The organism is Undibacterium sp. TC4M20W, from assembly GCF_049340245.1.
Classification (GTDB): domain Bacteria; phylum Pseudomonadota; class Gammaproteobacteria; order Burkholderiales; family Burkholderiaceae_D; genus Undibacterium.
The window spans coordinates 1-57,671 of sequence record NZ_JBMPPI010000013.1 but is presented as its reverse complement, the minus strand read 5'-3'; the positions used below and the strand labels follow the sequence as shown (position 1 = coordinate 57,671).

At 50.5% G+C, this 57,671-nt stretch carries 47 protein-coding genes (1 of these 47 running past the window's edge); 26 read left to right on the top strand and 21 right to left on the bottom strand.

The window, feature by feature from the left end; translation table 11 throughout:
- The 9 genes from ACO0LL_RS16540 to ACO0LL_RS16500 form a co-directional block, all read right to left on the bottom strand.
- A protein-coding gene (locus tag ACO0LL_RS16540; RefSeq protein WP_422951949.1) for a molybdopterin cofactor-binding domain-containing protein crosses the window boundary here: on the bottom strand, positions 1–183 show its start. It extends 2,064 nt beyond the left edge of the window; 183 of the gene's 2,247 nt are visible here — the first part of the coding sequence; its start codon is at positions 181–183; the stop codon falls past the left edge of the window.
- A gap of 11 nt (positions 184–194) precedes the next feature.
- Complete coding sequence (locus tag ACO0LL_RS16535; protein ID WP_162061216.1) at positions 195–653, bottom strand: (2Fe-2S)-binding protein; 459 nt, start codon at positions 651–653, stop codon at positions 195–197.
- Positions 654–868: 215 nt separating this feature from the next.
- The gene (locus ACO0LL_RS16530) at positions 869–2,116 is read right to left on the bottom strand and encodes a phenylacetate--CoA ligase family protein (protein ID WP_422951948.1); all 1,248 of its coding nucleotides are present in this window, start codon (positions 2,114–2,116) and stop codon (positions 869–871) included.
- Positions 2,117–2,180: 64 nt separating this feature from the next.
- Positions 2,181–3,032, bottom strand: coding sequence for an ABC transporter ATP-binding protein (locus ACO0LL_RS16525; protein WP_422951947.1), 852 nt, complete (start codon positions 3,030–3,032; stop codon positions 2,181–2,183).
- Between the two features lie 80 nt (positions 3,033–3,112).
- Entirely contained in the window at positions 3,113–4,414 is a 1,302-nt protein-coding gene (locus tag ACO0LL_RS16520; RefSeq protein WP_422951946.1) for an ABC transporter substrate-binding protein, read from the bottom strand.
- A gap of 115 nt (positions 4,415–4,529) precedes the next feature.
- Positions 4,530–5,588 (bottom strand): branched-chain amino acid ABC transporter permease, encoded by a 1,059-nt coding sequence (locus ACO0LL_RS16515; RefSeq protein ID WP_422951945.1) that lies wholly within the window; start codon positions 5,586–5,588, stop codon positions 4,530–4,532.
- Between the two features lie 51 nt (positions 5,589–5,639).
- Positions 5,640–6,536 (bottom strand): branched-chain amino acid ABC transporter permease, encoded by an 897-nt coding sequence (locus ACO0LL_RS16510; protein WP_211324411.1) that lies wholly within the window; start codon positions 6,534–6,536, stop codon positions 5,640–5,642.
- A 191-nt stretch (positions 6,537–6,727) separates the two neighbouring features.
- Entirely contained in the window at positions 6,728–7,516 is a 789-nt protein-coding gene (locus tag ACO0LL_RS16505) for an ABC transporter ATP-binding protein (protein ID WP_422951944.1), read from the bottom strand.
- Between the two features lie 11 nt (positions 7,517–7,527).
- Complete coding sequence (locus ACO0LL_RS16500; RefSeq protein ID WP_422951943.1) at positions 7,528–9,480, bottom strand: AMP-dependent synthetase/ligase; 1,953 nt, start codon at positions 9,478–9,480, stop codon at positions 7,528–7,530.
- 303 nt (positions 9,481–9,783) lie between these two features.
- Between ACO0LL_RS16500 and ACO0LL_RS16495 the strand changes: the two genes are divergently transcribed.
- Together ACO0LL_RS16495 and ACO0LL_RS16490 are read left to right on the top strand one after the other, a co-directional pair.
- A complete protein-coding gene (locus ACO0LL_RS16495) occupies positions 9,784–10,485 on the top strand; it encodes a Crp/Fnr family transcriptional regulator (protein ID WP_162043824.1) in 702 nt (233 codons plus the stop codon).
- 3 nt (positions 10,486–10,488) lie between these two features.
- Positions 10,489–11,325, top strand: coding sequence for a Rossmann-like and DUF2520 domain-containing protein (locus tag ACO0LL_RS16490; protein ID WP_422951942.1), 837 nt, complete (start codon positions 10,489–10,491; stop codon positions 11,323–11,325).
- Here ACO0LL_RS16490 and ACO0LL_RS16485 read toward each other — a convergent pair.
- Positions 11,310–12,770 carry a sensor domain-containing diguanylate cyclase gene (locus tag ACO0LL_RS16485; RefSeq protein WP_422951941.1) on the bottom strand — a complete coding sequence of 487 codons (1,461 nt, stop codon included), beginning with the start codon at positions 12,768–12,770 and terminating at the stop codon, positions 11,310–11,312. The two genes, ACO0LL_RS16490 and ACO0LL_RS16485, sit on opposite strands and share 16 nt — an antisense overlap.
- Positions 12,771–13,043: 273 nt before the next feature.
- On the bottom strand, positions 13,044–13,598 hold the full coding sequence (locus ACO0LL_RS16480; RefSeq protein ID WP_232063604.1) for a glycine zipper 2TM domain-containing protein: 555 nt from the start codon (positions 13,596–13,598) through the stop codon (positions 13,044–13,046).
- Positions 13,599–13,879: 281 nt separating this feature from the next.
- Here ACO0LL_RS16480 and ACO0LL_RS16475 point away from each other — a divergent pair, with 281 nt between their 5' ends.
- The 10 genes from ACO0LL_RS16475 to metW all read left to right on the top strand — a co-directional run bounded on the left by ACO0LL_RS16475 (position 13,880) and on the right by metW (position 23,020).
- Complete coding sequence (locus ACO0LL_RS16475; RefSeq protein WP_422951940.1) at positions 13,880–14,287, top strand: MAPEG family protein; 408 nt, start codon at positions 13,880–13,882, stop codon at positions 14,285–14,287.
- On the top strand, positions 14,284–15,345 hold the full coding sequence (locus ACO0LL_RS16470) for an AI-2E family transporter (protein WP_422951939.1): 1,062 nt from the start codon (positions 14,284–14,286) through the stop codon (positions 15,343–15,345). Before ACO0LL_RS16475 ends, ACO0LL_RS16470 begins: the two co-directional genes overlap by 4 nt.
- A gap of 49 nt (positions 15,346–15,394) precedes the next feature.
- Positions 15,395–15,697 carry an antibiotic biosynthesis monooxygenase family protein gene (locus ACO0LL_RS16465; protein WP_422951938.1) on the top strand — a complete coding sequence of 101 codons (303 nt, stop codon included), beginning with the start codon at positions 15,395–15,397 and terminating at the stop codon, positions 15,695–15,697.
- A gap of 133 nt (positions 15,698–15,830) precedes the next feature.
- Positions 15,831–17,129 carry a glutamate--cysteine ligase gene (gene gshA / locus ACO0LL_RS16460; protein ID WP_422951937.1) on the top strand — a complete coding sequence of 433 codons (1,299 nt, stop codon included), beginning with the start codon at positions 15,831–15,833 and terminating at the stop codon, positions 17,127–17,129.
- 88 nt (positions 17,130–17,217) lie between these two features.
- The gene (gene gshB, locus ACO0LL_RS16455) at positions 17,218–18,162 is read left to right on the top strand and encodes a glutathione synthase (RefSeq protein ID WP_422951936.1); all 945 of its coding nucleotides are present in this window, start codon (positions 17,218–17,220) and stop codon (positions 18,160–18,162) included.
- A 66-nt stretch (positions 18,163–18,228) separates the two neighbouring features.
- Positions 18,229–18,636 (top strand): PTS sugar transporter subunit IIA, encoded by a 408-nt coding sequence (locus tag ACO0LL_RS16450; protein ID WP_110257605.1) that lies wholly within the window; start codon positions 18,229–18,231, stop codon positions 18,634–18,636.
- A gap of 19 nt (positions 18,637–18,655) precedes the next feature.
- Positions 18,656–18,925 carry an HPr family phosphocarrier protein gene (locus tag ACO0LL_RS16445; RefSeq protein ID WP_110257606.1) on the top strand — a complete coding sequence of 90 codons (270 nt, stop codon included), beginning with the start codon at positions 18,656–18,658 and terminating at the stop codon, positions 18,923–18,925.
- Positions 18,926–19,224: 299 nt separating this feature from the next.
- Positions 19,225–20,991 (top strand): phosphoenolpyruvate--protein phosphotransferase, encoded by a 1,767-nt coding sequence (gene ptsP, locus ACO0LL_RS16440; RefSeq protein WP_422951935.1) that lies wholly within the window; start codon positions 19,225–19,227, stop codon positions 20,989–20,991.
- 242 nt (positions 20,992–21,233) lie between these two features.
- Positions 21,234–22,421, top strand: coding sequence for a homoserine O-succinyltransferase MetX (gene metX / locus ACO0LL_RS16435; RefSeq protein WP_422951934.1), 1,188 nt, complete (start codon positions 21,234–21,236; stop codon positions 22,419–22,421).
- A complete protein-coding gene (metW, locus tag ACO0LL_RS16430) occupies positions 22,418–23,020 on the top strand; it encodes a methionine biosynthesis protein MetW (RefSeq protein ID WP_422951933.1) in 603 nt (200 codons plus the stop codon). The genes metX and metW overlap by 4 nt, the downstream gene beginning before the upstream one ends.
- Positions 23,021–23,053: 33 nt before the next feature.
- On the opposite strand, the gene ACO0LL_RS16425 is transcribed toward metW, so the two are convergent.
- Positions 23,054–24,196 (bottom strand): acyltransferase family protein, encoded by a 1,143-nt coding sequence (locus tag ACO0LL_RS16425; RefSeq protein ID WP_422951932.1) that lies wholly within the window; start codon positions 24,194–24,196, stop codon positions 23,054–23,056.
- Between the two features lie 283 nt (positions 24,197–24,479).
- Here ACO0LL_RS16425 and ACO0LL_RS16420 point away from each other — a divergent pair, with 283 nt between their 5' ends.
- The 3 genes from ACO0LL_RS16420 (at position 24,480) to ACO0LL_RS16410 (ending at position 30,111) form a co-directional block, all read left to right on the top strand.
- Complete coding sequence (locus ACO0LL_RS16420) at positions 24,480–25,382, top strand: M48 family metallopeptidase (protein WP_422951931.1); 903 nt, start codon at positions 24,480–24,482, stop codon at positions 25,380–25,382.
- Between the two features lie 527 nt (positions 25,383–25,909).
- Positions 25,910–28,294, top strand: a complete 2,385-nt coding sequence (locus tag ACO0LL_RS16415) for a TonB-dependent receptor (RefSeq protein ID WP_422951930.1) — start codon at positions 25,910–25,912, stop codon at positions 28,292–28,294.
- A 110-nt stretch (positions 28,295–28,404) separates the two neighbouring features.
- On the top strand, positions 28,405–30,111 hold the full coding sequence (locus tag ACO0LL_RS16410) for a bifunctional metallophosphatase/5'-nucleotidase (protein WP_422951929.1): 1,707 nt from the start codon (positions 28,405–28,407) through the stop codon (positions 30,109–30,111).
- Between the two features lie 84 nt (positions 30,112–30,195).
- Here the strand turns inward: ACO0LL_RS16410 and ACO0LL_RS16405 are convergent, their stop codons facing one another.
- Entirely contained in the window at positions 30,196–30,969 is a 774-nt protein-coding gene (locus ACO0LL_RS16405; protein WP_422951928.1) for an exodeoxyribonuclease III, read from the bottom strand.
- A gap of 137 nt (positions 30,970–31,106) precedes the next feature.
- Here ACO0LL_RS16405 and ACO0LL_RS16400 point away from each other — a divergent pair, with 137 nt between their 5' ends.
- From ACO0LL_RS16400 to ACO0LL_RS16370, 7 genes are all read left to right on the top strand, one after another.
- The gene (locus ACO0LL_RS16400; RefSeq protein ID WP_422951927.1) at positions 31,107–31,391 is read left to right on the top strand and encodes a hypothetical protein; all 285 of its coding nucleotides are present in this window, start codon (positions 31,107–31,109) and stop codon (positions 31,389–31,391) included.
- A gap of 15 nt (positions 31,392–31,406) precedes the next feature.
- Positions 31,407–34,412, top strand: a complete 3,006-nt coding sequence (locus tag ACO0LL_RS16395; protein WP_422951926.1) for a glycosyltransferase — start codon at positions 31,407–31,409, stop codon at positions 34,410–34,412.
- A gap of 82 nt (positions 34,413–34,494) precedes the next feature.
- Complete coding sequence (gene pyrE / locus ACO0LL_RS16390; RefSeq protein ID WP_422951925.1) at positions 34,495–35,166, top strand: orotate phosphoribosyltransferase; 672 nt, start codon at positions 34,495–34,497, stop codon at positions 35,164–35,166.
- A 236-nt stretch (positions 35,167–35,402) separates the two neighbouring features.
- Complete coding sequence (gene gmd, locus ACO0LL_RS16385; protein ID WP_422951924.1) at positions 35,403–36,440, top strand: GDP-mannose 4,6-dehydratase; 1,038 nt, start codon at positions 35,403–35,405, stop codon at positions 36,438–36,440.
- An 8-nt stretch (positions 36,441–36,448) separates the two neighbouring features.
- Positions 36,449–37,345 carry a GDP-mannose 4,6-dehydratase gene (locus ACO0LL_RS16380; protein ID WP_422952048.1) on the top strand — a complete coding sequence of 299 codons (897 nt, stop codon included), beginning with the start codon at positions 36,449–36,451 and terminating at the stop codon, positions 37,343–37,345.
- Entirely contained in the window at positions 37,342–38,538 is a 1,197-nt protein-coding gene (locus ACO0LL_RS16375; RefSeq protein WP_422951923.1) for a glycosyltransferase family 4 protein, read from the top strand. Before ACO0LL_RS16380 ends, ACO0LL_RS16375 begins: the two co-directional genes overlap by 4 nt.
- 10 nt (positions 38,539–38,548) lie before the next feature.
- A complete protein-coding gene (locus ACO0LL_RS16370; protein WP_422951922.1) occupies positions 38,549–39,673 on the top strand; it encodes a glycosyltransferase family 4 protein in 1,125 nt (374 codons plus the stop codon).
- 17 nt (positions 39,674–39,690) lie between these two features.
- On the opposite strand, the gene ACO0LL_RS16365 is transcribed toward ACO0LL_RS16370, so the two are convergent.
- From ACO0LL_RS16365 to ACO0LL_RS16355, 3 genes are read right to left on the bottom strand one after another with little or no spacing between them, the layout of a single operon-like run.
- Positions 39,691–40,935 carry an ABC transporter ATP-binding protein gene (locus ACO0LL_RS16365; RefSeq protein ID WP_422951921.1) on the bottom strand — a complete coding sequence of 415 codons (1,245 nt, stop codon included), beginning with the start codon at positions 40,933–40,935 and terminating at the stop codon, positions 39,691–39,693.
- Entirely contained in the window at positions 40,932–41,726 is a 795-nt protein-coding gene (locus ACO0LL_RS16360; protein ID WP_422951920.1) for an ABC transporter permease, read from the bottom strand. The genes ACO0LL_RS16365 and ACO0LL_RS16360 overlap by 4 nt, the downstream gene beginning before the upstream one ends.
- A gap of 23 nt (positions 41,727–41,749) precedes the next feature.
- Complete coding sequence (locus ACO0LL_RS16355) at positions 41,750–43,204, bottom strand: mannose-1-phosphate guanylyltransferase/mannose-6-phosphate isomerase (protein ID WP_422951919.1); 1,455 nt, start codon at positions 43,202–43,204, stop codon at positions 41,750–41,752.
- Between the two features lie 346 nt (positions 43,205–43,550).
- Between ACO0LL_RS16355 and ACO0LL_RS16350 the strand changes: the two genes are divergently transcribed.
- Together ACO0LL_RS16350 and ACO0LL_RS16345 are read left to right on the top strand one after the other, a co-directional pair.
- The gene (locus tag ACO0LL_RS16350; protein WP_422951918.1) at positions 43,551–44,840 is read left to right on the top strand and encodes a class I SAM-dependent methyltransferase; all 1,290 of its coding nucleotides are present in this window, start codon (positions 43,551–43,553) and stop codon (positions 44,838–44,840) included.
- Between the two features lies 1 nt (position 44,841).
- Positions 44,842–48,201 carry a glycosyltransferase family 4 protein gene (locus ACO0LL_RS16345; protein ID WP_422951917.1) on the top strand — a complete coding sequence of 1,120 codons (3,360 nt, stop codon included), beginning with the start codon at positions 44,842–44,844 and terminating at the stop codon, positions 48,199–48,201.
- 34 nt (positions 48,202–48,235) lie between these two features.
- Here ACO0LL_RS16345 and ACO0LL_RS16340 read toward each other — a convergent pair whose 3' ends face one another.
- The 5 genes from ACO0LL_RS16340 to ACO0LL_RS16320 all read right to left on the bottom strand — a co-directional run bounded on the left by ACO0LL_RS16340 (position 48,236) and on the right by ACO0LL_RS16320 (position 54,844).
- Positions 48,236–49,213, bottom strand: a complete 978-nt coding sequence (locus tag ACO0LL_RS16340) for a hypothetical protein (protein WP_422951916.1) — start codon at positions 49,211–49,213, stop codon at positions 48,236–48,238.
- Positions 49,214–49,225: 12 nt separating this feature from the next.
- Positions 49,226–50,749, bottom strand: a complete 1,524-nt coding sequence (locus ACO0LL_RS16335; protein WP_422951915.1) for an MBOAT family O-acyltransferase — start codon at positions 50,747–50,749, stop codon at positions 49,226–49,228.
- Between the two features lie 38 nt (positions 50,750–50,787).
- A complete protein-coding gene (locus tag ACO0LL_RS16330; protein ID WP_422951914.1) occupies positions 50,788–51,597 on the bottom strand; it encodes a Crp/Fnr family transcriptional regulator in 810 nt (269 codons plus the stop codon).
- Positions 51,598–51,713: 116 nt separating this feature from the next.
- Positions 51,714–52,958, bottom strand: a complete 1,245-nt coding sequence (locus ACO0LL_RS16325) for a tetratricopeptide repeat protein (protein ID WP_422951913.1) — start codon at positions 52,956–52,958, stop codon at positions 51,714–51,716.
- A 5-nt stretch (positions 52,959–52,963) separates the two neighbouring features.
- Positions 52,964–54,844, bottom strand: a complete 1,881-nt coding sequence (locus tag ACO0LL_RS16320) for a CHASE2 domain-containing protein (protein WP_422951912.1) — start codon at positions 54,842–54,844, stop codon at positions 52,964–52,966.
- Positions 54,845–55,259: 415 nt separating this feature from the next.
- Here ACO0LL_RS16320 and ACO0LL_RS16315 point away from each other — a divergent pair, with 415 nt between their 5' ends.
- Positions 55,260–56,627: a FecR family protein gene (locus tag ACO0LL_RS16315; protein WP_422951911.1), complete on the top strand. Its 1,368-nt coding sequence runs from the start codon at positions 55,260–55,262 to the stop codon at positions 56,625–56,627.
- A gap of 527 nt (positions 56,628–57,154) precedes the next feature.
- Positions 57,155–57,671: DUF4214 domain-containing protein (locus tag ACO0LL_RS16310; protein ID WP_422951910.1), on the top strand; the 517-nt coding region annotated here is incomplete at its 3' end.

Genomic DNA, 57,671 nt, shown 5'->3' with positions numbered 1-57,671 from the left:
TTTGGTAGCAGCATCCTGCGCTGTCGCCAGCATGGGATAGCACCCCAGGGCAAAGCCGCTGGCTGTTGCCATCTTCAAGAAACTGCGGCGGCTCAGGCCGGTAGATGGTGTTTCTGGTGTGGTGGATTGCAAGAGGTTTTGCAAATGGCGTGGCATCTCATCGAGGCGGGCTTCAAAATGCATGGTTATTCTCCTCAGGCCAGAGTGGATGCAGCATCATGGATGGCAGCGCGAATGCGCACATAGGTACCACATCGACAGATATTGCCTGCCATGGCACCGTCGATATCGGCATCGCTGGGTTTCTTATTGGTTTTCAACAATGCCGTGGCGCTCATGATCTGGCCGCTTTGACAGTAACCGCATTGGGCCACATCATGTTTGATCCAGGCCGCTTGCACGGCTTTGCCGACCTTGTCCTGGCTCATGGCTTCTATGGTGGTGATTTTTTGCCCAGCGACCGAAGAGATGGGCGTGATGCAAGAGCGTATCGCCTGGCCATTCAGGTGCACGGTACAGGCACCGCACAATGCTGCACCGCAGCCAAACTTGGTGCCAGTCAGGCCCAGGGAATCACGTAGCGCCCATAGCACGGGCGTGGATGGGTCAGCATCTACCTGGTGTTCTTTGCTATTGATATTCAGTGCAGTCATGGAATAGTTCTCCATCCGGTGAGGTGGTTGCAGGGGCGGAACAGGGAAAAACGGGGAAAACAGAGCGGGCAAGTCTGGCAAACAGGCTCATCCATATTTGGTTTACTTAACTACTATAGAATATTTTTAGCGTTTGGGTGTGAGAGACGAAAAAACCACGAAAAAGCTGTCTTTTCCGTGGTTTTTTGTTGCTCCAGTGTCAGAAACGCCTGGCTTTATTCGTATTTGCGGGCGTCGTCTATAACCTTGCCATCGTTCGCCAGGCTGCCAACCGCAACAAATTGCACATCGCCACGCAATTTGGTGACATCGCGCAGGCTATCGACAATCGCGGCTTGCAACACAGGGTTGGTCACTAAAGTTTCACAATGCAGACTCATGACATCATTCGCCATTTCACCAGTCACGACCAGCCTGGCCTTGCTGATTTCAGGATGGCGTTTGACCACTTCTGCAACTTGCGAAGGATGGACAAACATACCCTTGACCTTGGTAGTCTGGTCCGCCCGCCCCATCCAGCCCTTGATGCGTTGGTTGGTGCGACCACAGGGCGAGGTGCCCGGCAGTATCGCTGACATGTCTCCAGTACCAAAGCGTATCAGCGGGTAATCGGGGTTGAAGGACGTGATGAGCACTTCGCCAACTTCACCTTCCGCCACCAGGTCGCCCGTACCGGGACGGACGATTTCGAGTATCAAGTCTTCATCCAGTATCATGCCGGGATTTACCTGGCCATCGGTCACGCTTTCATAGGCAATATTGCCTATGTCGGCAGAGGCATAAATTTGCAATACCTGGGCCACACCATGTTCCTGTAGCCATTTTCGTAGCGAAGGTGGCAGGGCTTCGGCACCGACGATGGCGCGCTGTACGCTGGAAATATCAGCACCCATGTCCAGCGCTTTTTCCAGGATGATCTTTAAAAAACTTGGCGTACCTATATAGGCATCAGGCCGCAGTTCCGCCATCGCCTGTACCTGCATTTCCGTCTGCCCTATACCCGCTGGGATGACGGCGCAACCTATGCGGGCAGCGGCGCTCTCCACCATGAAGGCAGCGGGCGTAAAATGGTAAGAAAAACAGTTTTGCAAGAGATGACCAGCCCGCAAGCCTATCGCATGCATGGGGCGGGCAAAGCGCCACCAGTCCTGGCCGCGTCCTTCAGGGTCAAAGATGGGGCCGGGCGACATGAAGATATGTCCCATCTGCCGTACCGGGGTAGTATTCAGGCCACCAAAAGGCGGCAAGGCTTTTTGCAAATCCTTGAGATCGGATTTGCGAGTCACCGGCAATTGCGCCAGCGCGCTGCGGCTCTTGATGTCATGCGCATCCGCGCCCTGCAATATCCTGCCCCAGCCTTCTGCAGTCTGGGCATGTGCAATCAATTGCGGCAGCTTGTTCATCAGCGCTTGTTCGCGGCTTTGTGGATTGCGGGTTTCCAGGGCGTCCAGATAGTCACTCATGAGCATGCTCTATAGTGGTTGATTTGTGTGCGTCTCAAAATGATGGATAGCGATGAGTGATGACTCAAGCCAGCCAACGCTTGCGTCGGCGATAAAATTTCATATCCTTGAAACTCTTGCGGCCTGCGCCTGAGACACCAAGATAAAATTCCTTGACGTCTTCATTGCTGCTGAGGTCTTTCGCTTCACCTTCCATAACGACCCTGCCGTTTTCCAGGATGTAGCCAAAGTCGGCATAACGCAGGGCGACATTGGTATTTTGTTCGGCCAGCAGGAAAGATACTTTTTCCTGAACATTCAGGCTTTTGACGATTTCAAAAATTTCTTCCACCAGTTGTGGTGCTATGCCCATCGATGGTTCATCGAGCAAGATCATCGACGGTTTGGCCATCAGCGCGCGGCCTATCGCGCACATCTGCTGTTCACCACCTGAGGTATAACCGGCCTGCGAATTACGGCGTTCGCGCAGGCGCGGGAAGTAGTGGTATACCTTCTCCAGTTCAGCCTTGAGTTCGCTGCGCGACAGGCTGCGTGTGTATGCACCGGTCAGCAGGTTTTCTTCTACCGTCAGATGCCCAAAGCAATGACGGCCTTCCATGACTTGTGACAGGCCACGCTTGACCAGCTCATTCGGTGTCAGATGATCAACGCGCTGCCCGCGGAAAGTAATATCGCCCTTGGTGATATCGCCGCGCTCGTTACGCAGCAGTGTCGATATCGCCTTCAGCGTGGTTGATTTACCCGCGCCATTGGCACCCAGCAAGGCGACAATTTTCCCTTGCGGCACTTGCAGGGAAATACCTTTCAACACCAGGATCACATGATCGTAGATGACTTCGATATTATTGACGCTGAGATAGGCGATGTCGGTCGCTGCTGCCGTTGCCGCTTCTGCCGTGATGCTATGAACGCTCATGATCTTGATCTGCAATGATTTGTACAAAGGGGGCGGAGGCACAGTCTGGCCTCCGCTGGTTACTGCTTACTGCTTACTGCTTACTTCAAACAGGCAGGCGTGATTTTTTTCTCAGCCGCATATTTGTTGGAAGACTCTTCCAGCATGGCGCGTGTCAAAGCCTTGTCACCGGTCACCCAGTTAGGCGTGATGGCTTTCCATTTATCACCTGTCCATTGCTGTACCTTGACAGCGCCGGAACCTTCATGGTCTTCGCAAGAAGTTTTCACAGGCGGGAACATGCCCATTGCACCCAGCGCTTTTTGACGTGCTTCATCGACGTTCAGGTTTTCAAAGCCCCAGCGGATTTGCTCGGATGTCATGAGCTTGCCCTTGCCGAATTTTTCCTGCGCTTTCAGGATGGCTTCTGTCCACAGGATGGCAGCCGTCACACCACGCATGTGGTAGACAGAACCGACACGGGTCTTGTCACCAAGGTTACCTTTGCCAGCCGCATACACCTTGCTGCGGATTTCATCGAGCACAGGATAATTACCCGGTGTATTGAAAGTCATCGCGGTATAGCCTTTTGCTGCATCGCCAGCTGGAATCGCATCTTCTTCTGAACCTGCCCACCAGACACCCAGCATTTTCTCGCGAGAATAGCCATTGCGTTGCGCAGTCTTGATCGCCACTGCATTCATGACGCCCCAGCCCCACAGGATCACATAGTCAGGATTGGCCTGGCGGATTTGCAGCCATTGCGATTGCTGTTCATTTCCAGGATGGGCAACCGGGATCTTGATAAGCTCGAAGCCATATTGCTTGGCCTGTGCATCCAGTACCGGGATAGGCTCTTTACCAAAGGCAGAATCATGGTAGAGATGGACGATTTTCTTGCCCTTGAGTTTGTCCATGCCACCGGATTTGTCACCCAGATATTTGGTCATCGCCGCAGCCTGGTTCCAGTAACTGGTGATGAGCGGGAATACATATGGGAAGACTTTGCCATTGGCCGCATCAGAACGGCCATAGCCCAGTGTCGTCAAAGGAATTTTATCTTCTGCAACGCGGTCCAGGATACCGTAGGCGATACCGGTAGAAAGTGGCTCTACCAGTGAGGCACCGCCCTGGGTTTTTTTCAGGCGTTCATAACATTCAACACCGCGCGAGGCATTGTATTCAGTCTCGCATTCTTCCCAGGAAATCTTGACGCCATTCAAGCCGCCCTTGGCATTGACCAGATTGAAGTAATCAATGGCACCGCCGTAAAAGCCTGAGCCGCCAGCCGCGTAGGGGCCAACGCGATATGACAGGATGGGAATGAATTGATCATTCGCCTGGGCCGGACTGACAGCACCCAGGATTGCCGAGGCCATCAGCAGGGATTTAAGCAGTTTCATATTGTCTCCTTGTGGTTGGATGGATATTGCATGACGCTTTTCTACCAAATTCTTCAAAAGGCGAAGCGTCTTTATTATGAACTTAATTTTTTGTATCGGTACTGATCTGTGATCATCAATGCGGGAAAGGCCAGAGGCGCAGCTTCTCTTTCGTTATTTGCCACAACCTCGCCAGACCATGTGGTTCTACAATCAGGAAGAAAATAATCAGCGCACCGAACACCATCAATTCAAGATTCGATGCCACATTGGTCGGCAAGGACAAGCCATGGGCAATCAGGTTCAGCACGATGGGCAGCAAGATGATAAAAGCCGAACCTAGGAAAGAACCGAGTATGGAACCAACACCACCGATGATGATCATGAACAGGATACGGAAAGACAGATCAAGGTTATAGGCCTCAGGTTCCACCGTGCCCAGATAAGCATAGGCATACAGGGCACCGGCAATGCCGCAGTAAAACGAGGACACTGCAAAGGCCAGTAACTTGGTGCGCATGAGACGGAAACCGATGACTTCTGCCGCCACGTCCATGTCACGCACCGCCATCCATGAGCGGCCCACGTTCGATCTCACCATATTCTTGGCCAGCATGGCCATGACACAGACGACGGTCAGCGTCAGCAAATATTTTTTAACCGGTGTATTGATGGCCATGCCGAGTATCACCATCTCTTGCGCAGTGATGACGCCGGAAGAACTGTAGTTGGTAAACCACTGTATCTTGGTCAGACACCAGACCACGAAGAATTGCGTTGCCAGTGTTGCTGCTGCCAGATAAAAACCGCGTATGCGCAATGAGGGCAAGCCAAAGGCAATCCCCACCATGGCAGCGGACAAACCACCAAGCACAAAAGCCAGCAAGACCGGGATGCCGGGTATGCGCAAGACAAAGTTATAAGAAGCAAAAGCACCTACGGCCATGAAGGCTGCCGAACCCAGTGACAATTGCCCCGCATAGCCGGTCAGGATATTCAGGCCCAGTGCTGCCAGTGAAAATATCAGGAAGGGGATAAAGATCGCTGAAAATGCATAATCGGTTGCCAGCCCGGGTACGGCAACAAATGCCGCGATAAGGACAATGGCAATACCGATACGGTCTTGCCGTATTGGGAATATCTGGTTATCTGCCTGATAGCTTGTTTTAAACTGACCTGCTTCACGGTAGAACATGTTGTTCCTCTACTCTGCTATTAACGTTTGATTATGCTGAACTGCAGGACATTAAATCCTGCGTATGATTTTTTCACCAAACAAACCTTCGGGCCTGACCAGCAGGAACAGCAGTGCCAGCACATACGGGAACCAGCCCTCTATGCCACCACCGACCAGTGGGCCTATATACACTTCTGCCAGTTTTTCAGATGCACCGATAATCAGACCACCGACAATTGCGCCCGGAACGGAAGTAAACCCACCCAAAATCAATACCGGCAAGGCTTTCAAGGCGACAAAGGTCAGCGCAAACTGCACACCATTACGCGCACCCCACAACAGGCCGGCAACCAGAGCAACAAAGCCGGCAACCGCCCAGACTATGCCCCAGATCTGTTGCAAGGGAATACCAACTGCCAGCGCCGCTTGATGATCATCTGCGACCGCACGCAGGGCACGGCCTATCTTGGTTTTGGAAAACAGCAGCGCCAGACCAGTCACCAGCAGAGCACAGATCAGCGCGGCAATCACATCGAATTGCGATACCAGAATATTGAATTTCTCCATGAAATATTCTATGGGTACATCGTCAATAGGCAATGTCAGTTTGTGCGGTTGTGAACCCCACAGCAACTGCGCCAGACCTTCGATGAAAAAGGTCAGGCCTATGGTTGCCATGAACAGGGTAATCTCAGGCTGGTTGACCAGTGGGCGCAATACTACCCGCTCGATTGCCAGACCCAGTGCCACCATCACCAGCATGGTCAGCGGTATCGCCAGCCATAGTGACATTTCAAACTTCTCGGTCAGGCCTACGCAGGTCAGTGCGGCAAAAAACACCATCGCACCCTGGGCAAAATTGAAGACGCCTGAGGCTTTGTAAATCAACACAAAACCCAGCGCCACCAGTGCATACATCACACCGGACAACAAGCCACCGATAAATACTTCAAAGAAAAAACTGATATTCATTTCAACCTCTTGTTCACATCAACTTGCGCGAATGACTGGGGTGATCAAAGAAGACCTCTCAACACAGAGACACAGAGACACAGAGGAAAAACATGAGAAATGCCTCTCACATTCAGTCTTTGATTTTCTCAGTGCTTTTCTCTGTGTCTCCGTGTCTCTGTGGTTAATGGTCTTAAGGTTTTTCATTAATGCGCCACACCAAGATAGGCATTGATCACTTCCTGATTCGCCAGCACTTCCGCAGGAGTGCCATCACCGATTTTCTTGCCGTAGTCGAGTACGACCACGCGGTCTGAGATATCCATGACTACGCCCATATCATGTTCAATCAAAACGATGGTGGTGCCGAGCTGGTCATTGACATCGAGGATGAAGCGGCTCATGTCCTGTTTTTCTTCCACGTTCATGCCAGCCATAGGTTCATCGAGCAATAAAATCTCAGGCTCGGCTGCCAGCGCGCGTCCCAGCTCTACACGTTTTTGTAAGCCGTAAGAAAGACGGCCTACCGGTATCTTGCGTATGTGCTGGATTTCCAGGAAGTCGATAATTTCTTCTACCTTTTCACGATGGACAATTTCTTCTTTTTGAGCAGGGCCCCAGTACAAGGCCTGCATGAGGAAATTGCTTTTCATTTTCAGGTTGCGGCCTGTCATGATGTTGTCGAGCACGCTCATGCCTTTGAACAGGGCGATGTTCTGGAAAGTTCTGGCGATGCCGCTCTTGGCTGCCGCATAAGTATTCATGTCCTTGCGATGCTGGCCGCGGTAAGTGATGTCACCTTGCTGCGGACGATATACCCCATTGATGACATTCAGCATCGAGCTTTTGCCAGCACCATTCGGGCCTATGATGGCGCGTATTTCATGTTCCCTGACGTTGAAGGAAATATTGGTCAGGGCTTTGACACCCCCAAAAGCGAGCGAGATGTTTTGCAAGTCCAGGATGACTTCACCGATTTTTCTGTTGTCTGCCATTTATGTATTCCTTATGCAGCCAGCTTTTGGGCAGAAAATGTTTTGACATCGCTGATATGCAAATCGGCACTGACCTTGCCCTGGCGGCCATCTTCAAACTTGACCAGGGTTTCTATGAATTGCGAACGCTTGCTGGAATAAAGGGCATCTATCAACACCGCATATTTTTCCGCAATGAATTTGCGCCTGACTTTGCGGGTACGGGTCAGTTCATCATCGTCGGGATCAAGTTCCTTGTGCAGCACCAGGAAGCGATGTATCTGCGTGCCTGCCATCAAGTCTTCACTGGCGAGATCTGCATTCACTTTTTCTATGCACGACAGTATCAATTGATAAGTCTCGGCTTTGGCTGCCAGATCGGTATAGCCAGAATAGGCAATGCCACGTCTTTCTGACCAGTTGCCGACTGCTTCCATATCGATATTGATGAAGGCACAAACAGTGTCACGCTCATGACCAAAGGCGACGGCTTCCTTGATGAAGGGAAAGAACTTGAGTTTGTTTTCTATGTAGTTGGGCGCGAAGATATCGCCCTGTTTCATCTTGCCGACATCGGCTGCGCGATCGATGATTTTCAGATGTCCATCCTGATCAAAAATGCCTGCGTCACCAGTGTGGAAATAACCCTGTTCATCCATGACTTCTGCCGTTGCATCGGGGCGTTTGTAGTAACCCGTCAGCATTGCATCTGACCTGACCAGCACTTCGCCATTTGGCGCGAGCTTGACTTCAACACCGGGGGCAGCTGCACCTACGCTATCAAACTTGATCTTGCCATCTGGTTGCAGGCAGACATAGGCGCAGGTTTCAGTGGAACCATACAATTGCTTGAGGTTGACGCCGATAGAACGATAAAAACGGAACAGGTCAGGGCCGATAGCCGCACCGGCAGTGTAGGCGACGCGCACACGTGAGAGACCGAGTACGTTTTTCAGCGGGCCATAAATCAGCAGATTACCGAGTGCATATTGCAGGCGGTCCATACCACCGACGGTTTTGCCATCAAGTATGTCAGAACCAACACGGCGTGCCAGGTCCATGAAATGGGCAAACAGCTTGCGCTTGATGCTGCCCGCATCTTCCATGCGTATCATGACTGTGGTCAGCATGTTTTCAAACACGCGTGGCGGGGCGAAATAATAAGTGGGGCCGACTTCACGCAAATCCGTCAGTACAGTTTCGCTGGACTCAGGGCAATTCACGGTAAAGCCAGCGGCCATGGCCTGGGCGAAAGAAAACAGATGGTCACCCACCCATGCCATTGGCAAGTAAGACAGGATATCTTCGTCTGCTGTGAGTTCGTCAAATTCCATGCCGCCCATTGCCGCAGTCATGAAAGAACGGTGTGACTGACAGACACCCTTGGGTTTACCTGTGGTGCCTGAGGTATATAGCATGACAGCCGTGTCGTCAGGCTGGCCAAGCTCCACTTCCTTCATGAAAAAATCGGGATGGGCGATATCAAAAGCACGCCCCAGTTCCTGCAAGGCAGCGTAGGATGTCAGTTCAGGCTGGTGATAATGACGCATGCCGCGGTCATCATCAAAGGCGATATGTTGTATGCCTGCATACTGTTGTTTGATTTCAAGCAGCTTATCAACCTGTTCCTGGTCTTCGACTATCGCAAAGGCGATTTCGGCATTTTCCAGTACATAGGCCATATCGGCAGCCGGTGCATCCTGATACAGGGGCACGGGGATGCCACCCAGGCATTGCGCAGCAGCCATGGCCCAGTACAGGCGCGGGCGGTTATCACCGATGATGGCGAGATTCATGCCGCGTTTGAAACCCTGTGCAGCCAGGCCGCAGGCGAGGGCACGCACTTCGGCATTGACCTGTTGCCAGTTCCAGGTTTGCCAGATACCCAGGTCTTTTTCCCGGAAGGCCGGATGTTGTGGCCGTGTTTTCCCATGCTGCAATAACAACCTGGGAAAAGTCGAATTCGCTGCTTCTTTTTGTTTCATGTCTCCACCAGCCTGTTGTTTTAGGGCCTGCTACTTGTGAGTGTCCTGATGCGCCCTTACTGCTTGCTTACTATTTATTGATTGCTTATGTGCAGAGGGGCTTTTACGGTAGGTATTGTAGTGGCAAGATGCAGTGATTTGCCCTGGCGATGCCTGCAGTCTTCGCTGCAATGGTCAAGTCGCTTACAATGTCTCCGTAATTCTTTTTGTTGAAGCGATAGTAGTCCCTTCAAGGGCCGGTGGTTGTCATTCGACTGACAATCTGAAAAATTGAAGCAATTATCTGTGGTGCGTTGCACAAATATGACAAAAAAAATCAGCGACCCTAAAGAGCGGTTTGCCAAGTCCCTGTGGGCCAGTATGCTGTCGCCAGAACATATGCAAAAAGTGGAAGACGAAGTTGTCGAGCGTTTCATTCCCGCAGGCGCTTATGTTTGCCGCAAAGGCGATCCGGTAGAGCACTGGATGGGTGTCATCGACGGCTTCCTGAAAATGAGCAGTATTTCACCTGACGGCAAGACCGTGACGTTCAGTTGCATGCTGGCGGGTGGCTGGTTTGGTGAGGGTTCGCTACTGAAGACTGAACTGCGTCGCTATGATGTGGTGGCCCTGCGTGATACCCGTGTCGCACATATGCCACGTGCTACTTTCACGTATTTGCTGGATAACAGCATTCCGTTTAACCGCTTTCTCCTGCATCAGTTAAACGAGCGTCTGGGGTTTTTTATCTCGCTGGTTGAATATGACCGCATGCTCGATCCCGATACCCGCGTTGCCCGTTGCCTGGCCGCGATGTTTCACCCTTACCTTAACCCAGGTTTGAGGGATGGCAGCAGCATGCAAATCCAGATATCGCAGGAAGAGATAGGTTATATCTCCAGCGTCTCGCGCCAGCGTGCGAACCAGGCACTGCAACTGCTGGAAAAGAAAAACCTGCTGAGCGTGGATTATGGTGGCATCACCATCCTCAATCTTGAAGGCTTGCGCCGCTTCCCGGAAGAATAAGGCATGAAGTCTCTGAATATCATCGGTGCCGGTAAGGTCGGCAAGGTACTGGCCAAAAATTTCCAGCGTCAGCAACAGTTTGCCATACAGCAGGTCTTGAACCGCAGCCTCGCCAGTGCCAGCGATGCCGTGGCCTGGCTGGGTGTCGGGCAGGCCGTCGATGATATCGCGCAACTGCAAGCCGCTGATGTCACCATGCTGACTGTCAGTGATGACCAGATTGCCAGCGTCTGTCAGCAACTGGTTGATGCCGGTTTGTTGAAGGCAGGTAGTGTTATTTTCCATTGCAGTGGTGCCAAGGCATCGACAGAGTTGCAGGCAGCGCAACAGGCAGGTGCGGCTGTTGCCAGTGTCCATCCTGTGCGCAGTTTTGCCAATGTGGATCTGCTGGCAGAGCAATTTGCAGGAACGATATGCAGTCTGGAGGGCGATGTGGCTGCGCTGGCTGTATTGGCGCCTGCCTTGCAGGCCATAGGCGCAGAAACCGTGATTATTCAGGCAGACAATAAATTGCTGTATCACGCAGGTTCTGTATTTGCCAGCAATTATCTGGTGACGCTGATGGAAGTTGCCTTGCGCACGTATCAAGCGGCGGGCATACCCGCTGCGATCGCGCAAAAGATGGCGGCCCCGCTGGCAAGGCAGACGCTGGAAAATGTCTTCAATATGGGCACGGAGGCGGCGCTAACCGGCCCTATTGCCCGTGGTGATATGCAGACAGTCGCTTTACAGCAAAGCAGGCTCAGCGATTGGGATCAGCAAGCTGGGGATTTGTATCGGGCGTTCACGCAGCCGACCATAGACCTGGCGGCTGCACGAAATTCTCACTCAGAGAAATAAACGCTGTTACGGCCATTTTCTTTGGCCTGATACAGCGCCAGATCAGCGCGCTCAAATACGCTGGCTTCGCTTTCCTTGTCCTTACATTCTGCGACACCCATGCTGACGGTAATCGACAGGCGGGTGCGTGTCAGGTCAGTGGTACGCGAGAAATCATTATTGGCGATGGTATTACGCAGGTTCTCGGCAATCGATGTGGCTTTTTCCAGCGTGCAGTTCTTCAACAAGATCAAAAATTCTTCCCCACCCCAGCGGCAAATGATGTCGCTTTCGCGTAGCGAGCGTTTGGATATCTGGGAGATTTCCTTGAGTACATGGTCACCCACCAGATGGCCTTGCTTGTCATTCACTTTCTTGAAGAAATCAATATCCAGCAAGACCACGCACATGGGCTGGCGCGAGCGTTCGCTATCAAGCAGGGCTTGCTGGAAGACAAAATCAAAGGCCTGGCGGTTCAGCAAATTGGTCAGGGTATCGGTAGAAGCAGATTTTTCCAGGCGTTTTTGATAGCGCCTGACTGTCAGCAACAAGATCGCCAGGATAACCAGAGTGATGCCAGCGCTGATGGCGATATTGATGAGGAAGATATTCTGCAGCGGTTTGATTTCCCCGCCCACTTCCTGTTCTACCAGCAAATACCAGCCTAGCTCAGGGATGAAGCGTGCGTTGACGAGTATGGTTTCATTCTCGCTCTTGTATTCAAGGTGTTGGGATTCACTCTTGCGATTCGCCAGGATTTGCGGCGCCAGGTTGCTCAGGCCGGACATATTGCTGAGGTTGCTGCGTATCTTTTTCATGTTATTGCCAGCCAGGGCAATATTGCCCTTCTGATCGACGAAAAAGATATTCCTGCGAAAGCGCGTCTGATAACTGTCTATCAAGGTTTTCATCGTGTCCAGCGTCATGCCTATGCCGGTGACGCCGATGAATTTTCCTGAATAATCGAGGATGCGGTAATTGATGAAGATGGTCATGGTGTCGCGATTGGCCATGTCGATATCGACATTGGTTTCATAATCGCTTTTCAAATCGCGTACCCGGAAGAACCACTGGTCACGTGGTTCGGTATCGCTGATGGTTTTCAGGACACCATCAGCATGGTAATAATTACGGGTATGGTCAGATATCAGAAAACTGGAAATCGCATGGTTTTTTTGCTTGATTTCTTTCAGGTATTTGACGATCTGGTCTTTGTCTTCTTCACCATTGATGATCCAGTCCCGCAAGAAAGTGTCATGCGCCATTTGTGACGAGACAAATACCGGGCGCAAGATATCTTTCTGAATTTCAGAATAAACATTGTCACCAGTGATGGGCAGGGTTTGTTCGGAGATGCCTTGTTGTATGGCATCGCGGGAGACTACAAAAGATGCCACGGTCGTGGAGACAAACCCTGCAATCAGGATCAGGGATAGCCATACCAGCAGACCGTATTTTTTTAACATTTTTTGCATGAATGATAGACGGAGCATGAGCGTGAGGTTTGCCGCAAGATAATACTATAAACCCATGCAAATTCCGCCCAATTTGGCAGCAAATCACAGACTTGAGCTGGTTTAAGCCGCCTGAAGATGCAAATGACCTGTGTAGCCGCTGGGTTTCATACAGAGTGGCAGGATTTTGGCAGAAATGCAGGCTTTTTTTGGGGGCAGGAATAAAAAATGCCGCTGTCAGCGGCATTTTGTGAGTTTTGTGAGGCTAGAGGCTTTTAAGGAGAATCAAGGACGTGGCGTCAAAGATACATGGATACGCAGGCGTGAACCTGGATCATAAGGCATGACAGAAGTATAAGTACGGTTATGGTACTCATAGGTCACGGCATAGCCATTGGTACGAGTTTCCCAGCTATCAATATTGCGGCACTGACGTACAGGACGGCTTTCATAGACAGGCTGGTTATTATAATTGTTGCCGTTATTGCCATTGTTGTCGACACGGTCACCAACGATGGCACCAGTTACAGCACCGACCGCAGCTGCAGCAATACGGCCATTGCCGCCACCCACCTGGCTACCCAGCAAACCACCAGCCAGGCCGCCTATGATGGCACCGCCATTGCTGCGTTCTGCCTGTTGCTGGCGTGGATAATTGCGCTGGCTGGTTTCATATTCGGTACGGCATTCCTGGCGCGGCACATTGACTTGCTCAACTTGTGGGGTAACGCTGACGACGCGGGCATAATCATCAAAGTCGGCAGCCTGTGCAGCAGGAACAAGGGCGCTGGCAGAAAATGCCAGTACGGATGCAGCCATGGAGAATTTTGTAAATGTCATTTTTTTACCTCTTTCGATTTGGATCATGTGATCAACATTGCCTTGGCCTCTGAATTTGTCAAAATGGCAAAAACGGGCAGCTGGGTTCTGGTAATTCTGTATATGTCCTGTGATAGTCTCTTGCTAGTGTGTATATAACGCCCTGACCATAAAAATAGAAGACATGAAAATGTAAGTGTCTGTTTCAATGTACTTTTGGTATTGTATTCTTGTACTTTACACCATTGGCCTCATCTATGCCGCTCGCATTCCCCTCATCTATACCCTTTACTGGAGAATTTATGCACTTGCAATGGACATCCTGGTTAACGCTTGCAGTACTCGGCATGTATGTCTGGAATGTGATGACCGTAGGGCGCTTGCGCATGAAGCTGGGGGTCAAGGCACCCGCCATGGATGGCCCGCCAGAATTTTTGCGGGCGGTAAGGGTGCAGGGCAATACAGTAGAGCAAATGGTTTTCTTCTTCCCGGCACTGTGGTTATGCGCGATATGGGCTAGTGACATACTGGCAGCGTCCCTGGGCCTGGTGTGGCTGGTCGGGCGCATCATGTATGCACTGGCTTATCTGCACGAGGCTGGCAAGCGTTCCACGGGTTTCCTGATTTCTGGCCTGGCTGCAGTTGCACTGTCGCTGGGCACGGTAGCTGGTTTGACTGGTTTGACGGGTTTGATTGGGGTGCTGAAATGAAAGATAAAATCCTTTCCAGTTCTGCCCGTGCTGCCAATGCGCTTGGTCAAACTAACCAGCCGCTAACGGCATCCGTATATGCCTCATATATCCTGATGGGCATTGCCTTGCTGCTGGTCTTAAAGGCCGGTTTGCTGGTCGCCCTGTTTTCTGGCTTGCTGGTGTTTTCCATCATCCATGTACTGGCACCTGCGATTGCCCTGCGTTTCAGGCACAAGCAGCCGCGCATGATTGCCGTGGTATTTTTATCCTTCATCCTGATTACTGGCCTGATTCTGATAGGCTGGGGCATCCATGCATTCTTGCGCAGTGATGCTGGCAACCTGCAAAACCTGCTGCAAAGGCTGGCGGATATCATTGAAGCTTCGCGCCATCAATTGCCAGAGTGGGTGAGTACTAACCTGCCGGAAGATGTTGAATCTTTAAGGGAGATGATGACGCACTGGCTGCGCGAACATGCTGGCGAGGCCAAGCAGATAGTGCCAGAAGCCGGTCATCTGATCGTGCACCTGTTGCTGGGTATGATCATAGGCAGCATGGTTGCCCTGCGTGATGTCACCGGTGACAGTAACCACAAACCCTTTGCTGCTGCCATGCTGAGCAGAATCAGTAATCTGAGCCAGATATTTCACAAAATCGTGTTTGCCCAAGTGCAGATTTCCCTGATCAATACCGTATTTACCGCAATTTACCTGGCTGCCATCCTGCCTATGGCTGGTGTCCATTTGCCACTGACCAAGACCATGATCGCCATTACCTTCCTGGCGGGGCTGATTCCTGTGGCAGGTAATATTATTTCCAATACTGTTATTGTCATTGTCGGTCTGTCACAGTCACTGAACGTTGCCATTGCTTCTCTGGTATTTATGATCGTCATTCATAAGGCAGAATACTTTTTGAATGCCCGCATCATCGGAGCACAGGTCAATGCCCGGGCCTGGGAATTGCTGACCGCTATTCTGGTCATGGAAACCCTGTTTGGTGTTCCCGGTGTGGTTGCGGCCCCGGTGTTTTATGCTTATATCAAGAAAGAGCTGAGTGACCGGGCTCTGGTTTAAATTTAATGCACAAGCAAAGTAGCTATTTTTTCATTTCAAAGAGGTAAATATGATTCTGGAGTTAGCCGATCTGCGCATACAAGCTGGCAAGCAAGCCGAGTTTGATGTCGCCATACAACGCGGTCTTGATGAAGTGATACGTCATGCCCAGGGGTTTCTCGGTTTCAAGGTGCAAAAGGGCATAGAGTCGCCAGAGCGTTACCTGCTCATGATTTATTGGGCAACGCTGGAAAACCATACCGTTGATTTTCGTGAGTCTGCAGCATTTGCAGAATGGCGTGCCATCGTTGGACCGTATTTTGCCAGTGCCCCTGTGGTTGAACATTTTGATCTTTTAGCCAAGTCTGAGTGATTTTTTTGCGTAGCCTGGGATAATTCCGACTTGATTACCGGGATTTCATCCCAAGCTTATCAAGTCATGATTTGCCTGTGGCGCTGAGGTCGGCGTTCATTTTTGGCAACAGCTTGCTCTCCAAAAGGTCATTATGGTTCCGCATCTCGTCACCGCTCTCAACGGCCCCCTGCTCGATCTTGAAAAAAAGATATTAGAAGCGACACCTGCGATAGAACGCTGGTTCCGTCTTGAATGGCAGGAACATACTCCGCCATTTTATTGCTCTGTTGATTTGCGCAATGCCGGTTTTAAGCTGGCCCCTGTCGATACCAATCTCTTCCCTGGTGGTTTTAATAACCTGGCATCAGAAATGTTGCCACTGGCCGTACAGGCGGCGATGGCGGCGATAGAAAAATATTGCCCGGATGCTAAAAACCTGTTGGTGATCCCTGAGAGCCATACTCGCAATGTGTTTTATTTGCAAAACATTGCCCGCATGATCCAGATTTTCCGTCAGACTGGTTTGAATGTACGTCTGGGTTCGCTGTCAGCTGATATTACCGAACCAACACCCATAGACTTGCCAGATGGCAGCCAGTTGATACTGGAACCGCTGGAGCGCTCGGCTAATGGCCGCCGCCTGGGCCTGAAGAATTTCGACCCTTGCACCATCTTGCTGAACAATGATTTATCGGCAGGCATACCGGCAATATTGGAAGAACTGAATGAGCAGACCCTGCTGCCGCCGCTGCATGCAGGCTGGGCCTTGCGCCGCAAGAGCAATCACTTCCATGCCTATGATGAAGTGGTCAAGAAATTTGCCAAGATGGTGGATATCGACCCGTGGATGCTGAACCCGTTTTTTATCAAATGCAAGGATGTGAATTTCCACGACCGCAGCGGTGAAGATACGCTGGTAGCTGCAGTCGATACCATACTCGCCAAGATACGCAAGAAATACAAGGAATACGGTATCAAGGAAAAACCTTTCGTCATCGTCAAGGCCGATGCCGGGACCTATGGCATGGGCATCATGACGGTGCATGATTCCAGCGAAGTGCGCGACCTGAACCGCAAACAGCGTAACAAGATGTCGGTCGTCAAGGATGGTATGGAAGTGCGCGATGTGATCGTGCAGGAAGGCGTGTATACCTTCGAGCAAATCAATGAATCCGTGGCTGAGCCCGTGGTGTATATGATAGACCGCTACGTGGTAGGGGGGTTTTACCGCGTGCATGAAGACCGTGGCGTTGATGAAAACCTCAATGCACCCGGCATGCACTTTGTGCCGCTGGCCTTTGCCCAGCAACACGCAGTACCCGACATGAAGGCAAAACCGGGCACGGCAGCACCAAATCGATTTTACATGTATGGTGTCGTAGCGCGCCTGGCTTTGCTGGCGGCGTCACTGGAGCTGGAAAAGACAGATCCAAATCCTGAGGTTTATTGATTGTTAAATCATTAATTAAATCGTTAATTAAATCATTAGTCAGATCATTAATCAGATCATTATCTAGCCGAGAATATTGAGCACATTCATGAAAATCGCTTTCCTGACCGACCCGCTGTCTCACTTCAAGACGTATAAGGATTCCACCTACGCCATGATGGTGGAAGCAGACAAGCGTGGTTATGCCATCTATGCCTTTGGCCCGGAAGACATGGCGCTGGAAAGCGGCAAGGTGATTGCCAATATCAGCCGCATTACGCTGACCGGGGATAGCCAGGACTGGTTCAGGTTGTCGGAGCCTGAGTCATTGCCGCTGAGTGCTTTTGATGCCGTACTGCAGCGCAAAGACCCGCCATTTGATATGGAATATATCTATGCGACTTATTTGCTGGAACTGGCAGAGCAGCAGGGCGCGCGGGTATTCAATAAGCCGGCAGCTATCCGCAATCATAATGAAAAGCTTAGCATTGCCCAGTTCAGCCAGTTCACGGCACCTACGCTGGTGACGCGCGATGAGCAACGTATCCGTGCTTTCCATAAAGAGCACCAGGACATCATACTCAAGCCACTGGATGGCATGGGTGGCACCGGCATTTTCCGCATCCGTGAAGATGGTATGAACCTCGGTTCTGTGATTGAGACTTTGACGGTGAATGGCAGCTCTACCATCATGGTGCAGCGCTACATTCCGGAAATTGTCCATGGTGATAAAAGGATATTGCTGATCGGTGGCAAGGTCGTGCCGTTTTCCCTGGCGCGTATTCCGCAAAACGGTGAAGTCAGGGGTAACCTGGCGGCAGGTGGCCTGGGTGTGGCGCAGGAATTGTCTGCCCGTGATCTTGAGATTGCGCAGACTTTGGCACCTGAACTTTATCAAAGAGGTCTGTTGCTGGTAGGATTAGATGTTATCGGTGCTAATTTGACGGAAGTCAATGTCACCAGCCCTACCTGTTTCCAGGAAATTACCCAGCAAAAAGGCTTCAATGTTGCTGGCATGTTCATTGATGCCCTTGAAACGGCAGTTGCAGCTTGATTTTGTAGTTTAGATAAATGGAAGACGCTGGCCACATGCCAGTTGTCACAAGAGAGTTAAAGAACGATGGTTGGCATACTTTTAATGACGCATGCGCCCCTGGGCACGGCTTTTATGCAGGCTGCGGCCCACGTATTCCGTGGCATGCCAGAACGCTTTGAAGCGATAGACGTGATTGCCGACCAGAATATCGATGAAGTCAACCGTCTCGCGCGCGAAGCCGTGCTGCGTCTGGACGATGGTTCGGGCGTGCTGGTGATTACCGATGTCATGGGCGGTACACCGTCGAATTGCTGCAGACAACTGGGTGATCCTGACCGGGTCGCGATCATCGCCGGCATCAGCCTGCCCATGTTGTTGCGGGCGATAACTTATCGTAGTGATGTACTTGATGTCGTGGTGGAAATGGCGCTGGCCGGTGGCCAGAATGGCGCCATACGTCTCGACAATCGTGTGCGTTTATCACCAGGTTAAAAAAGAAAGAAAGTGAAGCATGATCCAACAAGAAATCGAAATCATCAACAAGCTGGGTTTGCATGCACGCGCATCTGCAAAATTTACACAAACCGCCAGCAAATTCAAGGCAGAAGTATGGCTGACCCGCAATAGTCGGCGTGTCAATGGCAAGTCCATCATGGGCGTCATGATGCTGGCAGCGGGCAAGGGTAGTAAAGTGTTGTTGGAGACCGATGGCGCAGATGAGCAAGCCTGCTTTGACGCCATACAAGCGCTGATCAATGACAAGTTTGGTGAAGGTGAATAAACGAAAATTGAGCGGGTCATGGTCATCATTGCGATGATGCTGGGTAGTGCTTATTGATGCTTTTGTCAGTGTGATTTGCTGGCGAAACAATTGGCAACATATCGCAACATCTTTCTCATTGTTGTTTTGACTCTATTCGTTTACCTTGTCCTTCTTTGATTGAATCAGCAAAAACAGGCATCAGTTTGCTGATGGTCTTAGGTTTAACGCTGCATCGGTACACTGGATTGTTACGCTGGAAATAAGACAGGGCGGCAAAATCACAAGGCCCGGAGATTAAGTATTTTGGGGGACACAGCATGGCATCTTTTACACTGCAAGGCATCCCCGTTTCACGCGGTATAGCAATCGGGCGCGCTCATCTGCTGCGTCCGGCAGCACTGGATGTACAACATTATCTGGTAGGACAAGAGCAGGTCGAAGCCGAAGTGCAAAGACTGCAATTGGCTATCGCTCAGGTACACAAGGAATTGCAGGCCATCTGGTCAGATTTGCCTGCAGATGCACCCACAGAGCTCGGTGCTTTCATCGACGTGCATGTACTGATTTTGTCCGACCCCATGATCTCGGAAGCACCGCTCGATATCATCCGCACCCGCCACTACAATGCAGAATGGGCATTGGTCAGCCAGATCGACGAACTGACGGCCCAGTTTGATGAAATCGAAGATGAATACCTGCGCGAGCGCAAAGCTGATATACAGCAAGTGGCAGAGCGCGTACTCAAGGTATTGACCGGTACTGCCGGCAGCGCGATACGCTCTGACGGTATCGATGAGCGCAATGCCAATATGATCGTGGTTGCCAGGGACATTTCTCCGGCAGACATGATGCAGTTCCGCGATGTCGCTTTCACCGGTTTTGTCACCGATGAAGGTGGGCACAATTCTCATACCGCCATCGTCTCGCGCAGCCTCGGTATACCCGCTGTGGTCGGCATGGGCAATGCATCACGCCTGATAGAGCAGGACGACTGGCTCATCATCGACAGTGATGCTGGTGTCGTCATCGTTGCCCCAAGTTCTCTGGTGCTAGAACAATATCGCGACCGTCAGACCATACTGGCCAAAGCCAGGAAAAAACTCCACAAACTTAAAAAAACACCGGCCATTACTCAGGACGGGGTCGAGATCACCTTGCTGGCAAATATAGAATTGCCGCAGGATGCCGCTCATGCGCTGGAGGCAGGGGCCAGTGGGGTAGGCCTGTTCCGTTCAGAGTTCCTGTTCATGGAAAGCAGTGGCCAGCAACACAAGCTGCCGACAGAAGAAGAACAGTTCGATGCCTACCGTACGGCAGTACAAGCCATGAAAGGCAGGCCGGTAACGATACGCACGCTGGACGTCGGCGCTGACAAACCGCTGGATACGACCGAGCACAATATCCTCAACCCGGCGCTGGGTTTGCGGGCCATACGCTATTGCCTGGCTGAGCCACAATTATTTTTGACGCAACTGCGCGCCATCCTGCGCGCCTCGGCCTTTGGCAAGGTCAAGATACTGATACCGATGATGGCACATGGTTTTGAGATAGACCAGAGTCTGGCCATGATAGAACAGGCCAAGACTGAACTGCGCAAGGAGGGCAAGGACTTTGATGCAGAGATCGCCATCGGCGCCATGATAGAAATCCCGGCAGCAGCCTTGTCGCTACCCATGTTTGTCAAGAAACTCGATTTCCTCTCGGTCGGTACCAATGACCTGATCCAGTACACATTGGCAATTGACAGGGCAGATCATGAAGTCGCCCACTTGTATGATGATTTGCACCCGGCCATTTTGCAGCTCTTGCAAATGATTATCACAGCGGGTGAAAGGGCAGGTATCCCGGTCTCCATTTGTGGTGGTATGGCGGGCGATATCCGCCTGACACGCTTGCTGGCAGGTATGGGTTTCCGTGAATTGTCTATGCCTGCGGCATTGCTGCCAGAGATCAAGCAAGAGATTTTGAACACCCGCCTAGATTCTTTGCAAGGACATGTCAAAAAAATCCTTCGCAGCTATGATTCGGCAACCATCAGGGAAACCCTGGCTGCGATGGGGGCGCAATCGCCTACTTTGCATTAACAAGTTTATATTAAAATTGTGACAGTTACGGTGCCGGAGTTTGACCCTGGTGCCAGATTTGGTTTATCCTTCACCTATTGCGCCGATTTGAAAATCAGCTTGCGGGCGCGGTTCGGAAAACATCCCGAATGATAAATACGGCTAAAGCGAGCTTGAATGCAGCTTTCCCCTTCCCACATTCAGCCCACCTTTTAGCCTTCCTGAGTTTTTTGATAACGGGTTCAATCCCGATGGAAGAGTGTATGTCATCCTCACCTGGATCAGTTGGAATCGTCACGCCACAAGCGTTTCAGTTCAACGAGCCTTTGGCCCTGCAAAACGGCACCTCGATTGCAGGCTATACCCTGATGGTGGAAACCTATGGGCAGCTCAATGCCGATAAATCCAATGCAGTCCTGATCTGCCACGCCCTGAACGCCTCGCACCATGTGGCTGGCGTGTATGCAGACCAGCCCAAGAATGTAGGCTGGTGGGACAATATGGTTGGGCCCGGCAAACCAGTCGATACCGACAAGTTTTTTGTAATCGGTGTTAATAATCTCGGTTCCTGTTTTGGCTCTACAGGCCCCATGCACACCAATCCTGCGACGGGCAAACCATATGGCGCAGATTTTCCTGTCGTGACGGTCGAAGACTGGGTCAATGCCCAGGTCAGACTGGCAGACCGGCTTGGCATCACGCAATTTGCCGCCGTCATGGGTGGCTCTCTTGGTGGCATGCAGGCACTGGCCTGGAGTATTTTGTATCCAGACCGTTTGCGTCATTGTGTAGTCGTGGCTTCTACTCCAAAACTATCAGCCCAGAATATTGCCTTCAATGATGTGGCGCGCCAGGCAATTTTGACGGACCCGGATTTCCATGGCGGTGATTTCTATGCCCACAATGTCGTGCCACGCCGTGGTTTGCGGGTAGCGCGCATGATAGGCCATATTACCTATCTGTCAGATGATGACATGGCCGAGAAATTTGGCCGTGACCTCAAAGGCGGCGACTACCAGTTTGGTTATGGCGTGGATTTTGAAATTGAATCTTACCTGCGCTATCAGGGCGATAAATTCTCGGATTATTTCGATGCGAATACCTATCTGCTGATCACCAAGGCGCTCGATTATTTTGACCCTGCCCGTCATACCGGAGGCGATCTGGCCAAGGCACTCGCACACACCAAGGCCAAGTTCCTGCTCGCTTCGTTTACCACTGACTGGCGTTTTTCACCTGAGCGCAGCCGTGAAATCGTCAAAGCCCTGGTCAGCAACAAGCGCACTGTCAGTTATGCAGAAATCGATGCACCACATGGACATGATGCCTTCCTGCTGGATGACTCACGTTACCTGAACCTGATTGCTGCTTACTATCAGCGCATAGATGCCGAATTGCGAGCTGAACTACAAACTGAACCAAAAGCCGAATTGTTGGGAGCCGCAGCATGAATTTTTCAGAATTAAATGTCTTGCGACCAGACCTGGCTTTTATCGCCCACTGGATCAAGCCGCAGGCGCAAGTGCTCGACGTCGGTTGCGGCGATGGCGTCATGCTGGATTATCTGCAAAGCGATAAGCAATGCAATGGCTATGGCATAGAGATCGCTGACGACAAGGTGCTTGCCTGCGCGACGCGCGGCGTAAATGTCGTACAGCAGGATATGGAGAACGGCCTGGGCATGTTTGAAGACAATGCCTTTGATACCGTCATGTGCCTGTCTTCACTGCAGATGATGAAACATGTGGAACCATTGTTGCGTGATATCGCCAGGGTAGGGCGCGAGGCCATCGTCTCTTTCCCCAATTTTGGTTACTGGCCACACCGTACCGCCTTATTGCGCGGCAAGATGCCAGTGTCAAAATCTCTGCCGTATGAATGGTATGACACACCCAATGTGCGCTGCGCAACGATACTTGATTTTTCTGACCTGGCAGTAGAAGTTGGTCTGGAGGTGATGGAATGTGTTGCTCTGCACGAAGGGCAGCCCGTAACCTGGCTGCCTAATCTGCGCGGCAGCCTGGCAGTTTTCCGTTTACGGAAAAAATAGCTTGTTGTATCACTTATGATTTTTTCGTGAAAACTATGTCTGTGCTTTCATGTTGGTGGTTGGCGGCATTCGGGTCTGATGCCGCCGCAGTGTAAATTTTTTCCCAAAAGCGATAGAAGGTTGTTCCAGCCATCGATAGCTGCAATAGGAAAAGGGAATAGTCAGCAAGCTCGCCAGTACAAAAAATAGATGGGGGTGGGCTTGCCATTCAGGTGACAAGTTTAGCCAGAAGTAAGTATACAAAGGATAAAAAATTACGGGATGAAACAGATACATTGAGTAACTGATTTTTCCTAAAAAATTTCCCAGCTTTACGTTCACCCTGAGTACCGAGGTCATCAGCACAAAAATGACAATGGCAATTAATTGAGTGACAGGTGTTTTCAGGTAAATGGCATCCAGCGTCAATATTTCTCTTTCAACAAACTGGAAATAAGTCAGCAAGAGGACAAGCAGGGCTTTTGCTGCTTTGGTGCTGTTCTTGTCCAACAGCCATTCTCGGTATAAAAGGCCAAAGAACATGTAACCTGTATAGCGCAGATAGGCCAGCACGTTTGCGGTATAGGCTGAAACATCTGCCATACGGTGTACCAGTCTTGGTAAAAGCATGACCAGCAGCATGATGAGCAATATGCTTTTCAAGGAATTCAATTTGCTGAACGAAAACAGATAAATGCAGGACAGATAGAAAAAAAGTTCCAGAGACAAGGTCCAGTAAGAGCCTATGATGTTTTCCACGTCAAAAAATGCCTGGAACATGGTCAGGTTGATGGCAAAGACAGTCCAGTCCAGTTCCTTCCCGCCCTGGCTGACGCCAAAGCGCCAATAGACAAAAACAAGACCCAGAATGGCGGAAAGCCAATAGGCAGGATACAGACGAAAGAAACGGTGTATGACGAATGTTTTAACAGGCGCTACGCGATATGTCGATAAACTGAAAGGCACTACGAAGCCGCTGACCATGAGGAAGATGCATACACCTATTTCCCCTATGCCGATTTGTTTGGTAAAAAAATTCGCTATCGCTGATTCTGCCAAATTCAAAATGAGCTCAGGCGGCACCTTTGCCGCAACTTCTATGGTGTGCTGATAAATAACCAGCATTGCTGCCAGCCCGCGCAGAAAATCGATATATAGAAAACGCTCGCTCGCAGCTGCATTAGTTGAAGTGATCAAAAGACTTATTCCAAGCAATTAACATTAATTTACATAAAATCACTTTTATCATAAGCTGACAAGGGATTTTGTATATAAATTGTAAATTATTTTATTTTGGAAATATTTCCTTTGGTAAATAAATTTTGATAACGCCGTGTTAACGTGGATGTTATTGCAGGCACATCTGTTTGCGGTTTACCCAGTAAGGCTAAATAATTTTGTCCAGCCGCATCTTTAAAAAAAGCCAGATGGCTCCCATTTGCGCTTATCATTCTGCGTATCTTCCTGCCATATATTCGCCATGAAACTGAACCACGCCGCACTTATATTTTCCAGTCTGTTTGCCTTGGGCGCTGCCGCTCATGCGCAAAATAGCGGGCAGCAGGATGGCGTCAAGGTAGGTGAAATGTCGGTCTTGCGAAAACTGGCCCCGACAGGCGCGCTGGAAAGCCAGGCGGCAGCGCAGTATGCACAGACCATGCAGGTCGCTGAACAAAAGCATGCTTTGGGACCTGCCAGCCACCCGCAAGTGATACGCTTGCGGGCAATTGCACAAAAATTGATACCCTATGCGCTGAAATGGAATGAACGCGCCAAGCAATGGAAATGGGAAGTCAATCTGATCGGCTCCAAGCAGGTCAATGCATATTGCATGCCTGGTGGCAAGATTGCTTTTTACTCCGGCATTCTCGATACCCTGAAACTGACCGATGATGAAGTGGCTATAGTCATGGGTCATGAAATTGCCCATGCCTTGCGTGAGCATGGTGCTGAACGTGCTGGCAAGGCAACGGTTGCGAATGTGGGTATCAAACTGGCTGAGTTGTGGGCCGGCGCCAAAGGTTATGACCCTAACATTGCCGGTGGTGTAGCTGGAGGTGTTGCCAAGTTCAGCATGCTGGCATTTTCGCGTGGTGACGAAACCGAGGCTGACGTCGTCGGTCTTGATATTGCCGCCAGGGCTGGTTATGACCCGCGTGCCGGTGTCGCACTCTGGCAAAAAATGGGCATGGTCAGCAAGGGCGCACCGCCTCAATGGCTATCTACCCACCCCGCCGGTACTACCCGTATTGCAGAAATCCGCAACCACTTCACAGAAGTCATGCCTTTATATGCGCATGCCAAAGGCGTCAGTATCAGCGCCTTGCCACCTTATCAAACCAATGTCAAAGGCATTGCTCCCGTCGTATATTTGGGAAAGTAAGTATTTTTCAAACAAAAACAGTATCCAAATGGCAATTTGTCGCGCAATTGTGACAAAAACTTGCCCCTAAGACCACTTTGTCATCATCCTTTAATAATTGGATGGGACACTCTGCAAGTTCAAAATTTTATGTGATAGACTATTTTCACATATCAAAATATCTGATCTACAGACATTTGCCCCGGCATTTGTTCAAGTTTAAAGATGTCACTAGGAGATAGACGCACTGTAAAAAAGTCCGTCTGTTTTTTGTTTAGAAATAGCAATCGTTTGCGCAGTTGAAAATTTTCAATTTTCAAAAATAGCAATCGTTTGCGCGGCGTAATGAGCCCAGAATATTTCTAATGTGACATGTCATCGCAGGTGTTTGTTGTGGAATTACAACCAGTTACAAAAAAAAGCCAACATATTCGGCAAAAAAACGAGCGGTGAAGGGGATGTCATCAGGCAGTTGCGGTGGCTTGAGATGATAAACGGGGTTTTGCACTAATTTTTATTTCCATTTGTAAAATGATTCGGGAGCTTCAATGAAACAATCAAACAAATCGTCCGCATTTCCATCGCGTTTGTCGATGGTTGCAGTCGCATGCCAATTGGTATGCCTGAGCATGTCCTCTGCTTATGCGCAGCAGACAGAATCCACTGAGCAGCCTGACGCAAACCGCGTCACCATTACCGGCAAAAAAGTCGGTATGGGCTTGATGGTTCAAGAAAATGCGCCAAAAGCACGTAGTACTATTACTGCTGAAGAATTGGCCAAACAGCGTCCTACAGGCAATGCCTATGAAGCGCTGGAATTGATGCCTGCGGTTAATAGTTTCAACTATGACGCAACCGGTTTGTTTGGTGGCGGTTTGACACTGCGCGGTTTTAACAGCGACCAGATCGGTGCAACGATCAATGGCGTACCAGTCAATGACTCTGGTAGCTTCTCCGTGTTCCCGCAAGAATTCGTGGATCAGGAAAATACCTGTACACAATTTGTGACTCAAGGTTCAACAGACGTTGACTCCCCGCAAATCGGTGCAACTGGTGGTAACTTTGGTATCGTTACATGTGATCCAACCAAGGAAAAACGTTTCCGCGTGATGCAGACTCTGGGTGGTTTGAAACTGTCCAAGACTTTCTTGCGTTACGACACAGGCCTGTGGGCTGATGGCCGTTCCCGTTTCTTTATCTCTGCTTCCCATGCGCAAGCTGACAAATGGAAAGGCGAAGGCGGCGCAGACCGTAACCACGTAGACGCTGGTTACCGCATCGATTTCGACAAATTCAATTCCATCAATGCAATTTTGTTGTATAACCGCGCCATCAACCAGAACATCAGCACATTCAATCTGGCTGACCTGGCAAAAAATGGTTACTACTATGATTATTCGACCAAGTTCATTGGTCACGTCACGCCAACCAAGGGCAAGGCAGATAATGATCCTAGCCAGGCAAATGCTGACACTTACTACCAATTGACAAAAAATCCGTTTGAAAACGCGATTTTCTCTGTGACTGGCAAATTCCGTATCAATGAAAATACTGATGTCAAAGTTGTCCCTTACTACTGGTATGGTTACGGTACAGGTGGCGTACAACAACGTCTGCAAACTGAATCCGCATTCCTGAATCCAACAACTGGCAAACTGACTGCCGCTGTTGATCTGAATGGTGACGGCGATACGCTGGACAAAGTGATTGTTGCCAACAGTAGCGTGACACGTACTAACCGCCCTGGTGTAACAGCTTCCGTTGTTCACACGATCGACAACCACCAAATCCTGGCTGGTGTCTGGTATGAACGTGCAACGCATGAACAATTCGGCCCTATGGTTGCTGTTGATGCCAACGGTAACGCAGCTGATATCTGGTTGAAAGATGGCCGTATCACTCGCCCTGATGGCACGCCTTTCCAAAGCCGTGACTGGAAAACCATCAGTACTGCTTATCAGTTCTCCTTGCAAGATACAATCAGCCTGCTGAATGACAAGCTGAGCATCAATATTGGTGTACGCGTTCCTACCATGAAACGTAACTTCACAAACTACGCGAATGAAGGCACCAACTCAGGCGTCACTTACAATATTGAACGTACTTACACCAAAGCTTTGCCGCAGTTGGGTGCACGCTACCAGCTCGATAATAACAATCAGATCTTCGCCAGCCTGGCGCGTAACATGAAGGTACCGCCAAACTTTGTCTATTCAACGACAAATAACGCGAAAATCAATCCTGATGGCAGTGTAGGCTTCGCAGAAGTTCCACCAGAAACTTCCTACAACTTCGATTTGGGTTATCGCCTGCAAAGTGACAGGCTGACAGCATCAGCAACGGTTTACACCGTAGACTTTACTGACCGTCAGGCAACTGCTTTTGATCCTGTCTCTGCACAAAGCTCAGTTACCAATGTCGGTAAAGTAAAAACCAAAGGCTTTGAAGTTGAAATGGGTAACACTCCAGTCAATGGTTGGTCTTTCTATGGTTCCGTTGGTTATGCGAAGAGCGAAATCAAAGACGACCTGCAAGTGGCAAAAGGTGTTTACATTCCAACAGCTGGCAAGCAAATGACGTTGACGCCAGAATGGAAAGCTGGTCTGAGCGCGCAGTATGAAACAGCAGTCTGGTACACACGTCTGAAAATGAAATACACAGGCGGCCAGTTTGCCACCATGACGAATGATGAATTCGTGCCTGGTTACACACTGCTGGGCTTTGATGCAGGTTATCAATTCCCGAACACCAGCTGGTTCAAAAAACCAACTATCCGTTTGAGCATCAGCAATATCACGAACGAAAAATATCGTAACCCATCCAGCTTCAACATCACCAATGCAGTTGCCTATCCAGGCGCCGCTGCCAAAGGTGTGTTCTACTACCTGGGTGCACCACGCTTTAGTTCGGTCACTTTCCAGGCAGATTTCTAATCTGGAGGGATGAGGTGGTGAAGCAAAATCTCACCACACAGACTTGATACAGGCCTGCAACAAGAACACTTGTTGCAGGCCTTATTCTTTTTACTTCAAGAATACTTCTTATGCAAAAGTTGAAATTAATCAGCATAGCTATCGCTGCCGCAACGCTAGCCTCCTGTGCCAGCACTGACAAAATGCTTACGGCGAACCAGGCAGCAACCACGGATATCACGATTTTCAGTATCAATGATTTCCATGGCAATTTGCAGGCTGACCAGCCTGTGCCCTATGTCGCTACCAAAACTGACCCGGCACGCCCCGGTGAAAAAATCTCGGTACCTGCAGGTGGTTATGCCTACCTGACTACCAAGCTCAAAGAACGCCGCCAGGCCGTTGGCAGCAGTATTTTTGTTGGTGCCGGTGATCTGATTGGTGCTTCGCCCATGGGTTCAGCACTGATGAAAGATGAACCCGTCATCGAAGCCCTGAACCGTCTGGATTTGTCAGTAACCGCAGTCGGCAACCATGAATTTGATAATGGCACAGCTGATCTGATGCGCAAAATCAAGGGTGAATGTCCGTCCGCAGGTTGCGCTTATGCAGATTTCAAGGGCGCCCGCTTTTCCTACCTCGGTGCTAATATTCATGAACTCGGTAGTGACAAGCCATGGCTTGCACCATATGTCATACGTCAGGTTGGTGACTTCAAGGTAGGTTTCATCGGTGCGGTCACCGCTGATGTACCCAACCTGGTGGCTGGCGATGCGGTCAAGCATCTGAGTTTTGAAGATGAGGCTACGGCGATTAACCGTTATGTGCCAGAACTGCAAAAGCAGGGCGTAGCTGCCATCGTCGTGCTGATACATGAAGGCGCAACTTACAAGGGTTCAGAGAATGACCCCAGCTATCGCTGTGAAGGTCTGCAAGGCCCGATTATCGAGATCAGTAAAAAACTCGATAAGGCCATCAGCCTGATCGTTTCTGGTCATTCACACCAGGGCTATACCTGCAAGATAGATGGCAGGCTGGTGGTACAGGGGCGTAGTTATGGTTCCTTCCTGACAGAATCAACCCTGACGATAGACCGCAAAACCAACCAGGTCATCAAGGCAGTGGCGGTCAATCATCTGATTGACCAGCAAGCCTTGCAGGCAGACCCTGCCGCCAAGCAACTGGTCGATCAGGTAGCATCACAAACGGCGAGTTTGCGCCAGCGTCCTATTGTGAATCTGAGTGCACCCTTGTCACGTAATAGCGAAGCCGGTGTGTTTGACAGCAGCCTGGGCAATATCATCGCTGACTCGCAGCTCCATCATGGGCAACATGCGGGTGGTGCTGATGTTGCCTTCATGAATGCTGGCGGCATACGCAGTGACCTGCCTTCCGGCAAGGCAAGTGGTCCGGTAGCTGTGTCTTATGGTGATTTGTATGCGGTGCAGCCATTCGGCAATAACCTGGTGCGTATGAAGTTGAGCGGGGCCCAAATCCTGACGCTGTTACAGCAACAATGGTCGGGCCGTGAAGTCAATGAGCCAAAAAAACTGTTTGTATCTCACACGCTGAACTACAGCTATGACCCGCGTGCCGGAATAGATGCGCGGGTAAAGGATGTCAAAATCAAGGGTAAGCCGCTGGACCTGAACCAGCAATATAGCGTGGTAGTCAACAGCTTCATGGCAGATGGCGGTGATGGTTTTGCTGTGCTCAAGCAAGCAAAAGACAAAGAGTTGATAGGCCGTGACCTGGAAGCGTTCGAGTCTTATGTGCGCGAACAGGGCAGTAAATTGAATGAGGTTAAACGCGACCGCGTGAAACGTTTGCCTGGCTAAGCCAGCATAAACCAGCAAAGCTCCAGAAGTAAAAAATGCCCGTCTATCTCATAGACGGGCATTTTCCATTGAAAGGCCAGGAGCTTATTTGTATTCTATGATCAACGGTGCATGATCAGAGAAACGGGCTTCCTTGTAAATCAATGCCTTATGCGCTTTTTTACCTATGCCGCTGGTGGCGACATGGTAGTCGATACGCCATCCCACATTGTTTGCCCAGGCCTGACCGCGGTTACTCCACCAAGTGTAAGCATCGCCTGTCGTTTCAGGATGCAGATGGCGATACACGTCGAGCCAGCCCTGTTCATCAAACAGCCGCGTCATCCAGGCGCGTTCTTCTGGCAAGAAGCCGGAATTTTTTTGATTGCTCTTCCAGTTTTTCAAATCGATCTCTTTGTGGGCGATGTTCCAGTCGCCGCAGATGATGATTTCCCTGCCTTCGGCAATCAATTGTTGCAGATGCGGGTAAAACAATTCCATGAAACGGAACTTGGCCTCCTGCCGTTCAGGTGAAGATGAGCCAGAAGGGCAATACAGGGAAATGACCGATAATTTGCCAAAATCACAGCGCACATAACGGCCTTCGGCATCAAATTCCGGGCTACCAAAGCCTATATAGACCGCATCTGGTTCTTTCTTGCTATACACGCCAACGCCGGAATAGCCTTTTTTCTCGGCATAGTGAAAATGTCCGTGATATTTGTGCGGATTCAGAAAGTCTGGCGTCATGTCCGCTTCCTGGGCTTTCAGCTCCTGCACGCAGACGACGTCAGGGTTTTCCTTTTGCATCCACTCAAAAAAGCCTTTTTTGGAGGCTGAGCGTATGCCATTCAGATTGGCAGAGATGATTTTAGTCATGCTGGTAAATAGTGACTTAAAGTGAGATAGAAAGCATACCAGATAGTGTAGCAGTACGTGTATTTGAAAGGGAAAAGCCAGCAGATAGTTTATACTTGCCTACTTTTTCCTCAGGGTAGCTACCCCTCTGCGCCATCATGAATGAAGAACAATTGCGTGCTGAACTGAAGGCGGTCTATGCCAGTTCCTCCTGGAAACTGACCGCGCCCATGCGCTATTCGGTGGAATTGTTGAAGAACGGTGGCTTGCCCAAGTTGCTGCGCGATATCAAGCTCGTGCTCAAAAAACTCATGCCAGCCAAAGTAGAGAAGACGGAGGTGGCTGAAGTCATGCCAGACCGGCTCAACGATGAAGGCCAGCGAATTTTGAATGAACTCCAGAGCCGCATGCAACGCAGCCGCAGCATCAGCCGACAAAAGTAAACCAGACCTCCCACCATGCGCATCATTATCGATCTACAAGCTTGTCAATCCACCGGTAGCCGCCATCGTGGCATAGGCCGCTATTCACTGGCATTGGCCAAGGCCATGGTGCGCAATGCAGGAGAGCATGACATCTGGCTGCTACTGAGCAGCTTGTTTCCTGACACCATACAGCCCTTGCGTGACGCCTTCGCCAATATGGTGCCGCAAGAACGTATTGTCACCTGGGGCGCGCCCGGCCCGGTAGCAGAACTGGTACCGCAAAACTATTGGCGCAGCCGTGCGGCAGAATTATTGAGGGAGCAGGCCCTGGCTGCCTTGCGGCCCGATTTTATCCATGTCACCAGTCTGTTTGAAGGTTCGGGTGATGACGCAGTATCCAGCGTTGCGATATCGGGTGAACACTTGCCAACAGCGGTAACGCTGTATGACCTGATTCCCCTGATGTATGACAAACAGTATCTGAACGACCCGGCACAAAGAGCCTGGTATTACCGCAAGCTGGCCAGTTTGAAACGCGCTGATTTGTTGCTGGCTATCTCTGATTCGTCGCGGCAGGAAGGCATGGATTTGCTGCAGTTGTCGCCAGAGCGTGTAGTCAGTATTTCTTCTGCCGTGGATGAGCATTTTCAGGTGCGCAGTTGTAACGATGAGGTCATGCATGCTCTACGAGCGCGCTATGGCATTACCCGCGATATGGTGATGTACACCGGCGGTATCGATATACGCAAGAATATCGATGGCCTGATCCAGGCATATGCTGGTCTGCCGCTGGCAGTGCGCCAGCAACACCAACTGGCCATCGTCTGCAGTGTGCAAAAAGCAGACCGTGAACGCATCGCAGCGCTGGTCACGCAACTGCAACTGGCGGAGGATGAAATCATCCTGACCGGTTTTGTGCCGGATGAAGACTTGCCTTTGCTGTATCAGGATTGCAAATTATTCGTTTTCCCTTCCTGGCATGAGGGCTTTGGCTTGCCTGCGCTGGAGGCCATGTCTTGTGGCGCGCCGGTGATTGCTGCCAACACCAGCAGCTTGCCTGAAGTACTGGAATATCCCGATGCCTTGTTTGACCCCAGAGACATAACGGCGATCACCGCCAAAATGCTGCAGGTAATTGAGCAGCCAGAATTTGCTGCCCGTTTGCGCGAGCACGGCTTGCAGCAATGTCAGAAATTTTCCTGGGATGCCTCAGCCAAAAAAGCGCTGCATGCGATTGAAGTCAGCCATGCTCACTTGCAGCAAGTGGCCGCTGCCAAAGTTCATGTGTGTCTGCCGCCTGTGAAACCAAGGCTGGCGTATATTTCCCCTTTGCCACCGGTGGCGTCCGGCATAGCCAACTACAGCGCAGACCTGTTGCCTGAGCTGGCCGATTATTACGACATCACCCTGATTGCAGAACAAAGCCAGCTACATGCACCGTGGCTGACAGCCAATTTCGCCATACATGACAGCCAGTGGTTTGTTGAACATGCTGCCAGCTTTGACCGTGTTCTCTATCATTTTGGCAATTCTGCCGTGCATGCTTATATGTACCCTCTGTTTGCCAGCTACCCCGGCATCGTGGTCTTGCATGATTATTTCTTGAGTGATTCGCTCGCCAATCTGGAGATGAGTTCATCCAGGCCAGGCATATGGGCGCAGCATCTGTATCTCTCGCATGGCTATGCTGCCTTACTGGAGAGGCGTAATGCGGCTGATTACACCACGGTGATGGCAAAATACCCTTGCAGCAGTGCCGTACTTGAACGTGCCGAGGGCGTGATTGTGCATTCTGCTTATGCACAAGAACTGGCGGGTACCTGGATCAAAGGCTGGCCCGCCTGTCAGTGGCAGCAAGTACCTTTGTTAAGACGCATCCCTGCCGTATCTGACAAGCACCTCGCGCGTAGCAAGCTGGGGCTGGGTGAACAGGATTTTGTCTTGTGCAGTTTTGGCATGCTGGGGCCGACCAAGCTCAATCATGTCTTACTCGATGCATGGCTGGAATCCGCCCTTAGCAAGGATGCACACTGTCACCTGATTTTTGTTGGCAAGAATGATCCTGGTGAATATGGGGCGCAATTGCAAGTGCGTATCGATAATTGCGAACGTGTGCGCATCACCGGTTTTACTACTGCAGAAGAATTTGCCTTATACATGCAGGCTGCAGATGGTGCTGTGCAGTTACGTACACTCTCGCGTGGCGAGACCTCAGCCGCTGTCCTAGAATGCATGGCTTATGGCCTGCCTGTGATCTTAAACCGCAATGGTGCCATGGCAGAGTTGCTGGTGGATGCCGTGCTGGGCATGCCTGACCAGTTTACACAGGAAGAACTATTGCAAGCCATCAGCACATTACATGATGAAAGCAAGAGTAGCCAGCTTACAGGCCAGGCGGCAAGGCAGTTTGTGCAAGCCCATCATGCACCTGCATTGATTGCACGCAGCTATGCAGAAGCGATAGAAGAATTTGCGCTGACCGAGCCGGCGGCCCGCATGCACCGCAGCCTGGCGGCGATTGCTGATATCTCGCCTGCATCGCCACTGCATCCACACTTGCAGGCAGAAGTCGCAAATGATGATTTACGTGAACTGGCGCGCCATCTGGCTCATTGCACGCCGCGCCCGGGTAAACGCATGGTCATGCTGGATGTCACTTCATGGTGTCAGTCGCAAGAGGCGCTGTCGGCAGGATGGAAAGCGGCTTTGGAAGCCGTGATACTTGCCCGCCAGGATTTGCGCTTTGAACCTGTCTGCTATGCAGGCCCGGATTTCCGCTATGCCAGAAGCTGGACTTTTGAGCAATTCTCCCTGCCTGGACCAGCGCCAGCGGATGATTTCGTCGCGCTGCGTGCAGGAGATTTGTATCTGGATTTATCTGGATGTAAAGATTTGCAAATCCAGACCATGCAATTACAGCAACTTGGCGTCACTTGTCACGCCATTGCTACCCAAATGCAGGCAAATATGGTGGATTTGTCAGCGTCTGAAGCCCTGATTGCCAAATTTTTAGCAATTTTGCCACTTCAAACAGACTAAATTCAATTATGCACGCATGTTATGCTCTAGGTTTGACGCAAAACAGCAGTAAACCGCATAAATTATAGGAATTGAGCTTATCGTGAGTACTTTGAGACAAGATTTTATACAGTTTTCAGTCGAGGCTGGCGTGATACGCTTTGGCGAATTCGTCACTAAAGCCGGGCGTACCTCCCCCTATTTTTTTAACGCAGGTCTGTTTAATGATGGTGCCAATCTTGGCCGCATTGCTGATTTTTATGCCCGCACGCTGCTTGATTCCGGCCTGGAATTTGACATGCTGTTTGGCCCCGCTTACAAGGGTATTACGCTGGCCTCGGCTACTGCAGTGTCGTTGTCGCGCATGGGCAGGAATGTGCCTTTTGCGTATAACCGCAAGGAAGCCAAGGACCACGGCGAAGGTGGCAACATCGTTGGTGCCAAACTGGCAGGCAAGGTCGTGATTATTGATGACGTTATTTCTGCCGGCACTTCAGTACGTGAATCTGTCGATTTGATCCGCAATGCCGGCGCCACCCCGAGTGCCGTACTGATCGCGCTGGACCGCATGGAGCGTTCTGGCAAGGATGATGCCCTGTCTGCGCATTCCGCAGCGCAAGAAGTCGGCAAGGCGTATGACATGCCTGTCGTTTCTATCGCCAGCCTGAATGATTTATTCGATTATCTGTCAGTTGCTGGCGGTGACGCACAGTTGTCGCAATATACAGAAGCAGTCGCTGCTTACCGCAAGCGCTATGGCGCCTTGGCAGATTGAATAAATGATATTGCAATAATTGTCAGATAATTAAGGCTGATACCGTGTTTTGCCGATTCTTGCGTAGTACCACTTACATGCGCTTGCATTAAATTTCCGCAGTGCGGCGAACAGTCATTGTATACTGTGCAACTGTGGATAAATTGTGATCACGGTCACAGATGAATTCAAATTAGCAGTCCATTATCTGGTTAGAAGAATTTTGAATGTTCGCTGCGGCGAAGAGGTTTTCTTGAATGAGTAAAAAAGCGTTAATCACTGGTATTACTGGTCAGGACGGAGCCTATCTGGCTCAGTTGCTGTTGGAAAAAGGCTATACCGTTTATGGCACTTATCGCCGTACCAGTTCAGTCAATTTTTGGCGCATAGAAGAGCTGGGTATCGCAACTCACCCTGCCTTGCATCTGGTTGAGTATGATCTTACCGATTTGTCGGCCAGCATACGTCTGCTGCAAACGACTGGTGTTACCGAGGTCTATAACCTGGCAGCGCAAAGTTTTGTGGGCGTGTCGTTTGAACAGCCACTGACCACGACAGAAATTACCGGTATCGGCGCGTTGAACTTGCTTGAAGCGATTCGCATCGTCAATACTGAAATCCGTTTCTATCAGGCTTCAACTTCCGAAATGTTTGGCAAGGTGCAAGCCGTGCCACAAATCGAATCGACCCCATTTTATCCGCGCAGCCCTTACGGCGTGGCCAAATTGTATGCGCATTGGATGACGATCAATTATCGTGAATCCTACGGTATCTTTGGCTGCAGCGGCATCTTGTTCAATCATGAATCCCCGCTGCGTGGCCGCGAATTCGTGACACGTAAGATTACTGATTCTGTCGCCAAGATTAAACTGGGCAAACTCGACGTGCTGGAACTCGGCAATATGGATGCCAAGCGCGACTGGGGTTTTGCCAAGGAATATGTAGAAGGCATGTGGCGCATGCTGCAAGCCGACAAGCCAGACACTTTTGTGCTGGCGACCAACCGTACTGAAACTGTGCGTGATTTTGTCACCATGGCTTTCAAGGCTGCAGACATACAGTTGCAATGGTCAGGCGAAGGCGAACACGAAACCGCTACGTGCGCAAAAAGCGGCAAATTGCTGGTTCGTGTGAATCCAAAATTCTATCGTCCTGCAGAAGTGGAATTGCTCATCGGTGATCCTGCCAAAGCCAAAAGAGTGCTTGGCTGGGAACCTAAGACCACGCTGGAAGAGCTGTGCCATATGATGGTAGAAGCAGATTTGCGCCGTAACCAGAACGGCGCGTCGTTCTGATGTCTGCGATGCCACGCGCCCTGATAACAGGTATTAAGGGATTCACAGGTCGTTATCTGGCGCAAGAACTAAAAAATGCTGGTTACCGGGTTTTTGGTACTACCCACGGCGCAGAAGCACCCGGGCAAGATAATTTTGCCGTTGATCTGGGTGACAAGCAGCGCCTGGCTGAACTAGTGGCAGAAATCCAGCCAGATGTGGTTGCCCATCTTGCCGCTATTTCTTTTGTGGCCCATGGCGACGCTGCAGAAATTTATCGCGTCAATGTGGTTGGTACCCGTAATCTGCTGGAAGCACTGGCTAGCCTGGATAAAAAGCCAAAAGCCGTGCTGGTCGCCAGCAGCGCCAATATCTATGGCAATACCCGCACAGAAGTCATCGCCGAGAGCGAGCCAGCTCAACCCGCCAATGATTACGGTGTCAGCAAACTGGCGATGGAACATGTAGCACGCCTTTGGATGGACAAGTTGCCCATCATCGTGACCCGCCCCTTCAATTACACCGGTGTAGGTCAGACAGAAAATTTCCTGCTGCCCAAGATCATCAATCATTACCGCCGCAAGGCTAAGGATATAGAACTTGGCAATCTGGATGTTGCCAGGGACTTTTCTGACGTACGCACAGTTGCCACGGCTTATGCCCGTTTGCTGGAGCAGGCACCGGCAGGCCAGACTTTCAATATCTGTTCTGGTACTGCGCATACCCTGCGCTCTGTATTGCAAATGGCTAGTGAGCTGGCTGGTTATGAAATCAAGGTGCATGTGAATCCGGCCTTTGTGCGTGCCAATGAAGTGCATAAACTCATGGGTGATGGTCAGCGTTTGCAAGCATGCATAGGTGGGTTGCCTGCTATCCCCTTGCGCGACACGCTGGCCTGGATGCTGCAACACAAGGATGCAGCATGAACGTTGTTCTTTCCATAGAAGCCATACACCCGCCGCTGGCTGGTATAGGCAGGTATGCGTGGGAGCTGGCTACCCGCCTGCCCATGCAGGCAGAGATAGAATCAGTACGTTATCTGTCTGATGGTTTCTGGCGCGAATTACCGCGTATAGACCAGCCAACAAATACTGATGCGACGTTAGCCGGGCCAATGCCAGTAGTCACAGCACCAGCAAGATCCAGCTACAAAAGCCGCATACGCCGTCAACTAGGGCAGTTGCCCATGGTGGCACGCCTGTATGGCAAATTACTGCCCATTCTTGCTGGCCGCCAGTTGAACAGTGTGCCAGACGGGATTTTTCATGGCCCCAATTACTTTGTACCCAAGACCCGGTTACCCAGTGTGGTGACGGTGCATGATTTATCGATTTACCGTTATCCGCAATGGCACCCTAAGGCCAGGATAGACCGCATGCGCATTGCTATTCCTGAAGCAATCCAGCGGGCCAATCTGGTATTGACAGACTCCATGGCAACACGTGACGAAGTCATGCAGGAATTTAGCCTGGGTCCTGATCAGGTGCGCGCCGTTTTGCTGGGTGTGGATGAAGTTTTCCACCCATATACTGCAGAAGAAACCGCGCCAATCTTGCATGAATTTGGCTTGCAGCCAGATGGCTATAGTTTCTTTGTCTCGACCATAGAGCCGCGTAAGAACCTGTTGCATTTGCTGGCAGCTTACCGTGCCTTGCCAGATGCCTTGCGCCAACGCTGGCCGCTGGTGCTGGTTGGTGGTGAGGGCTGGCAAAGTGAAGCCATTCATGACGAGATAGAAAAAGGCCAGCGTGAAGGCTGGATCAAATACCTGGGTTTTGTCGATCAGCAATTGCTGCCGGTTTTATATGCCGGTTGCCGTCTGTTCACTTATCCATCCTGGTATGAAGGTTTTGGGTTGCCGATTGCTGAAGCCATGGCCAGTGGTGTACCTGTGCTGACTTCGAATTGTTCTTCCATGCCGGAAGTGGCCGCTGGTGCCGCCATGCTGGTAGATCCGGCGGATGTGAATTCCATACGTGACGGTTTGCGCCAGGCACTGGAAGATGAAGAATGGCGCAGCGTGGCCAAAGCACGTGGCTTGCAACGTGCTGCCGAGCTGACCTGGGATGCCTGCGTACGCAATACAGTCGCAGCCTATCAGACAGTCAAGGCCAGTTAAGGACAGCGCCATGAAAGTCCTGCACTTCTACCGCACCTATTACCCCGACACCTTCGGTGGCGTTGAGCAAGTCATACGCCAGATGGCTGTGGGTACGACACGTCTGGGTGTGGAAAATGAAGTGCTGACTTTGACACGCGATGCTGACCGCCCCTTGATAGAATTTGAAGGGCACAAGGTACACCGCGCCCATTTGAATTTTGAAATCGCTTCTACCGGTTTCTCCTGGTCGGCCTTGTCGCGCTTTGTCGAACTGGCAAAGCAGGCAGATGTGATTCACTATCACTTCCCCTGGCCTTTCATGGATATCGCCCATTTCCTGGGGCGTATCAAAAAGCCCAGTGTCGTCACTTATCACTCGGATATCGTCAGGCAAAAATATTTGCTGAAGCTGTATTCGCCGCTCAAGCATCAGTTCTTGCGCGATGTAAACCGCATCGTGGCGACGTCGCCCAATTACCTGGCGACCAGCCCGACGCTGGAACTGTATAAAGACAAGACCGAGGTAATTACCTACGGTCTGGATAACAGTATTTATCCAGTTCCCTCTGCAGAATTGCTGGCGAAATGGCGTGCCATCGTCGGGGAAAACTTTTTCCTGTTTGTCGGCATGCTGCGCTATTACAAGGGCCTGCACATCTTGCTGGAGGCAGCAGCAGGGACGGATATCCCCATCGTCATTGTTGGTGATGGCCCGGAAGAAATCGAACTCAAGCGCCAGGCAGAAAGCCTGCAACTGAAGAATGTGCATTTCCTTGGTGCCTTGCCTGAGCCTGACAAGGTCGCCTTGCTGACCCTGTGTTATGCACTGGCCTTTCCTTCGCATCTGCGCTCAGAAGCTTTCGGCATTTCATTGCTGGAAGGTGCGATGTACGGCAAGCCCATGATATCGAGCGAAATCGGCACTGGCACGACTTACATCAATGTCGCTGGCCAGACTGGCATGGTAGTGCCGCCGAGTGATCCGGCAGCCTTCAGGCAGGCCATGGAGTATTTGCTGGCACATCCGCAAGAGGCGGCGCAAATGGGTATCAATGCGCGCCAGCGTTATCTGGACTTATTTACTGCCGATAAAATGGCGAGCAATTATGCCCGCCTTTACCAGCAAGTCATAGACGAGCATAAGCGTAAGTAAGAAACAAATAAGCTCGCCTAGCTTGCCGTCAATTTCCTGACCTCAAATTCCCCGCGTAACCAGTTGCTGCCGATGAACTCAGTGTGATCCACATTGATGACATCAAACACCAGCAGATTATCTGACCACTCATAGTTTTCATCAAGATGGGTTTTTGCCTTGGTCAGTGCGGTGGTGACAGAATAAGAACCTGGCCCCAAAGGACATTCAAAAGGCAGCACAAATTCCAGCGTGTCACCTTTGCGCAAATCGTTTTGTACCTGTTTCGAATACCAGGTATTGCTACCCCAGATGACGCTGCCCTGCTTGTCGCGCAACATCAGGCCTAGCACCAGTTCAGGGATGTCGGCACGCAATTGCACTTCCGCCACCAGCTTGACCTTTTGCCCAACATGCGCTGCGGCCAGTACCTGATCGCTGTCCTGGTCGCGCAGGGTGAGCTTGCTGACTGTCGCCATGCCTGTGCCTGAACGTGTTTGCAGCCAGCCTTGTTCATTGCGGTTTTGCTCGACGGAGAAATTCTCGTTTTCCTTGCGGGCGATCATGGCATTGTAGTAATCGACCACCTCATCTGCCGCACCTTGCTTGAGCACGCAACCCTTGTCGATCAGGATGACGTGGTCACACAGGCTGCGCACATCGCCCATGCCGTGGGTGACCAGAATGATGGAAGTACCCTGTTCCTTGAACTGACGTATGCGGTCAAAACTGCGGTGCTGGAAATAGCTGTCACCTACCGACAGGATTTCATCGACGATGAGTACATCCGGGCGCACTGCCGTGGCAACAGCAAATGCCAGACGCGCCTGCATGCCGCTGGAATATACACGCAAGGGCTGGTCAAAGAAGGCACCAATCTCAGCAAAGCTTTCTATGCCGGGCATGAGCTGGTCCAGTTGTTCGCCACTCAGGCCCATCAGGCCACCTGCCATATAGGCATTTTGTCTGCCAGAAAATTCAGGATTGAAACCAAGCCCCAGTTCCAGCATCGCGCTGATGCGGCCACTGACAGCGATGCTGCCGGTCGTTGGCCGCACTGTGCCGGTAATCATTTTCAATAGCGTACTTTTACCAGCACCATTCTGGCCTATGATGGCCACAGCCTGGCCCGCAGGTACATTGAAACTGATATCGCGGTTGGCCCAATATTCATACGCTGGTTTTACCGGCAGGCCAGCCCAGTACATCAGGCGTGACAGCAGGCCGCTGAATTTTGAATAGCATTTTCCAACGCCAGAGACACTCAATACAATTTGACTCATAATGCATCCACCAGGTCTGCGCTGGCACGGCGGAAAATCCAGAATGAAAATATAAACATGCCCGCTGAAATCAGCACAGGAACCAGCAAATCTGCCATGTTTGGTACTGCGCCATATAGCAGCGCATTCTGGTAGATTTTGACCAGCGGTGTCATCGGGTTCAGATTCAATACCGCGATAAAGCGCTTCGGCATATTGTCCATCAGATAAACCACAGGCGTGAACCAGAACCACAGTTGCAGGACGATGCCCATGACCTGACCAACGTCACGTGAAAATACATTCAACAGACCGAGTATGATGCCCAGGCCAAAGGCAAACAGGATGATCAGCAGCATGCCCAGCGGCAGTACCAGCCACGCAGCTGTCGGCATATGACCAAAGAATAAAAACACTACGGCGATCGCTGCCAGCAATAACAAATGATTGATGAGGGCGCTGCCGCCGACGATCAAGGGCAGGCAAAGTCTGGGGAAGGCGATTTTTTTCAGGGTGTTGGAATAATCAATAAACACCGTAGTACAGCGCGTCATTATTTCCGCAAACAAACCCCAGGCTGACATGCCCGCCATCAGGTAAATCGCATAGGCCGACTTGTTTTCGATATTTGGTATCTTGGTGACCAGTACTTCAGACAAGACGATAGCGAAGATGGTTGCTTGCGCCAGAGGATTCAAAATCATCCACAGGGCACCCAGTTTGCTGCGCGCAAAGCGCCCGGCAAACTCGGCCTTGATGGACGACAGGATAAAGTGGCGGTAGTGCCACAATGAGATAAGTACAGCTTTCAAAGCTTGGTTTTCCTTAGCAGGGATCAGCCTGCAACACGTCCATAGATATCATCAAACCTGACGATATCATCTTCACCCAGGTAAGTACCGGATTGCACTTCTATCAGCTCAAGATCAGTTTCACCCGGATTTTCCAGCCTGTGCTTGACGCCCAGCGGGATGTAGGTGGATTGATTGGCAACCAGGGTCATCACTTCTTCGCCACGCGTGACCAATGCCGTGCCACTGACCACGATCCAGTGTTCAGCACGGTGGTGATGCATTTGCATCGACAGGCGGCCACCCGGTTTGACGACGATGCGCTTGACCTGGAAGTGTTCGCCACTATCGACAGAGTCATAATGTCCCCATGGGCGATAAACCTTGCGATGGTTATCGGTCTGGGTATAGTTTTCATCTTTCAGGCGGGTTACGACACGCTTGATGTTCTGGGTATTGGCTTTATTGGTGACCAGCACCGCATCTGGTGTCTCGACCACGATGACGTCTTCCAGACCCAGGCATGCAACCAGGCGGCTGTCAGAAATCACCAGGCAATTACGGGAATCTTCCAGCAGCACGTCGCCATGGGCAGTGTTACCGTTCTCATCCTTGTCTGACACTTGCCAGACCGCATCCCAGGCACCTACGTCAGACCAGCCTGCATTGAAAGGCACGACATAGCCGGGGATATGCAAATCCTGGTCTTTCGCCAGTTTTTCCATGACGGCATAGTCAATGGAGTCAGAAGGACAAGACAGAAAGGCTTCTTTATCCACGCGGACAAAGTCGCTATCGATGCTGGCTTTGTCCATCGCCAGTTTGCAGGCCTCATGCATGGCGGGATGGAAGTGCTGTATGGCTTTCAGCCAGGTAGTCGCGCGCATCATGAAAATGCCGCTATTCCATAAATGACGGCCACCATCCAGATATTGCTGGGCTACTTCCAATACAGGCTTTTCGACAAAGGCTTGTAGTTCGCGCACGGCCTGACCTGGTAACACGTCACCCGTCTGGATGTAGCCGTAACCGGTTTCAGGACGGTCAGGCACGATACCAAAAGTCACCATGGCACCGTCGATGGCCTGTTGCAGGCCATCTTGTATGGCCTGGTGAAAGCCCTGTTTATCATTGATGACATGGTCCGCTGGCATCACCAGCAAGACTGCGTCATTGTCTGAGGTTACCGCTGCCAGGGCTGCCAGCGTCAATGCGGGAGCAGTGTTGCGACCAGTGGGTTCGAGCAACAGGCTGCAGTTGTTAAAGCCGGCGACGCGTAACTGTTCTGCCGTGATGAAGCGGTATTCTTCATTGCAGACCACGATCATTCTTTCGGCCACGCCCACGGCACCAGAAAAGTCCCTGACGCGTGTTGCAGTCGCCTGCAACATGGTTTCTTCGCCTATCAGGGCGAGCAATTGCTTGGGATGCTTTTCACGCGATAGCGGCCATAGCCGGGTTCCAGATCCCCCGGAGAGAATGACAGGCTGTAATAACATGGATAACTTTCGTAATCTTTATGCCTTTGGGTTTATGTCCTGAGGCAAATCATTATAAAATATTTAATATATTGCAATAAGCGTGCAATCAGCTGCAATTTGCTCAGGCTATGCTGGTCAGATGTGAGCAATTGCTGAATAGGCTAAACTTGCAAGACCTGAAGGGTAAGCCAGAGCCCGGCAAAAGTCTGAAGCTGAAATAATCTGGAAATTTGCAGACGCTGATAATTTCGTCGCAGTTTACATCATCATTTATACTTCTACCCCTTTTTCTAGCCTTTTAGCGGTCTAAACACGAATCATTTGCCGCCAATTATGAATAAAACATCCGGATTATATGGCGAATATGGCAACACAGAACAAATCTGAATGCGAAGCACAGCAACTGGCTGACAAGACCAGTTTGATATTGAAAAGCAGAAAGCATTCAACACCCGTCAATATTCCTTCAAATGAGATGGGGGCAGGGCAGGATGATGCAAGGGAAATCATGTTGAATCAGCAAGATAATGTACAACAAAATGCTGAAATATCAGCACCGCCACAGGGCTTGCGCCAGAAATTGCGCTCCATACCAGGCCTGGGTTACGCATTGGCCTGGTGCCAGGCATTGCTGCGCTTGCCGCGCACCCGCTTCCAGACCGAAGTTGCGCTGACAAATTTGCAAAAGCAGATTGATGGTTTGCAACTGCAATTGCACAGCCAGGACCAAAAAATCCTGCGCATGGAAGAGCAAAAACTCGCCATACGGCTGGAAAAATACGATGCGCTTGATATTGGAAACAGGTTAATGGAGCTGGACCGCCTGCATATAGGCCGTCAATTGCGTTCCATGAATCTGATGATGCGTGAGGGTTTGCAAAATGGGGTTAAACAGATCCAGCAACATGTTGTCGCGACGGCAGAGCCAGCGAGTCAGACTGCCATCGCAAGCACTAGCCAGCCTGTAGCCAAAGTCACCAGTGATTTTGACCAGGACCAGTTCTATCTGGAGTTTGAAGCCTTGTTCCGCGGTTCACGCGCTGATATCAAGGAGCGCTTGAAAGTGTATTTGCCGTATCTGGCGCATATCAGCGAACAGACAAAAGATGAACGCAAGCTGGTCATTGACGTTGGCTGTGGCCGTGGTGAGTGGCTGGAATTGCTGGACGAGCAAGGCATACCTGCCATGGGTGTGGATATGAATATTTCCATGGTCAACGCCTGCCTGGACCAAGGCTTTTTGTGCCGTCATGCTGATGCTATTGCCTATTTGCGTGAACAGCCTGCAGGCAGCATAGGGGCAGTGACCGGTTTCCAGATCATAGAGCATCTACCGTTCGAGCAATTGATTGCGCTGTTTGATGCGGCACGCCATGCACTATGCCCAGGCGGTGTCATTATTTTTGAAACGCCGAATCCAGAAAACCTTAAAGTGGGTGCCTGCAATTTCTATTTTGACCCTACCCATTTGCATCCTATCGTGCCGCAGGTGGCGGAATTCATGGCGCGTCAGCGTGGCTTTAGCCATGCAGAGATTTTGCGTTTGCATCCTTACCCTGATGATCACTTGCTGCACGGTGGTACCGAGGTTGAAGCACTGCTCAATAAGGAATTATTCGGCGCCCAGGATTATGCAGTCATAGGTCGTAAATAAGATGCAGATACATCAATTCAGCCCTTCCTGTGGAAGAGGTGACGGCGTCAGCAATGGCATGTTCTTTACCCGCAAGCTGTTGCGCGAGATGGGTTTTACTTCTGCCATTTATTGCGATCTGGTGCAGGATGAAGTGCGTGATGAAGTGCAGCACTATAGCGAATTGCAGCTTGCAGAAGATGACATTTTGCTGGTGCATCACAGCCTGGGCTATGAGAATTGCGCGTGGTTCAAAGACATCAAGGCACGCAAGGTGCTGGTGTATCACAACATCACTCCTCCGCAATTTTTACCTGATAATGGTTTGCCAGAATTAAGCATTTTGGGCAGGCAGCAACTGGCTCTGTGGGCGCAGGATTTTCAGGCTGCGATTGGTGACTCTGATTTGAACAGTGCAGAGTTGCGTGCAGCTGGTCATGCAGATGTAACGACGATTCCCTTACTGGTCGATGTGACGCGCTGGCAGCATCACAGCTATAACACAGCGATGATGAACAGCTTGCGTGGTGCCCACAATATCCTGTTTGTTGGCCGCCTGTGCGAGCACAAGCACCAATTGCAATTACTGGACATGCTTGATGAATTGCGCCACTTCTCGCGCCAGCCCGTGCGCCTGATATTGGCAGGTGGCGTCACCAGCATGCCGTATGAGCAGGACGTACGTGCCCACATCGCTGAATTGAAACTGGATGCACAGGTGCTGATGACAGGCAAAATCCCTGATGAAGATTTGCTGGCCCTGTACCGCAACGCTGACGCCTATGTCAGCCTCAGCGAGCATGAAGGCTTTGGCATGCCTTTGATTGAATCCATGCTGCATGATGTGCCAGTGATTGCGCGTGCTACTGAAGGCGTCACTTCTACCATGGGTGGTGCAGGCATCTTGCTGGATGCTGACGTGACCCCTGCCACTTGTGCCGCGCATGTGCATATGCTGTTGACGGAACCTGTTTTGCGCCGCCGCATTATTGCCGGTCAGCGACAAAATATTCAGCGTTTTTCGCGTCAAAAGATTCAGGCAGATTTGCAGCACTTCTTGCAAAAGCTCGGCGCAAAAATTCCTCAAACTGCAATAGCTGCAAATGAGCAGCAAAAACCTCTGTGGCAGATAGAGGGGCCCTTCGATTCTACTTATAGTTTGGCTATCGTTAACCGTGAACTGGCGCGTGCCTTGGCATCTCAAAAGGACGAGGCTGTGCAACTGGGTTTGCGCAGCCGAGAAGGTTATGGTGATTTCGTCGCTTCGGCAGATTTCCTTGCAGCTAATCCCGATATCGCGGAATTGCAAACCGTATCGCAACAGGCAGTAAATATGCCCGACCTGGCCTTGCGCAACTGCTATCCGCCGACACTGGATGATATGCAGGCACGTGTCAGGGTGGTGAATTCTTATGGTTGGGAAGAGACCGGTTTCCCGCAAGAGTTTGTCAACGAATTTAACCGCAAGCTGGATTTGATTTTGGTGGTGTCGCGCTTTGTCGGTACGGTCTTGCGCGACAATGGCGTGCGCGTACCGATTGCTGCTGTTGGCAATGGTGTTGATCATGTCATGCGCGTTGCCGCGCTATCGGTACCACAGGCGGTGTTGGGTAGTCTTAAGACTTACCGCTTCCTGCATGTATCATCCTGTTTCCCGCGCAAGGGACCAGATGCTTTGCTGCTCGCTTATGGCCAAGCTTACCGGGCCAGTGATGATGTCAGCCTGGTCATCAAGACTTTCCCCAATCCGCATAACGATGTGGCTGAACAATTGGCAGCGCTGCTGGCTGCTGACCCGGATTTTCCGCATGTGCTGATCATCATGGATGATTATAGCCAGGAGCAAATGCGTGGTCTGTATGAGGCATGTGATGTGCTGGTTGCACCCAGCCGTGGCGAAGGTTATGGCTTGCCGATTGCAGAAGCCATGTGGCTGAAACTGCCAGTGATTGCTACTGCATGGAGCGGGCAAATGGATTTCTGCGACGACAGCAGGGTCTGGCTCTGTGATTATCAATACGCCAAATCGACTTCGCATTTCAGTTCCACGCATTCAGCCTGGGCTGACCCTGATGTCAATCATCTGGCCGCGTTGATGCGTGAAGTACATGCCAGTCCGGCAGACATCATCACCCGTAAAACTGCGGCGGCGCATGCGTTTATATCGACGCACTATGCGTGGTCAGATGTCGCCAGCAGAACCCGCCAGGCAATTGCTGCACTTGAACAGCAGCCGCTGTTACGCAAGGAGCCACGCATAGGCTGGATCAGTAGCTGGAATGCGCGTTGTGGCATCGCTTCTTATTCATCTTTCCTGACTGCTGGCATGCCGCAGGACAGAGTAGTTTATCTGAGCAGCCATATCCCCGAAAGAACGGCGCGCGATGCTGATAATGTCATCCGCAGCTGGGATGCCAACATGGAAGAGGACCTGGAACACACGTGGCTGATGATCCAGGAACAAAAACTCGATGTGATTGTTATTCAATACAATTTCGGTTTCTTTTCACTGGCAGCCATGGCGCGCCTGATCAGGCGTGTCAAGGAAGATGGCAAGGCTATCCATTTATTCTTTCATTCAACCGCCGACGTGCAAAGAGAAGACGGACTAATCAGTCTTTCTACAATCGCTGCTGAATTGAAACTGGCCAACCGTATCTTCGTGCATGGTCTGGATGACATGAACCGTCTCAAGAACCTGGGCGTCGCTGATAATCTGGTATTTTTCCCACAGGGCCTGATGCCGACACTGGAACATGCTGCAACCAGAGTGGATACCACGCGCCTGACTGGCAAGACCGTGATTGCTGCTTATGGATTCTTGCTGCCGCATAAGGGTGTGCAGGCATTGATCAAGGCATTCATAAAATTGCGCGGGCAGGGTGGAAATTATCATTTGTTGCTGGTGAATTCACTCTATCCATCAGGCTTGTCCGACAATGAATATCATCAATGTCGTCATTTGATTTTTGAAGCCGGCCTGGATGCGCATGTGACTTTTTTGTCTGATTATCTGACGGATGAAATCAGTCAGTCATGGCTGCAACAGGCAGACCTGATTGTTTACCCGTATCAGCAAACGCAGGAATCTTCGAGCGCTGCAGTGCGCATGGGGCTGGCTTCTGGCCGCCCGGTTGCAGTGACGCCGCTGTCGATTTTTGATGATGTCAAAGATGCGGTGCATGTGTTGCCAGGTACTGAACCCACAGACATTGCTGAGGGCATCACTGCCATTTTGCATGATGGGCAAAGGCTGAAAGAGAAAGCAATACAGGCTAAAGCCTGGACTGTCACCAGACAATGGCCAGCTTTATCGCAACGCTTGTTGAATACGATTGATGGTATTACGAATGCATTGGATATTGATATAGGTCGCATCTGAACGCACAAAAACGGCGGATATATTCCGCCGTTTTTTATGGTCGGCCACAAGCTACCTGAGAACGTGTTTGCAGTAAAGCAATCAGCCTTGCAGTATGCTTTTGCCTGGCCCAGTCTTGCAGGTGGTGGTCAGTATCAAAGAACCAGCTCTCCGGATACATGAAGTCTTTTGGTTTACCCAGATATTCTATGCCCAGCTTATTCATGCGCTCCGGTAGTCCTGCATAAAAGGCCAGGTCGTCTGCATCTGTATCGTATTTGGCGTGATGCAAAAGTACCGTGGGCATGGCGATCAGGCAGATGTTATTTGCCTTTGCCCATTGCGCATAATTTTCCATGAGCTTCCAGCCGCCACTTTCTGTGGCCGCCCTGTGCGCGTAATCCCAGGCCTTGGTCGCTTTGACAGCGGCAATATCACCGGGGCTGCGTTCTGCTGCACTGGTATGAGTTTGATCGCCTCTTGCATCGAGATGATGGGCGCCGTAAGTACCGCTGGTGACCGGGCCGTCTGGCAAATGCCGCAGACCATGCAGCCAGCGGTCTGCTCCCAAACCTGCTGCATACTGCAGTTGAGTAATGCGAGACAGGCTACGCCAGTAATCCAGATCCCTGGCCATGACATAGTCTATGATTTGCGAATTGGCTTTGCCCTCATCGAGGTAAAGCGCATATTCCATGGGCATGAGTATGGTGTCGCCGGGACGTGCGACACGACGTGATACATCCAGTATATAAGGCAGGCCGAGTCCGGCATTTACCGCAAGATTGATGACAGGTTTTTGCCAGTAATTTGCCAGCATGCCGGAATCTATGCCAAACATGGCGTTTGAACCTGCCACGATCAATACACGTGGCGTTTTGATTTCTTGTGCTGCGTGGATTTTATGTTGATAAGCATCATAGACCCAGCGTGAACTGGCAGTCGGCGAGCCCAACTGATATTTGATGCCGACTACCCATAAGAGGCTAAGAGCCAGGAAACTGCCAGTCACAGCGAGCAAGAATTTTTTCATTTCCTTGTCCGCCTAAAAATTAAAATACAAAAATTCTGTAGCTGGCCGGACTGCCATCCATTTCATTGCAAACCACAAACAGATGCCTGCAATGATGCCCAAAGCGATTTGTCTTTTTTCGCTGAGTGGTGTGATGGCGATATTCGGGCTAGGGTCGTAATTCAGTAATTCCGTGGTGTTTGGCAAAAGCCAGACGACAGCCATGCCTATGCCTATCCACAGCCAGCCCACATCGGGCGTTGTGCTCAACAAGCTTTCAACTACTTGCGCGATATTCTGCCACGGTAGGGCTGGCAAATGCGCGCCTGAGAGGGGTTGCAAGAGAGCGGCATACATGTGCGTAGCACTTGTCATATCAGGTGCACGGAACAATACCCATGCAAACGCGACCAGAATGAAAGTCACAACAATCGCTATTATCTTCGGCAGCTTGCCCCAAAGTTTGCGTAGTGCTGAACTGCTTTCCAGTACATGATGCCAGAAGTGATTGATAAGCAGCATCGTGCCATGCAATGCACCCCATAAGAAGAAATTCCAGCCTGCACCATGCCATACACCGGCCAGTAACATCGTCAGCCACAGATTGCGGTAGCGCATGAATTGGCCGTGGCGGTTTCCACCCAGAGGTATGTACAGATAATCGCGTAAAAAACTGGACAGTGTCATATGCCAGCGCCGCCAGAAATCGATGATGGAAGTGGCTTTATAAGGCGAGAAAAAATTAACAGGCAGCTTGAAGCCAAACATCAGCGCCAGACCTATCGCCATGTCGGAATACGCAGAGAAATCAAAATACAATTGCAGGGTATACGCCAGCATGGCTTGCCATGCTGCTTCGCCGCCCGGTGTTGTCTGCCTGGCCAGTTCAAAAACCGGGCTGGCATAGCGAGCCATGCTATCAGCCAGTATGGTTTTTTTGAACAGACCCAATGCCAGAAAACTGGCGCCGATGATGAGCGCTTCTTTTTGTCTGAACAGTGGATTGTCATCTGCCCTGGTTTGCGCAATCAGAGGCTTGTGATGCACGATAGGTCCGGCGATCAGTTGCGGGAAAAAAGAAACAAAAAACAGATAGTCGAGTGCATTATGCCTGTGCACGTCACCACGCCGGCAATCAACCAGATAGGCGATTTTCTGGAAGGTGACAAATGAGATAGCCAGTGGCAGAACGATGGGGTCTATCGGTGGTGCCGCATGAAATGCCGCAAACAGATTGGCGAGCAAGAAATAGGTGTATTTGAAACCGCCCAATACCAGCAGGTTAAAAGCGATGCCTGCCTTCATCCATCTTGCGGCATGCAGATCCAGCGCTTGCTGTCTGGCGTTCAGGATACGGCCACCGAGCCAGAAATTGATGCTGATTGAGCCTAGAAGCACCGCCAGATAGCGTACATCCCAGACTGCGTAAAATACCAATGAAGCCAGCACCAGCCATCCCAGTGCGGGCCTTAATCCGCATTGCCGTTTGCACAGCATCCATACTGCCAGTGTGAGAGGCAGGAAGAGGAACAGGAACGCAAAGGAATTAAATAACATGGCGTGCAGTCAGGCGTGCGGTGATGCCGGTGAAGCGTTCACGCAGTAGCGCCCAGTGCCAGTTTTTGCAGCTCGTCGGGTTTGCGGATGATCAGGCGATGCAAGTCTTTTTCGACTATACCTTGCTGGGCCAGATGCAGGAGCGCGCGGGTAACGGTTTCGCGGCTGGTGTTGATCATCATGGCGATGTCCTGATGGGTAGGCAGGTTTTCTATGACTTCCAGGTTACCAGGCATGATTTTTTTGAACAGGGCGATGAAGGCATAGATGCGGCGTGAGGTATTGCCTATGCTGAGCAAAGCGCGGAATTCGGAATCGCGTTGGATTTTTTCGGCCAGATGGCGCAACATCATGTTTGCCATCGCTGGTGAATGCGAAAACAAATGCAGTGCCGTGGCACTGGGTAAAAACCCCACCAGCACATTGCTCAGAGCAACAACCGAGGCAGAACGTGGCGTGCCATTGATGATCGCGATCTCACCAAAGAAATCACCTTCCTTCAGCATGCGCAGGCCGATGGCGCGGCCATCTTCAGTCACATCGACTACTTGCAATTGCCCTGAGAGCAAAAATAACAGGCTGTCACCGATGCCACCTTTTTGCAATACCACATCCCGTTTATTGAAGTGACGCACGCGCATGTCACCCTTGACCTTGTTCATGTCTTCATCGCTCAAGCCCATCAGCAAGGGGATGTTGCGCAAGTTGACCGTGATCTGGTTGACCTTGACCTGCACTTTGGTCTGTATGGGAATATTTAATTGCAGTTGCCCAGGCAGGGGTGCTTGCGACTCCCCGGCCGGTGCCTTGTTGTGAATAACAGCGACTTCGTTATTTGATACCGTCATTGGTCAATCCGATTGTAAAGAACCCATGACTTGCAATCGTGATGGCCCTTCATTCGTTTTCAATATTTCCTGATTCATAGATGACAAATGGTGATGCTGGCATGAAAATTCAAATTTTAAAAATTCTGCCATTGCCAGCTCAATTGTACCGACTTGCTATTGTATTGAAGGATGGAGATATTTTCCTTGTTATTTATCGCACGAAATTCCAGTTGCAGCGACTGTTTGTCCGTGAAATACCAATTCAATCCCGCTTTTACAAGCTGTAGATCTTGTCGCCTTGCTACATCTATCAGGTTGGGCGAGTAAATTTCAGCACTTTGCCATATTTGTTTGCTCCAGCCTAATTCCAGCTCGCTTTGCTGTGTCAATTGTCGTCTCAGATTCAAATTTCCATAGTAGCCAGTCCTGTGACCGCCCTGTCTGTCTGCATGAGCCCGGTCGGCCATTGCTGCCAAACCAGCTTGCAACTGGTATTTCTGGGTTTCATAGGATAACAGGCCGCGTAATTCCCAGGTGTGGGCATCGAAATTCCCCAAAGTCGGGTACTGTACATTGGTGAACCCCGCCACGGTGCTGAAACGCCAAGGGCTGCCTTGGCTGACTGCTGGCGACAAACGCAATTGTACAATCTCCTGCTTTTGATACAGCGTACCGCCGAGGCTGAGTGCGCTGACCAGGGCAGTGCCCCGGATGCCGTAATCCCGCCATTTCCATGGTTTTTCCACACCAAGGGCAAGTGCCAGTGTATTGTAGGCGCTCAGACTGTCATAACTGCGCAGTCGTGCCTGGGCAAAACCTATGGTGCCGTTATTGTTGATTTCCTGGGATATATTGCCAGACAAGCTGGCAAACCGGTCCGCTTTTGGCTGATACTCTGGTAAAAGCTGCAAGGTAATTTGCTCAGTGCCGCTACCGAAAGTGAAAAAAGGATTGCTGGCACCTTGATTCACATTGGTGTCATATCCAGCCTCTACAGCAATCGCGATGCGCCTTTCTGGCGCTGCGGGAATGCAGCTCTTGGGTTGCCATAATTCCAGTTTGTACAATTGATCTTCTGATAAAGGCAGGTTTTGCCGCATTTTGAGCAATACTTTATCTGCCTCTTCTTTGTTGCCCAATTTGCATTGCAGCATCGCCAGATCCAGCCAGGCACCGGCATGCAGGGGCTTTTTCTCTATCAGGGTGCTGAGCATGGTTTTGGCATCATCATTGCGTTTTTCGCTGATGGCCTTTAATGCTTCCAGATACAGGGTTTCGCTTTCAGCTTCATTGTCGGCTTTTGCGACTGTATTGCCAAAGATCAGTAATAGCATCAGCAATAGTATCGGCAATGGCAATTGACGCGCTATTCTTTGCATCACTCTCATGCAGTAACCTCTACCGTGTAGATGGTAGTTGGTTTTTCCTTGCCTTTCAGCAGGCGCTCACCCAGCGCCTGGAATTGATGTCTGGTTGAACCCTCAACCGTACCTTTACCGATGATGATGTCGTGCGGGTAGTGACGTGCCGCGTCCTCCAGACGTGAGGCCGTATTGACACTGTCGCCAACGGCAGTGTAGATGCTGCGGAAAGAACTGCCAAAATCACCTGCAATTGCAATGCCACTTTCTATTCCGATTCTGACTCTAATCTTTTTTCTCCCTTGTTGTTCGTATTGGGCACTCAATTTTCTGACATTTCTGACGATTGCTATCGCTGCATCCAGGGCCAGGTCAGCATGGTTTTCGACAGGCAGCGGCGCCCCCCAAAATGCTACCAGGCCGTCACCGGTATATTTATCCAGAGTGCCACCTTTGGCAAGCACAGGGCCGGTCAGGCATTCCAGGAATTCCCTTGTCAGATTCGCCGCCCCTTCCATAGGCAAGTTTTCTACCTGGCTGGTATACCCCTCCATGTCAGCAATCAGGGTAGTTACATGTAGCTGCCTTGGTGCCAGGGGATCTTTCAAATCACTGCGTAATAATTCTTGCACCACTGCTTTGGCGACATATTGTTGCAGGGTTCCTAATAATCTTCTCGACTTGCGCTGCGCAGTCTGCCAGCCAAAAGGCACCGCAACCGCCAATAAAAAAAAGTTTGCTGCCAGAGGGCCTACTGGGGAAAACCACATGTCGTGATCAACCACCAGATAAGCCAGTGCTACCCAGGTCGCTGAAGCCAGGCCCAGCATCAGGGTATTTGTCCAGGCAGAAAAGCGCGGAAACATGAACATTGCCATCCCTGCCGTCAGCACTGTAAACAATAAAGCGATCAAACGCCCTGGCCACTTTACATACGCCCTGCCTTCTTGCTCATCAAGCATGGTGCTCAGGGCCTGGGCATGCACCAGAAAACCACTGGTTGAATACCATAGGGGTGTCGGTACCCGGTCTGCCAGTGCCAGGGAGGAGGAGCCTATGATGATATATTTGCCACGCAAGGCCTCAAGCGGAGCCGTATCTTGCAATACGCTCAAGGCAGGTACGACTTCATACGAAGACAGTGTCCGGCTATATTCAACGCGCGAAAATCCATTTTCATCTACATCTGAAAATCGGCTTTTATGCGCAAACAACTGATTCGCGTTCAATTTGGAGCAACATTCGAGCAAAGCACGCGACAATTCTGAATAAACTTTTCCTTCGAAGCGAGTCTGAACTGGAATCCGCCTTAAAGTTCCGTCAAGATCAGGTACAAATCCAATATTACTGACATAGCGCGCTTTGCTAAGACCAGAGTGATTGGCAATATAGCCGGTAGCCCGTGCCATACTGGCAAGCTCAGGCTGGCTAAAAGCTGCAATTGATTTGCCACCCGTTAACTGGCCATTGCGCGCCGGTGTTTGTTTGTTTTTGTCAAAATCAAAGGCTTGTGCCAGTACCACTGGGCCATGTTCAGCCAATGCTGCCAGTCTCTGGTCTCCTACCGTGTCTTTATGCTCTTCAAAGTAAATATCCAGGGCAACGCCACGCACATCAAATTCAGTAATGAGTTTTTCTATCAGATCGGCAATGCGTTCTCTGGGCCAGGGGGCTGCCCCCAGGACGGAAATGCTGTGGTCGTCAATGTCGATCAATGCCAGACGCTCTTCTGCCCGGTCTTTGGCACGCAATTGCACAAATTGATCTCTAAGCCACTCATCACCCGGTAACGGCCTGCCATTTTCTGGCAAATATTCATTCAGCGCGCACAAGCCCACGGCCATGATGGCGATCAGTAGCCACAAGTAGGATTTGGCAGAAATACGCAAAAAAAACTCAGACACAGGCCTCATGATTGCGTAAGAAGGTCCGTTGAATTATTCACTGGGCAATGAGGTGATCTGGAAGTTCATATCAATCAAAAAGATTTTGGCAGCATCATAAGCCGGATTAAACGAAGTGTGTTAAAACTTGAACATCTTTTTGCGTAGCGGCAATACATTAAAGGATGGTCCTGGCGAGAATACTTGCCTATCCGGTATTCCTTTGTCCGTCCATCATAAACCTTCTGATTTCAATGGCTTAGCAAAAAACTGTTATAGTAGCCTGAATTTGTAAATTGTGACCGTCATCACAATATTTTTTGCATATCAGAGGATAATGCTAAAAATATGTGCAGGTGTAAATCTGTACTAGCCGGTGCAATGTGCGCCTGGTGTGAAAGACTTTGCCAGTTGTTATGGCAAGTGAGGATGAAATATGAAGAATAAAACACAGAATGTTCTAAGCCAGCTGGTCCGGTGGACGCTGGCATTCGTACTGGCGATTCCTGCGATGGCATTTGCAGAGGACGCGGTAAAGGTGTCCCAGGTTTGGGGTAAGGTTGAGATAAATGGCAAACCGGCAATGATTGATAGTGCCGTTGCAGAAGGCGCCAGTATTAAAACAGGGGCTGATGGCTACGTTTATTTTAAAACCTTGGATGATGGTTTGTTGATTGTGCGTCCGAATAGTGAAGCGCGCATCGTCAGTTATCATATTGATCAACAGAATCCTGCAAATACCCGCGTCAAGCTGGAATTGATCTCGGGCGTGGCACGTAGTGTGTCGGGTAATGCCGTGAAACAGGCAAGACAGAATTTCCGTTTTAATACGCCGGTAGCTGCTATTGGTGTCCGTGGTACTGACTTTACTGTCTTTACTGACAAGGATACAACACGGGTAGTCGTGGTCGATGGTGGGATCGTTGTCAGTGGTTTTGGCGGTTCTTGCTCACCACAAGGTGCAGGCCCATGTGAAGGCGTTGCTGCTGCCGAGTTATTCGCCCGTCAGCAAGGGGTTTTGTTGCAGATCAATAAAGGCCAGAACAAACCACAATTATTGCAATCGGCTCCCGGTTTGACACCAGATGCCATCGCCCCACCAAGGGCCGATGAGCCTGCAAGCAAGACTACAGCTAATAATAGTAGCGCTGCTTTGATCGCTCCTGCCGCAACTGATCCTAATCTCGACCCTAACAAGGTTGGTAATGTGAAGCAAACATTGGCCTCGAATACTAATAAGACGCCTAACAATACTGGTGCAGGTAATAATAATGGTGCTGCCCTGACGAATACCATTATCTGGGGTCGCTGGTTTGAGCTTTTTGGCAAGAAAGCTGATTTTGATATTACCAAGCAAGATCAGAATGAGGCTTCGCCACGCGGTACCAATGCGTATTTTGCTATTTTCCAGGCTAAAAATACGGAATGGCAAGTACCAACCACTGGCACCATGGGCTTTGCCTTGAAAGATAGTCAAGCCGTTCTCGTCGATAATATCAAGAGCCTGGAATCGGCGGCAAAGCTGGAAAATGCCAAATTGCAACTGGATTTTGCCAAGGCGACCTTCACTACAGGATTTGATGTTGTTTCTGGTAGCGAAAGATTCGCCTTGAAAGGTGAGGGCTCTGTGACCAGCACGGGTATCTTGTATGGTGCTAACCAATATGTGCCTGCTGCCAACATGTCGGTACAAGGTGTGGTGACCAATGAAAAAGGTGGTACTGCTGCGTATATATTCCAGTCCAAGTTAAATGAAGATGGCACCCGCATGGTGTACGGGGTGACGAATTGGGGTAAGCAATAGATGGTCGTGCCAGCTTGTGCTAAATAATTAGCTCAAGCCAGTCTTAAATAAATAAGGGCTTCTGCGGAAGCCCTTATTTATTTTTATGGCACGATTAAGTGCATAAATAATATTGTCTGTATTTGCCTGTGTATGTATGTCTATATATAGGCTTTGAACTTAAAAGTGTCGTTCAGGTCAGTGTATTGCCAGGCTTTTCTGGCAGTATTTTTAATACTGAAGTATGTAAATGGTTTTGTAATTTGATGTAACGAAATATTCATTTTGGTTTACTTCAAGTCAAGCCTTATAATTGTAGGTTGGCAAAGTCATATCTAGGCTTTTCATTTGAAAGCTGTTTCTGCAGAGCAAATGAAAAATTTCGGAATACAAGCCAAATGTTGTCAAGTGTTACTTTTTTTTGAAAATGTGATTTCAGTCACATCTTCGATTGGGTGCTTCTGCGATTATCGGCATGCCGTAACGCGAGTAAGTGCCTAAAAAGCAAGCTTCGCATCTTTTAAATTAATTAAATTAGGAGTTCTTAAATGGCTAATACAGCTGCTGATATCCAAAAGCTTTACATCGCATACTTCAACCGCCCAGCAGACCCAAATGGTCTGGCTTACTGGATGGCTCAAGGTTTCACACTGAACCAAATCGCCGACAGCTTCTCCAAACAAGCAGAATACGCCACAGTATTCGCTGGTAAAACAACAGAAGACACAGTCAACACCATCTACAACAACCTGTTTGGCCACAAAGCTGACGTAGCAGGTCTCAACTACTGGACAGGCCAACTGCTGAACGGCAAAGTTACCCTGGGTCAAGCCGCTCTGGCCATCCTCGGTGGTGCTACCGGTGCAGACAAAGTTGCCGTCGATTCCAAAGTTGCCGCTGCGACATCCTTCACAACAGCCATCGACACCAACGAAGAAATCGTTGCCTACTCCCTGCCAAGCAACACAGCCCTGGCTAAGGACTGGTTGAGCAAAGTGCTGGATTCCGCTACACAAGCATCCCAAATCGCTGTTCAAGATGCAGTCCTGACATCCATCGTCAATG

Bases quoted from the DNA above. Each gene is read 5' to 3' on its own strand.
- metX (WP_422951934.1), top strand. From the start codon at position 21,234: ATGTCATCCTCACCTGGATCAGTTGGAATCGTCACGCCACAAGCGTTT.
- ACO0LL_RS16315 (WP_422951911.1), top strand. From the start codon at position 55,260: ATGAAGAATAAAACACAGAATGTTCTAAGCCAGCTGGTCCGGTGGACG.
- ACO0LL_RS16405 (WP_422951928.1), bottom strand. From the start codon at position 30,969: ATGACTAAAATCATCTCTGCCAATCTGAATGGCATACGCTCAGCCTCC.
- metW (WP_422951933.1), top strand. From the start codon at position 22,418: ATGAATTTTTCAGAATTAAATGTCTTGCGACCAGACCTGGCTTTTATC.
- ACO0LL_RS16370 (WP_422951922.1), top strand. From the start codon at position 38,549: ATGAAAGTCCTGCACTTCTACCGCACCTATTACCCCGACACCTTCGGT.
- ACO0LL_RS16530 (WP_422951948.1), bottom strand. From the start codon at position 2,116: ATGAGTGACTATCTGGACGCCCTGGAAACCCGCAATCCACAAAGCCGC.
- ACO0LL_RS16480 (WP_232063604.1), bottom strand. From the start codon at position 13,598: ATGACATTTACAAAATTCTCCATGGCTGCATCCGTACTGGCATTTTCT.
- ACO0LL_RS16340 (WP_422951916.1), bottom strand. From the start codon at position 49,213: ATGAAAAAATTCTTGCTCGCTGTGACTGGCAGTTTCCTGGCTCTTAGC.
- ACO0LL_RS16490 (WP_422951942.1), top strand. From the start codon at position 10,489: ATGAAGTCTCTGAATATCATCGGTGCCGGTAAGGTCGGCAAGGTACTG.
- ACO0LL_RS16400 (WP_422951927.1), top strand. From the start codon at position 31,107: ATGAATGAAGAACAATTGCGTGCTGAACTGAAGGCGGTCTATGCCAGT.
- ACO0LL_RS16485 (WP_422951941.1), bottom strand. From the start codon at position 12,770: ATGTTAAAAAAATACGGTCTGCTGGTATGGCTATCCCTGATCCTGATT.
- ptsP (WP_422951935.1), top strand. From the start codon at position 19,225: ATGGCATCTTTTACACTGCAAGGCATCCCCGTTTCACGCGGTATAGCA.
- gshA (WP_422951937.1), top strand. From the start codon at position 15,831: ATGGTTCCGCATCTCGTCACCGCTCTCAACGGCCCCCTGCTCGATCTT.
- ACO0LL_RS16395 (WP_422951926.1), top strand. From the start codon at position 31,407: ATGCGCATCATTATCGATCTACAAGCTTGTCAATCCACCGGTAGCCGC.
- ACO0LL_RS16355 (WP_422951919.1), bottom strand. From the start codon at position 43,204: ATGTTATTACAGCCTGTCATTCTCTCCGGGGGATCTGGAACCCGGCTA.
- ACO0LL_RS16375 (WP_422951923.1), top strand. From the start codon at position 37,342: ATGAACGTTGTTCTTTCCATAGAAGCCATACACCCGCCGCTGGCTGGT.
- ACO0LL_RS16380 (WP_422952048.1), top strand. From the start codon at position 36,449: ATGCCACGCGCCCTGATAACAGGTATTAAGGGATTCACAGGTCGTTAT.
- ACO0LL_RS16445 (WP_110257606.1), top strand. From the start codon at position 18,656: ATGATCCAACAAGAAATCGAAATCATCAACAAGCTGGGTTTGCATGCA.
- ACO0LL_RS16520 (WP_422951946.1), bottom strand. From the start codon at position 4,414: ATGAAACTGCTTAAATCCCTGCTGATGGCCTCGGCAATCCTGGGTGCT.
- ACO0LL_RS16335 (WP_422951915.1), bottom strand. From the start codon at position 50,749: ATGTTATTTAATTCCTTTGCGTTCCTGTTCCTCTTCCTGCCTCTCACA.
- ACO0LL_RS16525 (WP_422951947.1), bottom strand. From the start codon at position 3,032: ATGAGCGTTCATAGCATCACGGCAGAAGCGGCAACGGCAGCAGCGACC.
- ACO0LL_RS16350 (WP_422951918.1), top strand. From the start codon at position 43,551: ATGGCAACACAGAACAAATCTGAATGCGAAGCACAGCAACTGGCTGAC.
- ACO0LL_RS16450 (WP_110257605.1), top strand. From the start codon at position 18,229: ATGGTTGGCATACTTTTAATGACGCATGCGCCCCTGGGCACGGCTTTT.
- ACO0LL_RS16415 (WP_422951930.1), top strand. From the start codon at position 25,910: ATGAAACAATCAAACAAATCGTCCGCATTTCCATCGCGTTTGTCGATG.
- ACO0LL_RS16495 (WP_162043824.1), top strand. From the start codon at position 9,784: ATGACAAAAAAAATCAGCGACCCTAAAGAGCGGTTTGCCAAGTCCCTG.
- ACO0LL_RS16515 (WP_422951945.1), bottom strand. From the start codon at position 5,588: ATGTTCTACCGTGAAGCAGGTCAGTTTAAAACAAGCTATCAGGCAGAT.
- ACO0LL_RS16465 (WP_422951938.1), top strand. From the start codon at position 15,395: ATGATTCTGGAGTTAGCCGATCTGCGCATACAAGCTGGCAAGCAAGCC.
- ACO0LL_RS16330 (WP_422951914.1), bottom strand. From the start codon at position 51,597: ATGACGGTATCAAATAACGAAGTCGCTGTTATTCACAACAAGGCACCG.
- ACO0LL_RS16325 (WP_422951913.1), bottom strand. From the start codon at position 52,958: ATGCAAAGAATAGCGCGTCAATTGCCATTGCCGATACTATTGCTGATG.
- ACO0LL_RS16420 (WP_422951931.1), top strand. From the start codon at position 24,480: ATGAAACTGAACCACGCCGCACTTATATTTTCCAGTCTGTTTGCCTTG.
- ACO0LL_RS16410 (WP_422951929.1), top strand. From the start codon at position 28,405: ATGCAAAAGTTGAAATTAATCAGCATAGCTATCGCTGCCGCAACGCTA.
- ACO0LL_RS16345 (WP_422951917.1), top strand. From the start codon at position 44,842: ATGCAGATACATCAATTCAGCCCTTCCTGTGGAAGAGGTGACGGCGTC.
- ACO0LL_RS16505 (WP_422951944.1), bottom strand. From the start codon at position 7,516: ATGGCAGACAACAGAAAAATCGGTGAAGTCATCCTGGACTTGCAAAAC.
- ACO0LL_RS16470 (WP_422951939.1), top strand. From the start codon at position 14,284: ATGAAAGATAAAATCCTTTCCAGTTCTGCCCGTGCTGCCAATGCGCTT.
- ACO0LL_RS16475 (WP_422951940.1), top strand. From the start codon at position 13,880: ATGCACTTGCAATGGACATCCTGGTTAACGCTTGCAGTACTCGGCATG.
- gshB (WP_422951936.1), top strand. From the start codon at position 17,218: ATGAAAATCGCTTTCCTGACCGACCCGCTGTCTCACTTCAAGACGTAT.
- ACO0LL_RS16365 (WP_422951921.1), bottom strand. From the start codon at position 40,935: ATGAGTCAAATTGTATTGAGTGTCTCTGGCGTTGGAAAATGCTATTCA.
- ACO0LL_RS16535 (WP_162061216.1), bottom strand. From the start codon at position 653: ATGACTGCACTGAATATCAATAGCAAAGAACACCAGGTAGATGCTGAC.
- ACO0LL_RS16500 (WP_422951943.1), bottom strand. From the start codon at position 9,480: ATGAAACAAAAAGAAGCAGCGAATTCGACTTTTCCCAGGTTGTTATTG.
- gmd (WP_422951924.1), top strand. From the start codon at position 35,403: ATGAGTAAAAAAGCGTTAATCACTGGTATTACTGGTCAGGACGGAGCC.